Origin of the sequence: Curtobacterium sp. LFS079, from assembly GCF_047977865.1 — a bacterium.
GTDB lineage: Bacteria > Actinomycetota > Actinomycetes > Actinomycetales > Micrococcaceae > Arthrobacter.
Map to the genome: position 1 here is coordinate 113,839 of NZ_JBFPFO010000010.1, position 44,187 is coordinate 158,025.

General features: G+C 65.9%; 39 protein-coding genes, 1 tRNA gene and 2 riboswitches (1 of these 42 only partly in view). Of the genes, 13 read left to right on the plus strand and 27 right to left on the minus strand.

What is annotated here, in order from left to right:
• The 3 genes from ACNQPB_RS15745 to ACNQPB_RS15755 all read right to left on the minus strand — a co-directional run.
• Positions 1-79 carry the 5' portion of a cold-shock protein gene (locus tag ACNQPB_RS15745; protein WP_115789218.1) on the minus strand. 125 nt of this gene lie to the left of the window's left edge, so the window shows 79 of its 204 coding nt (coding positions 1-79); its start codon is at positions 77-79; its stop codon lies off the left edge, out of view.
• A gap of 187 nt (positions 80-266) precedes the next feature.
• Positions 267-854 carry a LytR C-terminal domain-containing protein gene (locus ACNQPB_RS15750; RefSeq protein ID WP_498753271.1) on the minus strand — a complete coding sequence of 196 codons (588 nt, stop codon included), beginning with the start codon at positions 852-854 and terminating at the stop codon, positions 267-269.
• 56 nt (positions 855-910) lie between these two features.
• Positions 911-1,246: a DUF3263 domain-containing protein gene (locus ACNQPB_RS15755; protein WP_498753273.1), complete on the minus strand. Its 336-nt coding sequence runs from the start codon at positions 1,244-1,246 to the stop codon at positions 911-913.
• 117 nt (positions 1,247-1,363) lie between these two features.
• On the opposite strand from ACNQPB_RS15755, the gene ACNQPB_RS15760 reads away from it, so the two are divergent.
• Positions 1,364-2,131 (plus strand): uracil-DNA glycosylase, encoded by a 768-nt coding sequence (locus tag ACNQPB_RS15760; protein WP_498753275.1) that lies wholly within the window; start codon positions 1,364-1,366, stop codon positions 2,129-2,131.
• Between the two features lie 70 nt (positions 2,132-2,201).
• Complete coding sequence (locus tag ACNQPB_RS15765; RefSeq protein WP_498753276.1) at positions 2,202-3,044, plus strand: siderophore-interacting protein; 843 nt, start codon at positions 2,202-2,204, stop codon at positions 3,042-3,044.
• 18 nt (positions 3,045-3,062) lie between these two features.
• Here ACNQPB_RS15765 and ACNQPB_RS15770 read toward each other — a convergent pair whose 3' ends face one another.
• From ACNQPB_RS15770 to ACNQPB_RS15810, 9 genes are all read right to left on the minus strand, one after another.
• On the minus strand, positions 3,063-4,562 hold the full coding sequence (locus tag ACNQPB_RS15770; RefSeq protein ID WP_498753278.1) for a threonine/serine exporter family protein: 1,500 nt from the start codon (positions 4,560-4,562) through the stop codon (positions 3,063-3,065).
• 63 nt (positions 4,563-4,625) lie between these two features.
• Positions 4,626-5,699: a lipid II:glycine glycyltransferase FemX gene (locus ACNQPB_RS15775; protein ID WP_498753280.1), complete on the minus strand. Its 1,074-nt coding sequence runs from the start codon at positions 5,697-5,699 to the stop codon at positions 4,626-4,628.
• Between the two features lie 64 nt (positions 5,700-5,763).
• Positions 5,764-6,585, minus strand: a complete 822-nt coding sequence (locus tag ACNQPB_RS15780) for a DNA/RNA non-specific endonuclease (protein ID WP_498753282.1) — start codon at positions 6,583-6,585, stop codon at positions 5,764-5,766.
• A 55-nt stretch (positions 6,586-6,640) separates the two neighbouring features.
• Complete coding sequence (locus ACNQPB_RS15785) at positions 6,641-8,056, minus strand: L-serine ammonia-lyase (protein WP_498753284.1); 1,416 nt, start codon at positions 8,054-8,056, stop codon at positions 6,641-6,643.
• A gap of 191 nt (positions 8,057-8,247) precedes the next feature.
• Positions 8,248-9,567 carry a serine hydroxymethyltransferase gene (glyA, locus tag ACNQPB_RS15790; protein ID WP_498753286.1) on the minus strand — a complete coding sequence of 440 codons (1,320 nt, stop codon included), beginning with the start codon at positions 9,565-9,567 and terminating at the stop codon, positions 8,248-8,250.
• On the minus strand, positions 9,564-9,947 hold the full coding sequence (gene gcvH, locus ACNQPB_RS15795) for a glycine cleavage system protein GcvH (protein WP_498753288.1): 384 nt from the start codon (positions 9,945-9,947) through the stop codon (positions 9,564-9,566). Before gcvH ends, glyA begins: the two co-directional genes overlap by 4 nt.
• Positions 9,948-10,041: 94 nt before the next feature.
• A complete protein-coding gene (gene gcvT, locus ACNQPB_RS15800; RefSeq protein WP_498753290.1) occupies positions 10,042-11,160 on the minus strand; it encodes a glycine cleavage system aminomethyltransferase GcvT in 1,119 nt (372 codons plus the stop codon).
• 30 nt (positions 11,161-11,190) lie between these two features.
• Complete coding sequence (gene gcvP, locus ACNQPB_RS15805; protein ID WP_498753292.1) at positions 11,191-14,058, minus strand: aminomethyl-transferring glycine dehydrogenase; 2,868 nt, start codon at positions 14,056-14,058, stop codon at positions 11,191-11,193.
• A 52-nt stretch (positions 14,059-14,110) separates the two neighbouring features.
• A riboswitch (glycine riboswitch) is annotated at positions 14,111-14,237 on the minus strand.
• A gap of 1 nt (position 14,238) precedes the next feature.
• Positions 14,239-14,336: riboswitch (glycine riboswitch) on the minus strand.
• Positions 14,337-14,473: 137 nt separating this feature from the next.
• Positions 14,474-15,016: a TetR/AcrR family transcriptional regulator gene (locus tag ACNQPB_RS15810; protein ID WP_498753294.1), complete on the minus strand. Its 543-nt coding sequence runs from the start codon at positions 15,014-15,016 to the stop codon at positions 14,474-14,476.
• 59 nt (positions 15,017-15,075) lie between these two features.
• Here ACNQPB_RS15810 and trxB point away from each other — a divergent pair, with 59 nt between their 5' ends.
• The 6 genes from trxB (at position 15,076) to ACNQPB_RS15840 (ending at position 22,189) form a co-directional block, all read left to right on the plus strand.
• Entirely contained in the window at positions 15,076-16,053 is a 978-nt protein-coding gene (trxB, locus tag ACNQPB_RS15815) for a thioredoxin-disulfide reductase (protein WP_498753296.1), read from the plus strand.
• Positions 16,054-16,083: 30 nt separating this feature from the next.
• Positions 16,084-16,506, plus strand: a complete 423-nt coding sequence (locus tag ACNQPB_RS15820; protein WP_498753298.1) for an arsenate-mycothiol transferase ArsC — start codon at positions 16,084-16,086, stop codon at positions 16,504-16,506.
• A gap of 142 nt (positions 16,507-16,648) precedes the next feature.
• Positions 16,649-17,689: an iron ABC transporter substrate-binding protein gene (locus tag ACNQPB_RS15825; RefSeq protein ID WP_498753300.1), complete on the plus strand. Its 1,041-nt coding sequence runs from the start codon at positions 16,649-16,651 to the stop codon at positions 17,687-17,689.
• Positions 17,690-17,693: 4 nt separating this feature from the next.
• Entirely contained in the window at positions 17,694-19,286 is a 1,593-nt protein-coding gene (locus ACNQPB_RS15830; protein ID WP_498753302.1) for an ABC transporter permease, read from the plus strand.
• The gene (locus tag ACNQPB_RS15835) at positions 19,283-20,440 is read left to right on the plus strand and encodes an ABC transporter ATP-binding protein (RefSeq protein WP_498753304.1); all 1,158 of its coding nucleotides are present in this window, start codon (positions 19,283-19,285) and stop codon (positions 20,438-20,440) included. The genes ACNQPB_RS15830 and ACNQPB_RS15835 overlap by 4 nt, the downstream gene beginning before the upstream one ends.
• Before the next feature lie 204 nt (positions 20,441-20,644).
• The gene (locus ACNQPB_RS15840) at positions 20,645-22,189 is read left to right on the plus strand and encodes an APC family permease (RefSeq protein ID WP_498753306.1); all 1,545 of its coding nucleotides are present in this window, start codon (positions 20,645-20,647) and stop codon (positions 22,187-22,189) included.
• A 127-nt stretch (positions 22,190-22,316) separates the two neighbouring features.
• On the opposite strand, the gene ACNQPB_RS15845 is transcribed toward ACNQPB_RS15840, so the two are convergent.
• From ACNQPB_RS15845 to ACNQPB_RS15865, 5 genes are all read right to left on the minus strand, one after another.
• Complete coding sequence (locus ACNQPB_RS15845) at positions 22,317-22,862, minus strand: AMIN-like domain-containing (lipo)protein (protein ID WP_498753307.1); 546 nt, start codon at positions 22,860-22,862, stop codon at positions 22,317-22,319.
• Between the two features lie 341 nt (positions 22,863-23,203).
• The gene (locus ACNQPB_RS15850; protein WP_498753309.1) at positions 23,204-24,610 is read right to left on the minus strand and encodes a hypothetical protein; all 1,407 of its coding nucleotides are present in this window, start codon (positions 24,608-24,610) and stop codon (positions 23,204-23,206) included.
• Positions 24,611-24,702: 92 nt separating this feature from the next.
• Positions 24,703-25,701 (minus strand): hypothetical protein, encoded by a 999-nt coding sequence (locus ACNQPB_RS15855; protein ID WP_498753311.1) that lies wholly within the window; start codon positions 25,699-25,701, stop codon positions 24,703-24,705.
• A 158-nt stretch (positions 25,702-25,859) separates the two neighbouring features.
• Positions 25,860-26,162 carry a DUF4193 domain-containing protein gene (locus tag ACNQPB_RS15860; RefSeq protein ID WP_115789241.1) on the minus strand — a complete coding sequence of 101 codons (303 nt, stop codon included), beginning with the start codon at positions 26,160-26,162 and terminating at the stop codon, positions 25,860-25,862.
• Between the two features lie 224 nt (positions 26,163-26,386).
• Entirely contained in the window at positions 26,387-26,722 is a 336-nt protein-coding gene (locus ACNQPB_RS15865; RefSeq protein WP_498753313.1) for a hypothetical protein, read from the minus strand.
• 341 nt (positions 26,723-27,063) lie between these two features.
• On the opposite strand from ACNQPB_RS15865, the gene ACNQPB_RS15870 reads away from it, so the two are divergent.
• Positions 27,064-27,549 carry a hypothetical protein gene (locus ACNQPB_RS15870; RefSeq protein ID WP_498753315.1) on the plus strand — a complete coding sequence of 162 codons (486 nt, stop codon included), beginning with the start codon at positions 27,064-27,066 and terminating at the stop codon, positions 27,547-27,549.
• Here ACNQPB_RS15870 and ACNQPB_RS15875 read toward each other — a convergent pair.
• From ACNQPB_RS15875 to ACNQPB_RS15920, 10 genes are all read right to left on the minus strand, one after another.
• Positions 27,518-28,714: a metal-dependent hydrolase family protein gene (locus tag ACNQPB_RS15875; protein WP_498753317.1), complete on the minus strand. Its 1,197-nt coding sequence runs from the start codon at positions 28,712-28,714 to the stop codon at positions 27,518-27,520. The two genes, ACNQPB_RS15870 and ACNQPB_RS15875, sit on opposite strands and share 32 nt — an antisense overlap.
• Entirely contained in the window at positions 28,704-30,167 is a 1,464-nt protein-coding gene (locus ACNQPB_RS15880) for an MFS transporter (protein ID WP_498753319.1), read from the minus strand. The genes ACNQPB_RS15875 and ACNQPB_RS15880 overlap by 11 nt, the downstream gene beginning before the upstream one ends.
• Positions 30,168-30,427: 260 nt before the next feature.
• Positions 30,428-31,918, minus strand: a complete 1,491-nt coding sequence (locus tag ACNQPB_RS15885; protein WP_498753321.1) for an aldehyde dehydrogenase family protein — start codon at positions 31,916-31,918, stop codon at positions 30,428-30,430.
• 25 nt (positions 31,919-31,943) lie between these two features.
• Positions 31,944-33,431, minus strand: a complete 1,488-nt coding sequence (locus ACNQPB_RS15890; protein WP_498753323.1) for an alanine/glycine:cation symporter family protein — start codon at positions 33,429-33,431, stop codon at positions 31,944-31,946.
• Positions 33,428-34,339 carry a 4-hydroxy-tetrahydrodipicolinate synthase gene (gene dapA / locus ACNQPB_RS15895; protein WP_498753325.1) on the minus strand — a complete coding sequence of 304 codons (912 nt, stop codon included), beginning with the start codon at positions 34,337-34,339 and terminating at the stop codon, positions 33,428-33,430. Before dapA ends, ACNQPB_RS15890 begins: the two co-directional genes overlap by 4 nt.
• Positions 34,340-34,378: 39 nt before the next feature.
• Positions 34,379-35,782 (minus strand): protoporphyrinogen/coproporphyrinogen oxidase, encoded by a 1,404-nt coding sequence (locus ACNQPB_RS15900; RefSeq protein ID WP_498753327.1) that lies wholly within the window; start codon positions 35,780-35,782, stop codon positions 34,379-34,381.
• A 349-nt stretch (positions 35,783-36,131) separates the two neighbouring features.
• A complete protein-coding gene (locus ACNQPB_RS15905) occupies positions 36,132-36,851 on the minus strand; it encodes a cache domain-containing protein (protein ID WP_498753329.1) in 720 nt (239 codons plus the stop codon).
• A gap of 1 nt (position 36,852) precedes the next feature.
• A complete protein-coding gene (locus tag ACNQPB_RS15910; RefSeq protein ID WP_498753331.1) occupies positions 36,853-37,614 on the minus strand; it encodes a FadR/GntR family transcriptional regulator in 762 nt (253 codons plus the stop codon).
• 151 nt (positions 37,615-37,765) lie between these two features.
• Positions 37,766-37,842: transfer RNA gene (locus tag ACNQPB_RS15915), tRNA-Thr, on the minus strand.
• Positions 37,843-37,982: 140 nt separating this feature from the next.
• Positions 37,983-38,867: a DsbA family protein gene (locus tag ACNQPB_RS15920; protein WP_498753333.1), complete on the minus strand. Its 885-nt coding sequence runs from the start codon at positions 38,865-38,867 to the stop codon at positions 37,983-37,985.
• A 175-nt stretch (positions 38,868-39,042) separates the two neighbouring features.
• Here ACNQPB_RS15920 and ACNQPB_RS15925 point away from each other — a divergent pair, with 175 nt between their 5' ends.
• From ACNQPB_RS15925 to ACNQPB_RS15940, 4 genes are all read left to right on the plus strand, one after another.
• The gene (locus ACNQPB_RS15925) at positions 39,043-40,533 is read left to right on the plus strand and encodes an alpha,alpha-trehalose-phosphate synthase (UDP-forming) (protein WP_498753335.1); all 1,491 of its coding nucleotides are present in this window, start codon (positions 39,043-39,045) and stop codon (positions 40,531-40,533) included.
• Complete coding sequence (gene otsB, locus ACNQPB_RS15930; protein ID WP_498753337.1) at positions 40,523-41,329, plus strand: trehalose-phosphatase; 807 nt, start codon at positions 40,523-40,525, stop codon at positions 41,327-41,329. The genes ACNQPB_RS15925 and otsB overlap by 11 nt, the downstream gene beginning before the upstream one ends.
• Positions 41,330-41,544: 215 nt before the next feature.
• Positions 41,545-42,627, plus strand: a complete 1,083-nt coding sequence (locus ACNQPB_RS15935) for an ABC transporter ATP-binding protein (protein WP_498753339.1) — start codon at positions 41,545-41,547, stop codon at positions 42,625-42,627.
• A gap of 108 nt (positions 42,628-42,735) precedes the next feature.
• Entirely contained in the window at positions 42,736-44,148 is a 1,413-nt protein-coding gene (locus tag ACNQPB_RS15940; protein WP_498753341.1) for a DUF4032 domain-containing protein, read from the plus strand.
• Positions 44,149-44,187 lie beyond the last annotated feature (39 nt).

Genomic DNA, 44,187 nt, shown 5'->3' on the forward strand with positions numbered 1-44,187 from the left:
CGTCATCCCCGGTTTCATCCACAGTGATGAAGCCGTACCCCTTTTCGGCGTTGAACCATTTAACGGTCCCCAAAGCCATGTTCCCCACACTTTCAGTTTGCGTGCCGCCCCCGGGATCTCCGGAGCAGCTTCCACTACTGTAACCAAGCTCATGCGTGCGGGGGACGGCGGGGCGGGCATTGGGGACCAATGTTATTCACGCGTAACCGGCCGGGCCCACGACGGCGAGGGTTCCCTGGCCGAAGCGGAGCGAGGTCCAGTGGGGCTTAGTTGTACCCAGGGCCGAGGACGACGACGACCGGAACCTGGTACTGCGCGGTGTCCAGCAGTTCGGTGATGCCCAGGAGCTTGCCGAGCGCTTGTGCGTTGCCCTTCTGTGCCGGACCGTTGTAGAAGATCGCTGAGCCTTGCTGCGGCGCGCCCCGCCAGTTGCCGACGTCGGACAGCACCCAGCCGTCGTTCTGCACAGTCGTGGAAACCCTGCCGGCAAGGCCGCTGACGCCGGCACCGTTGTAGACAGCCACCGGAGTGGTCTTGTCGATGGCGGGAGCGCTTGGTGTCGGAGTCGGGGTGGGCGTGGGACTTGTGCTGGGGCTCGCACTGGGAGTGCGGCTTGCGGAGGGCGATGCCGAACCACTCTGCAGCGAGGCGCTCTGCTGGCTCTGCGGCGCCGACGAGGGGGCGGATTTTGGCAGGATCAGGAAAGCAGTCAGGCCGACCACCAGGGCCAGGGCGCCGAGGATCAGGACCGGCCACAGCGCCGGACGGGGTGCCGCTGCGACAACGCGGTGGACGCCCTGGCGCGAAGAGTTCTGCGGCACACGGTCGAATTCATCGCGGGCGAATTTGGTCATGATGAGACGGTCCTTGCTGCTTGCTGCTGGAATCAGCCCTGCACCGAAGCGCCGGCTCAGGCGTCGGATCCGAGGCGGCGGGCAGTGCGGGCCCGCTGACGTGACGTACGTAGTCTACGCAATCTCTTCACCAGCATGGGGTCATGCGCCAAGGCAGCTTCCGAGTCGATGAGCGCATTAAGCAGCTGGTAGTAGTGGGTTGCCGAAAGGTCGAAAAGTTCCCGGATGGCCTGTTCCTTGGCTCCGGCGTACTTCCACCACTGGCGTTCCAGGGCCAGCATCTGCTGTTCCCGTACACCGAGCGGGGAATCGCTGCGGACCTCAGCGGTGAGGTCATCCAATGCCCATCCGCCGCTTCCGGGCGCCATGGTTTCCTGCGCGGGCTCTGCCACGACACGCTCCTTCGACGCTTGCCAACACAATCCCTCCCCATGGTATCCGCCGAATAACAGCTGTGTCATTTAGCCGGGCCGTTTCGCGGCCGGGCCGGGCACGGGAAGAATGGAACCGTGGGAAGCGACGACGCTCTGTTTGAACTGGAAACCGGAAGCAGCTCCGCGGATTTCGAGGAGCTCTGCGGCCTGCCGCTGTCCGCGCTCGTGGCCCCGGACTGGGCCGACGCACTTGCCGGAGTGGAGGCCGAACTCCGCTCGGTGTTGGGGTTCGTTGCCTCGGAGGCGGCCCGCGGTACAGAGGTCCTGCCCGCCGCGGCAGACCTGCTGCGTGCGTTCCGCCAGCCCCTTTCCGGCGTGAAGGTGCTGATCCTGGGCCAGGATCCCTACCCGACGCCTGGCCACCCCATCGGACTCTCCTTCTCGGTGTCTGGACGCACCCGGCCGATTCCCCGCAGCCTGGCGAACATCTACCGCGAAATGGAATCCGACCTCGGCCTGCCGCCGCGGACGCATGGTGACCTCAGCGCCTGGAGCCGGGAAGGAATCCTGCTGCTGAACCGCGTGCTGAGCGTCGCCGCGGGAGCCGCCGGGTCCCACCGGGGCAAAGGCTGGGAGGCTATTACGACGGCGGCAGTCACCGCCGTCGCCGGCCGCCGCACCGCGGACGGGAAGCGCAAGCCGCTGGTCGCCATCCTCTGGGGGAAGGACGCCGCGGCAGTACAACCACTCCTGGACGGAACGCCGTCGATCTCTTCGGCCCACCCGAGCCCCTTGTCCGCGGCCCGGGGCTTCTTCGGTTCGCGGCCCTTCAGCAGGGCCAACGAACTGCTGGTCGAACAAGGAGCGACGCCGGTCAACTGGGAGCTGCCGGCGCGCCCCTAGCCGCGTGGTTCCCTTCCCAACCTTCGCAAGCTCGCGTCGGGACCCTCGGGAAAACGCTTAGGCTTAGCTTGTGACTTCCCTCCCGGCCACCTCCTCCGCAAACCGCACCAGCCGCCCGCAGGTCAACCTGACCGTGCTGCGCACCGAACAGCTGTCGCCGCACATGGTGCGCGTGATCGCCGGCGGCCCCGGATTCGCGGACTATGCGAACAACGACTTCGTGGACCGCTACGTCAAGATCGTCTTCCCGCAACCGGGCGTTGCCTACGAAGAACCCCTGGACCTCTGGAAGATCCGGGAAACCATGCCCCGGGAACTCTGGCCCCACACCCGCACCTACACCGTGCGTTGGGTGGATGGGGAAGCGCAGGAACTGGCCATCGATTTCGTGGTCCACGGCGATGAGGGACTGGCAGGGCCGTGGGCACTGCAGGCGAAGCCCGGCGACAGCCTGGTCTTCACCGGCCCGGGCGGCGCTTACAACCCGGATCCCGAGGCCGACTGGCACCTGTTCGCCGGCGATGACGCCGCCCTGCCGGCTATTGCCGCCTCGATCGAATCCCTCCCTGCCGATGCCAGGGGCCTGGCGTTCCTCGAAGTGGACAGCGAAGGCGACGTGCTGGAGATCAAGGCGCCGGCCGGCGTCGAACTTTCCTGGCTCTTCCGCGGAGGCGCCACCGCGGGCTCCAGCGCCCTCCTGCTGGACGCAGTACGGGACGCCGCTTGGTTGCCCGGGCGCGTGCACGTGTTCGCCCACGGGGAGCGCGGCTACATGAAGGGCCTGCGCGACATATTCTTCCGCGAGCATGGATTGGAGCGCGGCCAGGTGTCGCTCTCCGGCTACTGGGCCCAAGGCCGCGTTGAGGACCAGTTCCAGGCCGAAAAGAAGCTTCCCGTAGGCCAGATCCTCTAGGGCTTCAGCGCCGCAGTGTCAGCGGCGACGCCGGACCCGGCGCCGCTCGTTGCTGGCCAGATTCTTGGTCAGCGGACGCGCCAGGTTGTCGCCCAGGACGATTCCTGCGGCGGTGGCGAGGACGATTGCCCCGGCGTTGAGCATGCCGCCGGCCCCGGCAAGGATGTCCGCTTCCTCAAGGGTCAAGACATACATGGAACGGAATATTGTCAGGCCGGGCAGGAGGATCAGCGCCGCCGGAACGGCTACAACCAGCTGCGGCGCACCCAGCTTCAGCGCCACGATGCGCGCCAGGAGGCCGATCACTACCGCTGAAAGCGCCGGGGACAGGCGGGAGCCCATCCCCAGCGTCGAGGCTCCCCAGAGCACGAAGAAGCCCACCAGGCCGACCGCCGCCGTCGGGAGCAGCAACTTGAGCTGGGTCTGCTCCGTAATGCCGATGGCCACGACCGCCACCCCGATCAGAACCGCCTGCATCCACAAGGGATAGGCATCGGGAAAGGTCTGGGTGACGTCGATCGCCTCGCTGCCCAGGCGGTCACCAAGCACCACGGCGACGGCGATGCCCGCGACGATTGCGCCGAACGTCAGGATCGTGGACAGGAAACGTCCTGCCGCCGTCACCGGGAAGCCGTTGATGGCGTCCTGCACCGAGGAGACCAGGCGCCCCGTCGGCAGGAGCAGCAGGATGCCGCCCGCCACCACGATCGAGGGCGCGATATCCGCTCCGGCCCAGCGCAGCATCAAGGCGATGAAGGTCACCAGGAATGCACTGGCTGCGGTCACATAGAAGTCGGGGGTACGCCAGCGGCCCAGCTGCCGGGCGAGGAGGCTGACAAGCAGGTTCGAGGCGAAGGCGAGTGCGGAAGCGCCCGGCCCGCCGCCCAGCACGCCGACGAAGGCCGCGGCGAACACGCCGAAGGCGACGGTGACCATCCACCGCGGGAAGGGTTTGCTCTTGCGGATGATGTCGTTCAGGCGTCGGATGGCCTCGTCCCTGCCGACGCCCCCGGCCACGATGTCGGTGACCAACTGGTGCACCTGTGCCAGCCCGGCGTAGTTGTTGGTCCAGGAGCGCACCACCCGCAGCAGGGTCACGGGTGTCTGGTCCTTGGGTGAGTAGTTGATGGCCACCGACTGGTTGGTGATGTCCACTTCGATGTACTTCAGGCCCAGCGAGGCGGTGACCGCGATGATGCTGGTCTCCACTTCCAAGGCACCGGCACCATACCGGAACATTGTCTCCGCCAGATGAAGCGCGAAGTCAACGGTCTTCCGTGCGGAGGCATCCATCCCGCCCACTTGGATGGTCGGGTTCGCGTAGGGGCTGCCGGCAAGCCGGTCCACGATGCTCAAGGGGGCCGTGGGCGGGTTCTCGCCCTGCACCAAGCGCCGGAGCATACGCCTCGCGTTGATGTTTTGCTGTACCTGTGAAGGGCGGATCGGCTGGGTCTTGGGCAGCCCGTCCGTCGGTGGCCGGCTGCCTGCGTCCGACTGGTTCTTACTGCGGTCGGTCAAGCGGGTCTTCCTCCAGGTCCGGTGGCCGTCAAGGGCCGTGCAGCGAGTGCTGCTGCTGCGATTCTAGTAGAACTGCTGCCCGGTGCGGCGCGTGTAGAGCTGGCGGGCAATCCGCTCCCCTGCCACAGTCCAGAGCTTGTATTTCAGGGGGCTGAGCACCTGGTCGTAGCAGCCCACGAAGTCGGTGACGGTCTTGCTGAAGCTGGTCTTGAACAGGCCCAGGCCGTGGAACGGGTGGGAGCTGTCCTTGACCTTGTCCGCCGGCGGGGTGCCGCAGAAGTCGTACTCGGTGCAGCCCAGTTCCTTGACCTGGTTGATGGCGGTCCACTGCACCAGGTGGGAGTCGCCGTACTGGCCGCGCTTCTGCAGGGAGCCGCCGTCCTTGTAGGTGCCCTTGCGGCCGTAGTTGATCACGAAGGCTCCCACGGAAGGGACGCCGTCTTCGTAGACGAACAGCAGCCGGCCCTGATCACGTTTGATGAAGTTGGTCCAAAAGCGGTTGTAGTAGTCGAACTCGCGGACCCGCACCTGGGACTTGGCCTCCACCGTGTTGGTCATCAGACCGTACATCGCGCGGAAGTTCTCCTCGGTCGGATCCACGTTGAGCACCTCGACACCTTCACGGATGGCCCGGCGCACGGCGTTGCGGCCGCGGGAGTGGAGGGTGCGCAACAGCGGCTGCTCGTCCAAGGAGATGTCCAGGAGCGCCGTGGAATCGTTCGGCTGCAGGTTAGGCGTCTTCACCAGTCCGGTGGCCTCAATGGCCACCCGGGCTTCATCGGAGAGCACAATGTCCGGCTCGATCTTGATGGCGAACACTCCGGCCCTGCTCCGCTTCACGAACTCGGTGTTGGCGCGCACGATGCCCGCGATGTCAGCCACCTCGGCGACGTCCGGACCCTTGATGAGGTACCAGAGCTTGCCCAGCATCGGAAAGGACTTCTCCAGGACCAGGTTGTAGCTGGTGTAGTCCGGGCCTTCGTAGACCAGGTGGAGGGGCTTCCAACCGTAGTGCTGCTTCACCTCGGCGAAGGCCTCGGACTGCAGGAGGTTGCCGCCGTTCGGGTTGGCAGTCACCAAGGCATCCCAGTTGGCAATTTCCTCGGCAGTGGCAAAGCGGGCGGTGAATTCTCGCAAGGGGGCCGTGTCCAATCAGTCGCGTACAGGAGAAGCGCAGCCCCAAGTCTATCGGCACCGGGCACTACAGCCGGATCTGATCAAGGGCCTCCAGCTGGACGGCCTTGGGCCGCTGGCCAAGCTCGCGCTGCCCGCGGGCCAGGCGGTCGGCGTCGACGAGACCGTCGAGCGGCAGGCCGGTGAGTCCTGCGATGTCCTGGATAGGCACCTGGAATGTCCGGAACGGCCCCAGCGGTGGCGGTTCATCCGCGAGAAGCCGCTCCTTGGTGGCCTTTTCCAGCTCCACCTTCTCCAGCAGCGGGGTCTGGTCCACCACGAAGCCCGCGGCACCGAGTTCGGCGTCGTTGGTCCAGGCGGCGATCTTCCAGAATTTCCGCGGTACGTTGACGCCACGGTACGGCGGGTCATCCTCCCGCAGGACCGGCCCTGTGAACACACTCAGTTTGGCGTCGAAGGTGTCTGCGTGCTCCAGGACGTGGTCCTCGAGCCCAACCCACAGCTGCTTGCCCTGGTTGAAGTCGTCGATCTGGGGCGCCGCGTTGGTGAAGACGAAGGTGTCCTGGTTGGCGGTCTTTGCCGTTGCAGGATCCCCCCATACCGGGTCGAGGCGGCGCACCAGGTGCCCGCGGTCGAAGGCGTTGTTCTTGTAGACCTCCGGCCCCGCTTGCTGCTCCTTCGGCACCCGCGAATCGAAATGCCAGGTGCCCTCGCGCGCCAGGGGATCCAGCTCCCTGCCGCTGATATTGACCCCGACAATCGCCGCAAGTTTCCGGTCCGGCCGGAACCGCACCGAGAAATGCGTGTAGTCCAGAAGAATCGTCGTCACCGACGGACTAGGCAGCTCAAGGCCGGCCCGCAAGAACTTGCTGTCGTATCCCCCGCTCATGGGAAAAGCATGGCACTGGGCTCGGACAATAAACAGGGTGCGGCAGTAGGCAGCCTCAGCACTCCACCACGTTGACGGCGAGCCCGCCCATCGCGGTTTCCTTGTACTTGGAGCTCATGTCCTTGCCGGTCTCCCGCATGGTGACGATGACCTCGTCCAGGGACACCCGGTGAGAACCGTCACCCCACAGCGCCATCTTGGCGGCATTGATGGCCTTCGCTGCGGCGATCGCGTTGCGTTCGATGCACGGAATCTGGACCAAGCCGCCGATGGGGTCGCAGGTCAAGCCCAGGTTGTGCTCCATGGCGATTTCTGCGGCGTTTTCCACCTGCGCCGGTGTGCCTCCCATGACCTCTGCCAGGCCTGCCGCGGCCATGGACGACGCCGAACCGACCTCGCCCTGGCAGCCCACCTCGGCGCCGGAAATGGAAGCCTGTTCTTTGTAGAGCACGCCCACGGCACCGGCCGCCAGCAGGAACTTCACGATGACATCGTCGCGGTCCTCCTGTGTGGCCTTGTCCATGCCCGGGGCGAAGTGCAGGGCGTAGTAGAGCACAGCCGGGATGATGCCGGCTGCGCCGTTGGTGGGCGCGGTGACCACCCGGCCGCCGGAAGCGTTCTCCTCGTTCACGGCAAGGGCGATCAGGTTGACCCACTCCTGCCAGTACTTGGGGTCGTTGTCCTTGTCCTCCTTCAGGAGGCGCTCGTGCCAGTCGGGGGCCCGACGGCGGACCTTCAGCCCGCCGGGCAGCACGCCTTCGCGCTTGATCGACTTTTCGACGCAGCTTTCCATGACGGACCAGATGTGGAGCAGGCCCACGCGGATTTCCTCTTCAGAACGGGAGGCAAGCTCGTTGACCAGCATGATCCCGGAGAAGCCCAGGCCCTTCGAAGCGCAGCGGCCCAGCAGTTCGGCGGCGGTGCGGAACGGCAGCGGGAGTTCCTTCTTGGACTCGTCCAGTTCCTTCTGCGCGGCGTCCTCTTCGCCCTCGCGCACAATGAAGCCACCGCCCACCGAGAAGAACGTGGCGGTGTGCAGCACCTCGCCGTCGGCGTCGCTGACGGTGAAGGTCATGCCGTTCGTGTGGCGGGGCAGCACGGTCAAGGGGCGCAGCACCATATCGGACACGCCATACGGCAGGGCCACGCCGTCGTCGGGGTCCTGGGAGCCCGCCAGGTGCAGGGTGCCGGTTTCGGCAATGGCGGCAAGGCGTTCCTCGACCTCTTCGGGGAGGATCACCTCGGGGTAGTAGCCCTCCAAGCCGAGCAGGATGGCCGTCATGGTTCCGTGGCCGTGCCCGGTGGCGGCCAGCGAACCGTACAGGTCCACGCGCAGGGACGCCACGCGCGGGAGCACGCCCCGTTCCTTGAGCTCCTCCGCAAATACCGCGGCAGCACGCATCGGCCCCACGGTGTGGGAGCTCGAAGGGCCAAGGCCAACAGTAAAGAGGTCAAAGACGCCAACAGCCATGGTCGGTTCCTAACTAGGTGGTTACATCTGGGGTTCCGTTGGAACCGGCATCCTCCGCGTGCTCGGTCGCGAAAACGCCCGCTGCGCGGACGTGACGCTCCCTTGGACGCACGCTTCCGGATACCGGCCCCAACGGCGACCTACAGCACCTCGTTCGGAGCGACATGCTGTGGGCTTGGAAGGGGTGGTTGTCAGCCGAGGTTGGCGACAGCCGGGTAGAGCGGGTGCGCTTCAGCCAGGGCTTCGACGCGGTGACGCAGTCCGGAAAGGTCGGCATCGGCGTCGGCGATCAGGGCCTCGGCGATGATGTCCGCGACTTCACGGAAGGCCGCTTCGCCGAAACCGCGGGTGGCCAGCGCCGGGGTACCGATGCGCAGGCCGGAGGTGACCATCGGCGGGCGCGGGTCGAACGGCACGGCGTTGCGGTTGACGGTGATGTCGATCGCGGCGAGCCGGTCTTCGGCCTGCTGGCCGTCCAGTTCGCAGTTGCGCAGGTCCACCAGCACCAGGTGCACGTCGGTGCCGCCGGAAACCACGGAAATGCCCTTGGCCGCGACGTCCGGCTGGACCAGGCGCTCGGCCAGGATCCGGGAACCGGCCAGCACGCGGGCCTGACGCTCCTTGAACTCCTCCGAAGCGGCGATCTTGAAGGCCACGGCCTTGCCGGCGATCACGTGCTCCAGCGGGCCGCCCTGCTGTCCCGGGAAGACGGCGCTGTTGATCTTCTTGGCGACCTCGGCGTCGTTCGTCAGGATGATGCCGCCGCGCGGACCGGCGAGGGTCTTGTGCGTGGTGGAGGTGGTGACATGGGCGTGCGGAACCGGGCTCGGGTGCAGCCCGGCGGCGACGAGGCCGGCGAAGTGCGCCATGTCCACCATCAGGTAGGCACCGACGAGGTCCGCGATGCGGCGGAACTCGGCGAAGTCCAGCTGGCGGGCATAAGCGGACCAGCCGGCAACGATCAGGGCCGGCTTGTGTTCCAGGGCCAGGGCCTCGACCTCGGCCATGTCCACGGTGTGGCTGTCTTCACGCACGCCGTAGGGCACCACGTTGTACAGCTTGCCGGAGAAGTTGATGCGCATGCCGTGGGTCAGGTGGCCGCCGTGGGCCAGATTGAGGCCCATGATGGTGTCGCCCGGCTTGATCAGGGCGTGCATCACGGAGGCGTTCGCCTGCGCACCGGAGTGTGGCTGCACGTTCGCGTACTCGGCGCCGAACAGCGCCTTCACACGGTCGATGGCCAGCTGCTCGATGACGTCCACGTGCTCGCAGCCGCCGTAGTAGCGCTTGCCCGGGTAGCCCTCGGCGTACTTGTTGGTCACCACGGAGCCCTGTGCCTGCATGACGGCCACGGCGGTGTGGTTCTCCGAGGCGATCATTTCCAGGCCGGCGCGCTGGCGGCTCAGTTCGTCGTCGATCTTCGCGGCGATTTCCGGGTCGAGCTCGGACAGCGCGGCATTGAGGGACGGTGAGACGACCTGCTCGAAAGCGGTGGCTGCTGCGGCGCTCACAGTTCGCCACCGTTCTTTGCGGCGTACTCTTCGGCGGAGAGCAGCGGGCCGTCGGAAACGGCCGCAACCTTGAAGAGCCAGCCGGTGCCGTAGGGGTCGCTGTTGATCACTGCGGGATCGTCGACGGCGGCCGTGTTCAGTTCCGTAACCTCGCCGGTGACCGGGGAGTACAGGTCGGACACGGACTTGGTGGACTCGACCTCGCCGCAGGTTTCACCTGCGGTCACGGTGGAGCCGACCTCGGGCAGGTCGACGTAGACGATGTCGCCGAGGGCGTCGGTGGCCACGGCGGAGATTCCTACGGACACAACGTTGCCGTCTTCACGGGCAACCCATTCGTGTTCCTCCGAGTACTGGAGACCAGCTGCAACTTTTGCCATGTTCTTTCCTTTACGTTCGTTCCTGAAAAATCAGTCGTCTGAAAAATCAAAGGGGCGGTGGGGCCGGACGGGGCTTGCCGCCCGGCCCTCAACCCTACTTGGCGCGCTTGTAGAACGGCAGCGCGATGACTTCGAAGGGCTCGGCCTTGCCACGCAGGTCGGCTTCCAGGGCGGTGCCGATTTCGGAATGCTCGACGTCGACATACGCCATCGCCACCGGGTAACCAAGGGTCGGGGACGGCTGGCCGGAGGTCACCTCACCGATCACCGCACCGTCCTTCAGGACCGGGTAGTGTCCGCGTGCGGCGCGCCGGCCCAGGCCCTTCAGGCCCACCAGGCGGCGGCCGGAGGTCGTCCCGGCGCCCTCGGCCTTGAGCGCGGCCAGGCCTTCCTTTCCGACGAAGTCGCCTTCCTTGGACAGTGCCACCACGGGGCCGAGGCCGGCCGCGAAGGGGTTGCCTTCGAGGGAGAGCTCGTTGCCGTAGAGCGGCATGCCGGCTTCCAGGCGCAGCGAGTCGCGGCAGGCCAGGCCGCACGGGATCAGGCCCAGGCCGGCGCCGGCCTCGGTGATCGAAGCCCACAGTGCAGCGGCGCCTTCGTTCGGCAGGAACAGTTCGAAGCCGTCTTCGCCGGTGTAGCCGGTGCGGGCCAGGATGACCTCGTGGCCGGCCACGGTGACCTCGTTGAAGGCGTAGTACTTCAAGCCGGTGACCAGCTCGTGCTGGGAGTCGTCCGTGAGCTTGAGCAGGATGGCCTCGGCGTTCGGGCCCTGCACGGCGATGAGGGACATGGCCTCGGAGACGTTCTCCACGACGACGTCGAAGCCCTCGGAGCGCTGTGCGAGCTCGGCCGCGACGGTGGGTGCGTTGCCCGCGTTGGGGACCACGAGGTACTTCTCCGCACCGAAACGGTAGGAGATCAGGTCGTCGATGATCCCGCCGTCGGCGTTGCAGATCAGCGAGTACTTCGCCTTGCCGTCCGCGATCGCGGACAGCTTGCCCACCAGCGCATAGTCCAGGAACGCCCCGGCGTCCGGGCCGGTGACCCAGACCTCGCCCATGTGAGAGAGGTCGAAGAGGCCCGCGGCCTGGCGGACGGCGTGGTGCTCGGCCAGTTCGGAGGAGTACTTCAGGGGCATCTGCCAGCCACCGAAGTCCGTGAAGGAAGCCCCGAGTGCCTCATGCGTGGCGTAAAGGGCAGTGTGCTTGCTCATATGAATGTCCTTTGGGAAGTCAGCGCGGACTTAGTTTTCGAACGATTCGAGAGGCGGGCAGGAGCAGACCAGGTTGCGGTCGCCTGCTGCGCCGTCGATGCGTCCGACCGGCGGGAAGTACTTGTCCTGCTTGAGCGACCTGACCGGGAACACGGCCTGCTCGCGCGGATATTCGCGCTTCCAGTCGGTAGACACGACGGCGGCCGCGGTGTGCGGTGCGTTGCGCAGCGGGGAGTCCTCCACCGTGAAGTCGCCTGCGGCGACCTGTTCGATTTCGGCGCGGATGGTGATCATGGCTTCGATGAAGCGGTCGATCTCGCCCAGGTCCTCGGACTCGGTGGGTTCGACCATCAGGGTGCCGGCCACCGGGAAGGCCAGGGTGGGTGCGTGGAAGCCGAAGTCGATGAGGCGCTTGGCCACGTCCTCGGCGGTGACTCCGGTGCGGGAGGTGAGCTCGCGCAGGTCCAGGATGCACTCGTGGGCCACGAGTCCGCCTTCGCCGGTGTAGAGCACCGGGAAGTACTCGTTGAGGCGGGCGGCCACGTAGTTGGCGGCCAGCAGCGCGGACTTGGTGGCTTCGGTGAGGCCTTCGCCGCCCATGAGCTTCACGTAGGCCCAGGAAATCGGCAGCACGCCGGCGGAGCCGTAGCGCGAGGCCGAGATCGCCACGCCGTGGCCTTCCTCGTGTGCGGCCTTGGTGGCGTCGCCGGGCATGAACGGGGCCAGGTGGGCCTTGGCTGCGACCGGGCCGACGCCGGGGCCGCCGCCGCCGTGCGGGATGCAGAAGGTCTTGTGCAGGTTCAGGTGCGACACGTCGCCGCCGAACTTGCCGGGCTGGGCCAGGCCGACGAGGGCGTTGAGGTTCGCGCCGTCGACGTAGACCTGGCCGCCCGCAGCGTGCACGGCGTCGCAGACTTCGCGGACGTCGCCGTCGTACACGCCATGGGTGGACGGGTAGGTGATCATGATGCAGGACAGCACGTCCTTGTTGGCATCGATCTTGGCCTGCAGGTCCTCGTGGTCGATGAGGCCTTCGGCGGTGGTGGCGACCACTACGACCTTCATGCCGGCCAGAACGGCGGACGCGGCGTTGGTGCCGTGGGCCGAGGCCGGGATGAGGCAGACGTTGCGCTGCTCGTCGCCGCGGGAGAGGTGGTAGCCGCGGATGGCCAGCAGGCCGGCGAGTTCGCCCTGGGAGCCGGCGTTGGGCTGGATGGAGACCTGGTCGTAGCCGGTGATGGTGGACAAGTCCGCCTCCAGGCCCTCGATCAGATCACGCCAGCCGGCCGTCTGGGATTCCGGGGCGAAGGGGTGGATCGAGGCGAATTCCGGCCAGGAGATGGCTTCCATCTCGGCCGTGGCGTTCAGCTTCATGGTGCACGAGCCCAGCGGGATCATGGTGCGGTCCAACGCCAGGTCGCGGTCCGAGAGCTTGCGGATGTAGCGCAGCAGCTGGGTCTCGGAGCGGTGGGTGTTGAACACCGGGTGCTGCAGGTAGTCGGAGCTGCGCACGACGGCGGCGGGCAGCTCGAGTGCGGAACCCCCGTCCTCAGCGGCGGAAAGCAGGGGGCCGGCACCGAAGGCGACGGCGACGGCGGAGAGGACCTCCGGCGTCGTGGTTTCATCCACGGAGACGCCAACGGTGTCGGCGTCGATGCGGCGCAGGTTGATGCCGCGGGCCTCGGCGGCGGCGATGACCTGTTCGGCCTTGCCGGGCACCTTGACGGTGATGGTGTCGAAGAAGGACTCGCTGGTCAGTTCGCGGCCGGCAGCCTGCAGGGTGGCAGCCAGGGTGCGGGCGTTGCCGTGCACGGTTTCGGCGATGGCCTTCAGGCCGTCGGGGCCGTGGTAGACGGCGTACATCGAGGCGGTGATGGCCAGCAGCGCCTGCGCGGTGCAGATGTTGGAGGTGGCCTTCTCGCGGCGGATGTGCTGCTCGCGGGTCTGCAGGGCCAGGCGGTAGGCCGGGACGCCGGCGCTGTCCTTGGACACACCCACGATCCGGCCCGGCAGCTGGCGCTCGAGGCCCTTGTGCACGGCCATGTAGGCGGCGTGCGGACCACCGAAGAACAGCGGGACGCCGAAGCGCTGTGCAGTGCCGACGGCGATGTCGGCGCCCTGCTCGCCAGGAGGGGTGATCAGGGTCAGGGCCAGCAGGTCGGCAGCGACGGTGACGAGGGCGCCACGCTCCTTGGCGGCGGCGATGACGCCGGTCTGGTCCCAGACCCGGCCGGACACGCCGGGCTGCTGCAGCACGATGCCGTTGATGTCGCCGTCGGGCAGGCCCTGGGAGAGGTCCGCGACCTCAACCTCAAAGCCGAGCGCCTCGGCGCGGCCCTGCACGATCGCGATGGTCTGCGGCAGGACGTCCGCATCCACAACGGTCTTGCCGGCGGCTGCGGCCTTGTTCTTGTTCGCCCGGCGCATGAGCAGCACGGCCTCGGCGACGGCGGTGGCTTCGTCCAGCAGGGAGGCGTTGGCGATGGGCAGGCCGGTGAGGTCCTCCACCATGGTCTGGAAGTTCAGGAGGGCTTCGAGGCGGCCCTGGGAGATTTCCGGCTGGTAGGGGGTGTAGGCGGTGTACCAGGCGGGGGCTTCGAGGATGTTGCGGCGGATCACCGGAGGAGTCACGGTGTCGTAGTAGCCCTGGCCGATCATCTGGACGGCGGTCTTGTTCTTGGCGGCGAGCCTGCGCAGCTCAGCCAGCACCTCGACCTCGCTCAGGGCCTTGCCAAGGGAGAGGGGGGATTCCTGACGGATGTCGTTGGGAACCGCGGTGTCAACCAGGGAATCCACACTGTCATAGCCGACAGTCTTGAGCATGTGGTCGATGTCGGCCTGGCGGCGGGCGCCTATATGCCGGTCCACGAAAGTGGTTGATGCTGAACTAACAGTCACGAAGGAACTCCATTAGCGAAGGGGCGCTGGGTACGCCACAGTGGTTTGGGTTCCTCCCCGCTCTGTCTTGGACCTGAGAGATTCCGCAGACGAGTCTGCTTGCACCGTCGGTGAGCCCGTTGCCGTGTGCCATGAGCTATGTCTTGGTCACGTGGACAGCGTGCTGCTTTCCAGAGTTGCCTTGGTGCGGCGGTACATGGGCCTGAGAGATTCCTGGGGAGGATTTGCTCCTACGGCGCCTGCATCACTTGTCTGCAGGACTCTCCCGCCGCAGATCAGAGGCATATTCACTTGTGTGTCTTACTGCTTGCGGCAAGCCGTGATGGTTGCCACAAGGCTCAATTGTCCTATGGAGGGGACATGTTCGCAAATGTATTCCCCGGCCGCCCTGCGGCGGCGGCCGGCGGTACCGGCGTCAGCCCCTGCGGAGGAGCTCGACGGCGGCGAGGAGGGCATCGACGTCGGCCTGCCGGTGGGCGGCAGCCCCTCCGTGGCTGCCTTCGAGCATTGCGTTGAAGTACAGCCCGTCGCCCATGTATCGGACGGCCTTGGCCAGTTCCGGGCCGATCTCATCGGCGAGCACGTCCAACCATTGCTGCTGGATTCCCGCGAAGCGCCGGCGGGTCTCCTCGTGGGCCACTTCGGCCAGCCGCGTCGCGGCCACAAAAACGCGGTCCATGGGGGTGTCGTCCCAGAGCGAGGACTTGATGAAGTACGCCGCCGCCCCCTCCGAGGCGGACTTCATCGCGTCGATGTCCGCTTCGGCCAGCCGGTCGAGCCGCTCAAGCAGGGCGGCGATCATCGCTTCCTTGGTCGGAAAGTGGTAGAGCAGCCCGCCCTTGGAGACCCCGGCGCGCTTGGCGACGGCATCCAGGGTGGCAGCCCGCTCCCCCACATCGATCAGGAGGGCTTCGAAGGCATCCAGGACGGCGTCCCGGGCAACAGGTTTACGCGGCATGGTTTACATCATCCCCCACAACCCTTGATCGGGCGGCCGGTTCTTGCTCCACTGGCACCATGAGCACCGAACAGCTGATCATCATCGGGTCCGGCCCCGCCGGCTACACCGCCGCAATCTACGCTGCCCGCGCCGGGCTGGAACCGCTGGTCGTCGCCGGTTCCGTGACCGCCGGCGGCGCCCTCATGAACACCACCGAGGTGGAGAACTTCCCGGGGTTCCCGGGCGGCATCCAGGGCCCCGAACTCATGGACGGACTCCAGGAACAGGCCGAGAGGTTCGGCGCCAGGATAGTGTTCGACGACGCCGTTTCGCTGGAGCTCAAACCCCACCTCAAGCGCGTGGCCACCGGAGCCGGGGAGACGTACGAGGCACCCGCCGTCATCCTCGCCACCGGCTCGGCGTACAAGGAACTCGGCCTCCCCGAGGAAAAGAAGCTCAGCGGCCACGGCGTCTCCTGGTGCGCCACCTGCGACGGCTTCTTCTTCCGGGAACAGGACATCCTCGTGGTGGGCGGCGGCGATTCCGCCATGGAGGAGGCCACGTTCCTGACACGCTTCGCGAAGTCCGTGACCGTCGTCGTGCGGCGCGATGAGCTGCGTGCCTCCCGGATCATGGCCCAGCGCGCCAAGGACAACCCGAAGATCAGCTTCGCCTGGAATTCCGCGGTCACCGCCATCCACGGCAACGCGAAGGTCACCGGCGTCACCCTGAGCGATACCCGCAGCGGCCGGAAGAGGGAACAGGCGGCCACCGGGATCTTCGTGGCGATCGGTCACGTGCCGCGGACGGAACTGCTCACAGGACAGGTGGATCTGGACGCCGAGGGCTACATCAAGGTCGTTTCCCCCACCACCGTCACCAACCTCCGCGGCGTCTTTGCCTGCGGTGACGCCGTGGACCACCGCTACCGGCAGGCCATCACCGCCGCGGGCACCGGGTGCGCCGCGGCCTTGGACGCCGAACGCTACCTTGCGGCACTGGAGGACGCCGACAGCATCGCTACGGCACTGGTGGAGGAACCCACGCATTCCTGAGCGCGCCGAAAGCAGGGAAGAATTGCCCGCATGAGTGAAACGCCCAAGAAGCCCGGTGTCCTGTTTGTCTGCAGCACGAACGGGGGCAAGTCCCAGATGGCAGCCGCATTGATGCGCGAGCTCGCGGGCGAAGCCATCGATGTGCATTCCTGCGGCACCAGGCCCGGCGGCGAACTGAACGCGGAGTCAATGGAATCGCTGGCCGAGCTCGGAATCGACATGGCCGGGGCCCACCCCAAGGCCATCACGGACGAGGCCCTGGAGGCCGCCGACGTCGTAGTGGTCCTGGGCACGAACGCGAAACTCGAACCCCGCGGCAGCGCACGCTTCGAAAACTGGATCACGGATGAGCCCTCCGCGAGGGGCAGCGACGGCATGGAACGCATGCGGCTGTTGCGGGACGAGATCCAGGGCAAGGTCCAGGCCCTGCTCGGGGAGCTTCAGGGCAAGTAGCCGGTATTACGTCACGACAACTTTGCGTAATGTGCGGCGGTTCAGGCATGCTTGGTGGGTTGAAAGGTTTGGCTACCCTAATTTTGGGCAGCTTTCCTTGGCTCCGCAGCCCCACGGCTCCTGTTCGCAGAAAGTAGCATCCATGATCCGCAAGAACGCGCTGGCCGGCATTGCCCTCGCCGCCGCCGCTGCCCTCAGCCTGGCCGCCTGCGGCGGCTCCACCCCGTCCGCAGAGAGCAGCAGCCCGGCCGGTCCTACCGACATCACGGTCTACAACGCACAGCACGAGAGCCTGACCAAGGAATGGGTCGACGAGTTCACCAAGGAGACCGGCATCACGGTCACCGTGCGCCAGGGCTCGGACACCGAAATGTCCAACCAGATCATCCAGGAAGGCGCGGCCTCTCCCGCCGACGTCTTCCTCACGGAAAACTCCCCCGCGATGGCGCAGGTGGAGAACGCCGGTCTTTTTGCCGACGTCGACAAGGCAACCCTCGCCCAGGTCCCCGCGGAGTTCCGCCCCTCGACGGGCAAGTGGACCGGCATCGCCGCCCGCTCCACCGTGCTGGTCTACGACAAGAACAAGATCAGCGAGGACAAGCTGCCCAAGTCGATGCTGGACCTGGCGAAGCCTGAGTGGAAGGGCAAGTGGTCCGCTTCCCCGTCCGGCGCCGACTTCCAGGCGATCGTCTCCGCCCTGCTCGAGCTCAAGGGCGAAGCCGCCACCAAGGAATGGCTCAAGGGCATGAAGGAAAACGCCAAGGCGTACAAGGGCAACAACACCGCCATGAAGGCCGTCAATGCCGGCGAGGTGGACGCCGCCCTGATCTACCACTACTACTACTACGGCGACCAGGCCAAGACCGGCGAGAACTCCAAGAACGTTACCCCGTACTACTTCAAGAACCAGGACCCGGGCGCCTTCCTTTCGATCTCCGGCGGCGGCGTGCTGAAGTCCTCGAAGAACGCCGCGAAGGCACAGGCGTTCCTGAAGTTCATCACCGGCAAGAAGGGCCAGGCAATCCTCAAGGACGGCACTTCCTTCGAGTACGCCATCGCGTCCGGCGTCGATGCCAACAGCAAGCTCGTCCCGGTCAAGGAACTCGAGGCTCCCACCGTTGATCCGGCCAAGCTGAACTCCAAGAAGGTCACCGACATGATGACCGAGGCGGGGCTCCTCTAATTCCGTGAGTACCGTTCCATCGGCTTCCGTCTCCCAGGGAAGCACGACGACGGCGGGCAGGGGCAAGCGCCCTCGCCCGCCTTTCGGCGTTCCAGCACTTTCCGTCACCGCGGTCCTGATCGCGCTCTTCTCGCTCCTGCCGCTGGGCTACGTCGCCTACATGACCGCAGCCACCGGCTGGGACACCGCCGTCGGGCTCATCTTCCGGCCCCGGGTAGGTGAACTGCTGGGGAACACGGTCCTGCTGATCCTGTTCACGGTTCCGCTGTGCCTGGTGCTGGGCGTCGGCGGCGCCTGGCTGGTGGAGCGGACCGCGCTGCGCGGGCACCGCGTGTGGGCGGTCGCCCTGGCCGCGCCGCTGGCCATCCCGGCGTTCGTCAACAGCTACGCCTGGGTTTCCGCCGTGCCTTCGCTGGAGGGCATCGGGTCCGGGGTCCTGATCGCAACCCTTTCCTACTTCCCGCTGGTCTACATTCCGGCCGCCGCGATGCTGGGGCGGCTGGATCCGGCGATCGAGCAGTCCGCAGCTTCCCTGGGGCTGGGCCCGTGGGCCGTGTTCTTCCGGGTGGTGCTGCCGCAGCTGAGGATTGCCATGACCGGCGGGGCGTTGCTGGTGGCCCTCCACCTGCTGTCCGAATACGGCGCATTCGCGATGATCCGCTTCGACACCTTCACCACGGCGATCATGACCCAGTTCCAATCGACCTTCAACGGCACCGCCGGGAACATGCTGGCAAGCGTGCTGGTGCTCTTCTGCCTGGGCCTGCTGGTGCTGGAGGTGCGCAGCCGCGGAACGGCCCGCTACGCCCGCATCGGCTCCGGCGCACAGGCCAAGGCCCTCCGCCTGCGGCTCGGCGTGTTCCAGCTGCCTGCGCAATTGGCCCTGCTTGCCCTCACCGTGCTCGCGTTCGGCCTGCCGTGCGGGCTGGTGCTGCGCTGGGTCCTGCTTGGCGGAAACGCGATCTGGAATGCCGCCGAGTTCGTCCCGGCCTTGCTGCAGACCCTTGGCTATGGCCTCGCCGGCGCCTTGGTGACCACCCTGGTGGCGTTCCCCCTGGCGTACCTCGCGGTGCGGAACCCGGGATGGTTCAGCAAGGCCCTTGAGCTTTCCAACTACATCACCAGTTCGCTGCCCGGAATCGTGGTGGGCCTGGCGTTCGTGACCATCGGCATCCGGCTGGTGCCTGGTGTCTACCAGACCGCCGGGCTCCTCATCGCCGCCTACGTGCTGTTGTTCCTGCCCCGTTCCCTGGTGAACCTCCGTTCCGGGCTGGCCCAGGCGCCCAAGGAACTTGACGAAGCCGCCCGTTCGCTCGGCAAGTCGCCGTGGGTGGCGTTCCTGAGGGTGACCCTGCGACTGAGCGCGCCGGCCGCCGCCGGCGGCGCGGCGCTGGTGTTCCTGGCGATCGTGAACGAGCTGACGGCAACCCTGCTCCTGTCCCCCAACGGCACCAGCACGCTCGCCACCGAGTTCTGGAGCAAGAGCAGCGAGATCGACTACTCCGGCGCCGCTCCCTACGCGCTGCTGATGATCCTGCTCTCGGCACCGATGACCTACCTGCTTTTCCAACAGTCCAAGAAAGTGGCCGGACAGTGACCGAACAATCCCCTTCCAGACTTCCCGCTCCGCGCATCGCCCCGGCCATCGCCTCGACCACCGATCCGCACCTGGACATCACGGACGTCACCAAGAACTTCGGCGCCCAGGCTGTTTTGAAGGGCGTCAACCTCTCGGTCGCCAAGGGTGGAACCACCGCGATCGTCGGCCCCTCGGGCTCGGGCAAGACCACCCTGCTGCGCCTGATTGCCGGTTTCGAGCACCCGGACACAGGTTCGATCCGCCTCAACGGCAGGCAGGTGGCCGGCAACGGTGCCTGGCAGCCGGCCCACAAGCGTCACGTGGGCTATGTCGCGCAGGACGGCGCGCTGTTCCCGCACCTGACCGTGGGGCAGAACATCTCCTTCGGGCTTGACCACTCAGCGCTCGACGGCGGCCGCCGCGCCGTGCGCGCACGGGTGGCCGAACTGCTCGAAATGGTTTCCCTCGATCCCGCCATGGAGAAACGTCGCCCGCACCAACTGTCCGGCGGCCAGCAGCAGCGCATCGCCCTGGCCCGCGCCCTGGCGCGCAAGCCCGAGCTGATGCTGCTCGACGAGCCGTTTTCGGCCCTCGACGCAGGCCTCCGGGTCGCTACCCGCAGGGCCGTGGCCAACGTCCTGAGCGAAGCCGGCGTCACCACCATCCTTGTCACCCACGACCAGGCCGAGGCACTCTCCTTCGCCGACCAGGTAGCGATCATGCGCGGCGGAAAGCTGGCACAGATCGGCAACCCCTTCGTGGTCTACACCCGGCCGGCGGACCGCGCCACCGCCGAGTTCCTCGGCGATGCCGTCATCCTGGACGCCTGGATGGAGGGCTCACTGGCGACCTGCTCCCTGGGCGGCATTCCGGTGCGCCGCCCGCCGGCACAAGGAGCCGTGCAACTGATGCTCCGGCCCGAACAGATCCGGATCGCGCCCGACGGCCCGATCCGCGGCGTCGTGGTGGACACCGACTACTTCGGCCCGGAAACGACCGTCCGGATCCGCCTGGCCCCGCGGCCCGGCGCCGGTTCCGACCACCGGTTCCCGGGCGGCGGGGAAGTCATCACCATCCGGCATTGGAACGCCTCCATCACCAAGCCGGGAACGGAACTGTGCCTGCGGGTGGTGGGCGAAGGCGTCGCTTTTCCCACGGAAAACCAGGCCTGATTCCGCGCCGAAGAACTCGGCCCGGGCCTTCTGAGGCCGGCTGCAGCACCCAAACAAACAAACAAAATTGTGATCCAGCTTGCATTGGAGCTCCTCTGCGTCCATACTAAATGAACGCTATTCATTTAGTGATTCTTGTCTCAATGGCCGCGCGGCAATCTTCGTCCTCCCCCGACTGCGCACGGCCAGCTAGAAAGGGCCCACATGAGCCAGACAATCAACCGTGACGGCAAAGCCGCCGGCTCGGCGCACAAAATCAGTGGCAAAGGACTGAAGACGGGGCAGCTCGGCCTGCTCGCCGTCGTCGTCCTCGGCATTTCATCGGTTGCCCCGGCGTACAGCCTGACCAGTTCGCTCGGTCCGGCCGCAGATGCAGTTGGCCTGCAGCTGCCCGCCATCTTCATCCTCGCGTTTGTTCCCATGATCCTGATGGCTTTCGCCTACCGGGAGCTCAACGCCGATTCGCCCGACAGCGGCACCACCTTCACCTGGGCCACCAAGGCCTTCGGCCCATGGGTCGGCTGGATGGGCGGATGGGGCCTGCTGGCCGCCAACATCATCGTGCTCTCCAACCTCGCCGGCGTGGCAGTGGACTTCTTCTACCTCTTCCTCGCCCAGGTGTTCGGCAATCCGGAACTGGCGGACCTGACCTCCAACACGCCACTGAACATCGCAACTTGCCTTGCCTTCGTGGCCCTGGCCGTGTGGGTCAGCTACCGCGGCTTGCAGGCCACCAAGCTGGTGCAGTACAGCATGGTCGGCTTCCAGATCGTCGTCCTGGGCATCTTCATTGTCATGGCCATCACGCACGTGGCCTCCGGTGACACCCCCACCGCGATCGCCTTCAGCTGGGACTGGTTCAACCCCGCCGGGATCGGCAGCTTCGAACAGTTCGCCGCAGGAATGTCCCTGGCCGTCTTCGTCTACTGGGGCTGGGATGTCTGCCTGACGCTGAACGAAGAGACCAAGGGCGGAAAGGGAACGGCCGGCAAGGCCGGAACCACCACCGCGGTGGCGGTCCTTGGACTCTACATCGCCGTGATCGTGGCAACCATGATGGTTGCCGGCGTCGGGAGCGATGGCATCGGCTTGAACAACCCGGACAACCAGTCAAACATCTTCGCAGCCTTGGCTTCTCCCGTGATGGGCCCGCTGGCCATCCTGATGTCCCTCGCCGTGCTCTCGGGCACCGCTTCTTCGCTGCAGTCCACCATGGCGTCCCCGGCGCGAAGCCTGCTGGCCATGAGCCACTACGGTGCCCTGCCGAAAAACCTTTCAACAGTGAGCAAGCGCTTCGGCACGCCCGGTTATGCAACCGTTGCCGCCGGCGTGATTTCCGGTGGTTTCTACGCGGTGATGAAGGTCGTCAGCGAAAACGTCCTGAACGACACCATCATGGCCCTGGGCCTCATGATCTGCTTCTACTACGCGCTCACGGCCTTCGCCTGCACCTGGTACTTCCGCAAGAGCCTGTTCTCCAGCGTGCGCAACTTCTTCATGCGCCTGCTCTTCCCCATGGTGGGCGGCGTGGTGCTGACCTTGGTGTTCTTCCAGACCGCCGTGGACAGCTGGGCGCCGGAGTTCGGCAGCGGCTCGGAAATCGGCGGCGTTGGCCTGGTATTCATCCTGGGCATCGGCATCCTGGCCCTGGGCGGCGTCGTCATGCTGGTCATGGCCCGCCTGCGCCCAGGCTTCTTCAAGGGTGAGACCATCCGCAAGGACACCCCCGCCTTGGTGGTTCCCGAATAACTTTCGACGTCTGAGCGGAGCGTCGGAACGAGCCGCGCTGCCTGAAGCGCCGGCTCACAACGAAGCCCTGGTCCGGATTTCCGGGCCAGGGTTTCGCTGTGCCTTGCTTCATCGGCGGCTCAGCGGCTCACCAGTGGTGCGCTACGTCCACCACCAGCCGTGACCCCGTTCCCGGTCCCGCCAGGGTGAAGACCCTGAACGGAAGCCGTGCACGCACGCCCAAACCAAGCGTTGTGTAGCCTTCGAAGCTACCCGCCCAGGCTACTTGCCTGAAGGTCTGGTAGCCGGAGACATTGCTCAGTTCCTTCTTGTTGGCAGGGTTGTACGTGACCTGGCCGCTGCTGTTGTAAGCAGGAGCGTTGACGGTGACCTGGATGAAGGCACCGCCGCGCAGGGCAACAGGAAGGCCTGAACCGTCCTGGACCACCTGCGGCACATACTTCACGGTATAGCCGGCCACCTTGCCGTTGAGGTCGATTACCAGGCGGTCGTAGCAAAGCTGCTGGCCTGTCCTGACGTTCGTGACCTGGGCCGTGGACATCGCCGCGTTGGTTTTGGCCAACGATCCCCAGACAATGCCGCAATATGAGGCCGCCGAAGCGGGCCCCGGAACGATGAGACCAAGACCGGCAGCCATGACCAGGGCCACTAGCCAGGTTTGAAGCTTTTTCATTGTGGGCCACCTCCCTTGAGTGATTGATAACTCAAGGTTAGGAGCGTTTTGGCCCGGAATGGCGGCTTGTATCCGCTTCGGCGCACAACCGTTAAACGCCCCCCGGGCCGGTCACGGAGTGTGATCCCAGGGCACCTGTTTTGCCCGATTCCGGGCCCGCTGCAGGCCTTTCGAAGCCCCGTTCGTTATGCGCGATAACGACGGCGGCGGACCGCTTTTGCGGGCGGCGCCTGTACCTCCTTCATCCGGTTCCAACCCGGCTCCAATACGGGGCGCGGCTTTGGTGCAGCTTGGTGGAGTCCCCCCAATAGCGGACCCCACCAAGCTGGCTGGTGGACCGGTTAGTGGGCTTCCTTGGTGAACCCTGCGAATGGCTTCGTGCGCTTCACCAGTACGAGCAGCACGAATGCGAGGAGCAAGCCCATCATGAGGGCCATGAGGTTCGCTCCGCCAAACAAAGGTTGAGCAAAGGAAGCAGCGCCGGCCGCAATCGCGGTGCAGACGCCGAGTGGTGTTGCGCCGCCTGCATTCGGAGTGGCCGCGAAGCCGCCGGATCCGGCGCCTTCGGCGGTGCCGGAACCATTGGTGCCGGTGCCGGCTACAACGTCAATCCCCTCAGCAGATACGCCGCCGGATCCGGGCTCTCCCACGGTGCCGTCAATGGTCCCGCTATCACTGCGCCCTGCGCTGAGACCCCCCAGCAGGCCGTTGAGGAACCGAACCACAGTAGGCACGGCTCCGTTCGCGCTTTCCGTGCCGTTCTGAACATTGCCTCCGCCGTTCTGGTTTCCGCCGGTGTTGGCAGTAGTGCCAAGGAGTCCCGTATCCAGGAATCCCGTGTTGCCGAGGACGCCCGTTCCGGTTCCGCCGAGGTTGCCAAGGTTGCCAAGGTTGCCAAGGAGACCAAGGTTGACGGGGAGCGCCGTATTCCCGAGAACTCCGCTGTTTCCAAGGAGACCCGTATCGGTTCCGCCGAGGCGAAGAAGCCCCGTGTTGCCAAGGAGACCAAGGTTGCCAAGGTTGACGGGGAGCGCCGTACTCCCGAGAACTCCGCTATTGCCCAGAACGCCCGTACCGGTTCCGCCAAGGCGAAGGAGTCCGGTATTGCCCAATACTCCGCCCGTTCCGGTTCCGCTAAGGAGTCCCGTCCCGCCGGTGAGGTTACCGAGCGTTGCAGGCAGGGTCCCTGTGGTTACTGCAGGCACCTGCGTGCCCGTGGTGGGAGCCGTCAGCGTACCGAGCGACACCGTCACATCCGCAGGCCCGGCCGCAGGAGCCACGGCACCCGCAGCACCCGCCGTCGACCCGTCAGTACCAGCACCCACCGTACCGAGCGACACCGTCACATCCGGCGGCCCGGCCGCAGGAGCCACGGCACCCGCAGCACCCGCCGTCGACCCGTCAGTACCAGCACCCACCGTACCGAGCGACACCGTCACATCCGGCGGCCCGGCCTGCGTTCCGGTAGCCGTCCCTGCCGGGGTCGTCAGGCTGTCAAGCGAAACCACCGCAGTGGTGGGCTGGTTGGCAGCCGGCGATGTAGTTCCTGTGCCAAGGGTTCCGGGCCGGACGGTCACAACACCGTCCGGTTGCTGTTCCGGAGCAGCCTGGCCCAAGTTGACCTGTAGGCTGTTCGTTCCCCCTTGACTGTCAGTAGTGTCCGCGGCAGTGGCCGCGGCAGCTCCGACGAGCATGACCCCGCCGGCTAGCAGGGCGCCGTACAGGCTCCTGCGCATGAAGTTATGCATGGCAATCTTCTCCTGAAAAATGAGCTTGAATGATCGTCCGCCTTGTTCAGGCAGACAGGACTGGTGCGGTCACAGGACCGCCGGTTGATCATTCAGTCAGGAGAAAATCCGGGATTGCGGTTGAGAGCCTGGGGATCAGGCCCGCTGGAACAGGTCTTGAGTTCACTGGCCGGGTTGAACGGCACGTTGAAGACATCGACGGCTGCGGCTGCGGGTGACTGCTGGTTGGACAAGCCTCCGGCGTTTGCGCTGCCCGCCGCACCGGCCGGCGGCGTTGCCGGCAGTGAAGGGTCTTCGGAGTGGCCTGCTGTTCCGGACAACTTGCCGGCAGCCTCCAGTGCCGCGACGCCCGAGAACGGTACACCGATGAGCTGTTCCGCGTGCTCCGGACCGGGAACCGACAGTACCGCCGGAATGGTGACCGGCACGGCAGCGATGGCTTCAGTCGTGGGTTTTGCGTTCGCGGCTGCGGGAACTGCAGGCGTTGCGGAAACTGCCGCTGGACCCGACAGGCCGCCATCAAGTACTCCGGCAGGCAGGGATACAACCTTGGTGAGGACCGGTTTTACAACGTCGGCACTTTCCCGGATGACGGAATTCACGACGGCGGCTGCCGGCTTGCTAACGCTCTTCACCCCTGAGGTGGCCACGGATGTTGCCGTCGCTGTCAGATTCCGGGTGGTGGTTTCGACTGTGGCCAGCGAGGCATCCGCCAAGGCGGCAGCGGGTGCCGCCGAATGCTTGACCAAGCCGGTAACGGCCGAGGCGCCTTCTGCCAGGGTTCCGTCAAGGTCGGTTCCGCCAAGGTCGGTTCCGCCGAGCCCGCTTCGAACGGGTGCCGTGCTACCTGGCGATGATGCCACGCTGGAGATCCGGGGGATGGTTTTGACAAGCCCGGCGAGGCCGGTGCCCTTTGGAGCGGGGACGTTGTCCTGCACGATCCGGGTTGTGTCGGAAACGAGTGTGGAGGGATCGGCGGCAAAGCTTGACGCCGCGCTGACGAAGACCCAAACGGCGGCTGCAAATAGCGAGCCGAGGAGGATTCGCAGGGCTCGCCGGAGGAATGTCACGGACACGATCTTCTGCCACATGGCGTTCACCCCCAGCGTGAAACGTCGAACGACCGTAATTTGAGCGTAGGAGCCTGCGGCGGGTAATTCAAGACCCGAGGCAAACAGTATCGGCCGGAAAAACAGAAGCCCCGCCTGGCCGACAGGTCGGCGGGCGGGGCTGCTCAAGTGCGCGGGGCTCAGCCTTCGCAGTCGTAGCAGTACTTGAGGCCGTTCTTCTCCAGCGCGATCTGCGAACGGTGACGTACCAGGAAGCAGGACGAACACGTGAATTCATCGGACTGCTCCGGAACTACTACAACGGTCAGTTCTTCGCCGGAAAGATCGGCGCCCGGAAGGTCGATGCCCTCAGCTGTGTCGTTTTCGTCAACATCAATGACAGCAGTCTGGGCACCGGCGCCACGGGACGCCTGAAGGGCCTCGAGCGATTCGGCGGGAGACTCTTCTTCGGTCTTGCGTGGGGCGTCGTAATCGGTAGCCATTAGTGTGGTTCGCTTTCGTTGCTGCACAGTGCCATTCCGGCACCTCAGTGAAGGAGTTTAGGGCATAGTACACGGCTTCAACGAATAGTGTGTCCAAGAAAACATTTTCAGCTTCCCGGCACCGGTTCCGAACCGAAATCCCGCCTTTTAGCGCAGTCGGGTTAAAAACAGAAAGCTTCCACGGGCGCACCCGTGGAAGCTTCCTATCTCTCAGCCGTGTCCCCTTAGCTGGTGGGACCGCCGGGACCGTACATGACTGAGTAGTGCGACAGGTCCTTGCCGGAGCTGTGCCAGATGGTCACGCTCGTGACGCCCGGATCGTAGTAGGTGATTTCAGCACCCAGACCCTGGTTCGCCGAGCCGGCCTTGACGCAGGTGGCCGTGATGACCATGCCGGCCGGTGCCACCAGTGTGATCGACGTGACGCTTCCGGAGACTTCGATCCGGCCCGAATCCCATTCCGGACAGAGTTGTCCGGCGGGAGGGGCAGCGCTGGCGGGCATGGCCCCGCCGAGGAAAACCATGCCCGCAACAGCAGCCGCGGCCAGTATTCGCTTCATTCTTTACTCCTCAATGAGTATTGGAAATTCCGACCCCGGGGTCCCTGTAGTCCCCAAGACCTCTGCGTTCTGGCCGGCCCTTTCAACAGATGAAATCTGCGCACTCGGATCGTTGGCACATGACGCGCCCCAACTGTGCACCATCTCCACCGTCCAGCTCGTGACAGATGGCATCCCGCTGAATGCCTGCACGCACCGTGCGTGCTGCTAGAAACAATAGGGACGCGTGGGACGAAGCGCCCGAGTAGTCTGTACTCGTTTTTTCCGGAGCCTTTCCGCAGCGTTTTCGGTCCCGGATACTTATTCCGTTACCTCCCCTGCCCGGGCACCATGGAAGCATCATGGAACACAAGGAGCTTCGGACCGCCGGCTACGTGCCCTGGCTGTTGGGACCCGTAGCCACGGCTTTGGCCCTGGTGGCCCACCTGGTCTCCGGCGGGGCGCTTCCGTGGCCGCCGGCCCTGCTCGCCCTGGCGGCGCTGCTCAGCATGGCCGCCTCGATGTTGTCCCGGCTGCGGCTGCCTGTGTGGGCGCTGCTCCTGCTTTGCGGATTGACACAGCAGCTGCTCCACCTGGCTTTCGTGGTGTTCTCCGGTGTCCCCACGGGCCAGCAGTCCTCGGGGCATTCCCACGTGCCACTCCCGCTCACTGTTCCGGGAGCGGCCACCCAAGCCGCGGGACACCTGCAGGAGCTGATGCTTGTCACCCATGTCGCCGCGGCGTTACTGACGGCACTGATCATGGCAGCTGCCGGCCGCCGCATTGCGCGGCGACCGGCAGTGGATAAGAGCGGTATCAGGGTATCCGCACGGGATCGCCGTCGCTGAGGATAAGCCGCAGGGAGCGCCCGTCGGCCAGCACCCCGATCTCGGCAAGGGGATCCCCTTCCACTGCGATCAGGTCCGCGTAGCCGCCCTCGGCCACCACCCCCGCCAAGCCGCTCTCCCCCACGATTTCCGCTCCGACGAGCGTCGCCGAACGGAGCACTTCCAAGGGCGTCTGGACGCGGGCGCGAAGGCGGAACTCTTCGAGCTGATAATCCAGCCCGGCTCCGTGCAGGTCTGTCCCGTAGCCGATGCGGACGCCGGCCGCCGAGGCCTTTGCCAGCGACTCAATACCACGCTCAAAGATGTCCTCCACCGCTGCCTTCTTTGCCGGATCCAGGCCGTGACCGCTGGCCCCGGACAGGATCGCCCAGTACGTCGCCAGCGTCGGTACGTAGAAGGCACCCTTCTCCAGGAACAAGTCGATGCATTCGCCGTCCAGGAGGTTGCCGTGCTCGATGGTGCGCACGCCCAGCCGCAAGGCCCGCGAGACGGCCTCCGCGGTGTAGACATGTGCGGCAATGTAGCGGTGCGCCAGCCGGGCCTCGTCGACGGCGGCAAGCACTTCCGCGTCCGAGAAACCCAGCGCTTCGAGCCGCATCTTCGACACCACCCCGCCCGAGAGCGTGAGTTTGGCGTGGTCCGCGCCGTCGCGGAACTCCGCACGCAGGGCGCGGCGGAGTTCCACCTCCCCGTCGCATACCTTCGTGAGGACGTGCCCGCCGGTTGGGGCGAAGATCGGACCGCCGGCTTTGAGCCGGGGTCCGGTCACGAGCCGTTCGTCGACGGCGCGGGATAGCCCGGTGTCCGCGCCGCCCATGTCGCGGACGAGGGTGAAGCCGCGCAAGAGCATCTCGTGCATCACCCTTGCGGTGCGTGCAGCGTGGTACGACGGCGTCCAGGACAGGATTTCGTTGAAGTCGCCGGAGGCCTGCGTGACGTGGGCATGGGCGTCGATCAGGCCCGGCAGTACCGTCAGGCCGCTGAGGTCGATCTCGACGGCGTCCGCAACCGTACGGCTGGATTCCGAGATCTCGGCGATCCTCCCGCCGCGGGCGACAATGGTCCGCGACGGCCCCACGTCACCGCTTTCGACGTCGAGGATCCGCGCGTTGCGCAGGACGACGGACTGGGAGCGGGCTTGCCCCGGGTCTGTCCTAACTGCCATGGGCGTTCCTTTCCGCCGGCTGCACGCCCACCGTCCGCACCGATTGGCTGGTGGCGTCGAGCGGACCGGCCGCATCCGCCGTCGCCGTTTCCGCCTTTCCGGCGGCGCGTTCGTCGATTTCCTCGAGGGAGCGGCCGCTGGTCGAAACACCGAAGACGAGGACCACCAGTGCTGCTCCACCGAGGACTGCCATGACCATGGTGAAGACGCCGCCGAAACCCAGCGCGGGGTAGGCAGCGCCGATCAGGATCGGCGCGGTGATGCCGCCGATCCGGCCGAAGGCCGAGGCACTGCCCATGCCGGTCGCGCGGAGTTTGGTTCCGTAGACCTCCGGGGTGTAGGCGTAGAGGCCGGCATAGCAACCGTTCATGAAGAAGGAAAGCAGCGATCCGAAGGCCAGGACCGCGCCCTCGCCCGACGCCTGGGATAACAGGAACGCCGAGACCGCACCGCCCGTCAAGTAGATCGCGATGGTCACACGGCGGCTGAGGCGTTCGTTGAGGAACGCCGCACTGTAGTAGCCGGGAATCTGGGCGATGGTGATGATCAATGAGTACGTGAAGCTGCCGGTGATTGTCATTCCCTTGGCTACCAGGAGCGAAGGGATCCAGACAAAGAAGCCGTAGAAGGAGAAGGTCACCGAGACCCAGAGGAGCCAGATCACTGCGGTGCGGCGGGCATTGCCGTGCCGCCACAGGTCCGCCTGCTGGAACAGCGGCGGTGCCTTCGGCGTCGCTGCTTTGAGGGCGACGACGGCGGAGCCGGTGGTGCGCACGAGGCGCCCTTCTTCGAGGCCCTGGACGATCTGCTCGGCTTCGGCCTCACGCCCCCGGGTGAGCAGCCAGCGCGGGGACTCGGGAAGGACCCGGCGCCACCAGAGGAGCATCACGATGGGGACGGCCGTGACGAGCTGGCCGATCCGCCAGCCTTCGGAAAGGCCGGCGACAACGGTGGTGCCGATCAGCGCGGCGCTGACGTAGCCGAGGGCGAAGAACCCGGCAACCGCACCGACGAAGAAGCCCCGGCGGTTCTTCGGGATGAATTCCGCGATGAAGGTGGGAATAATGGCGGCCTCGGCGCCGATGCCGATTCCTGCGATCACGCGCATGGTGAAGAAGAACTCCCAGCCCTGGGAGAACGCGGCGACGATGGTTGCCGCCGCGTAGAGGCCGAGGGCGTACATCATGACCTTGCGGCGGCCGATCCGGTCCCCCAGAGCGCCGGCACCGATCGCGCCGATGAAGATGCCGATCAGCAGGGAGCTGCCGATGAGGCCCGCCTGGGCGCCGTCCAGATGCCAGAGCGGTTTGATGATCGGCATGATGTAGGAGACGAGCGAGCCGTCCATGCCGTCGAAGAGCAGTCCAAGGCCTCCGATGAGCGCCAGTTGGGCGTGGGGCTTGCCTACCCGCATGCCGTCCATGCGCTCAAGGAGTGACCGCGTCGTTGCCATCACATTGCCTTTCTGTTGGGGAGGAATTCTGTTGGGGAGTGCCGGAGCGGAGTCTCGCCGCTCTTGGCATACAGGATTCCACTTTTTGTGTGCAATGTCACTAGTAACAGGTGACATTGCATACTTTTGGCATACCAATCGATATTCGGGGCCACTTGGAGCACGGCCGCAACGAACGCCTGCCGATCGTGGGATCAAGCCTTAAATGACCATGCACCCCGGAATTACCGGGGTGCATGGTCGCACGGCTACGGCTGGACTCAGCCGCGGTTGTACATGACGTGCTTGGTGCGGGAGAAGTCCTCCAGGGCGTAGATGGACAGGTCCCGGCCGTAGCCCGAGCCCTTGAAGCCGCCCCAGGGAACTTCGTTGGCAATGACCAGGTGTGAGTTGACCCAGACCGTGCCGAAGTCGAGGCGGCGCGGCACGGACAGCGAGCGAGCGGCGTTGTTGGTCCACACCGAGGCGGCGAGGCCGTACACGGTCTCGTTGGCCCGGGTGATGGCCTCCTCGTCACTGCCGAAGGTTTCCACGGACACCACCGGGCCGAAGATCTCCGTGTGGGTGATCGCGGCACCGGCCGGCACGTTGGTGACAACGGTGGGTTCGATGAAGTAGCCGGGGCCTTCCATCGCGTTGCCGCCGACGGCGATCGTCAAGCCGTCCTTGCGGACGTCCTCAAGGGCGGCGAGCACCCGCTTGTAGTGCGCACCCGAGATCATGGAGCCGATTTCGACGTCGTCCCCGGCGCCGGGGGTGCCGACCGAGATTTCGCTGACCTCGCGCACCAGCAGTTCGGTGAACTTCTGCGCGATCGACTCATGGACGAGCACGCGGCAGGCCGCGCCGCATTCCTGGCCACCGTTCCAGAACCCCGCAGCACGGACACCCTTCGCGGCAGCCTCCAGGTCGGCGTCGTCGAACACTACAACGGGTGCCTTGCCGCCCAGCTCCAGGTGGACGCGCTTCACGGTGCCGGCGGCGCTCGCGGCGACCTTCTGGCCGCTGCCAACGCTGCCGGTGATGGCGACCAGGTCCACGTCCGGGTGCTCGGAGATCCGGTTGCCGACCACGCGGCCGGAGCCGGTCACGATGTTCAACACACCGGCCGGCAGCTCGTCGGCCACGAGTTCGGCCAACTTGAGTGTGGTCAGCGGCGTCTCCCCCGAAGGCTTGAGGACCATGGTGTTTCCGGCCGCCAGGATCGGGGCGATCTTCCACGCGGCCATCAGCAGCGGGTAGTTCCACGGGGTGATCACGCCGACGACGCCGACGGGTTCGCGGAAGATCACCGAGGTGTGGTTCTCGGCGTAGTCGTCCGCGCCGAGCGTGGTGTAGGCGCGGGCGGCACCGGCGGAGAACCTGAAGGTGTCCACCGCGCTGGAGATGTCGTCTTCCGCGACGGCGGCCGGCTTGCCGGTGTTCGCCGATTCGAGGGCCTCGAGGGTTTCCCTGTTGTCCTCGATGATCCCGGCGATCCGGAGCAGGACCGCGGAACGTTCCTTGGGGGTCTTCGCCGCCCACTCTGCCTTGGCTGCCACCGCAGCTGCGACGGCGGCGTCCACGTCCTCGACGGAACCGGCCGGGACCTGCGCCAGGACTTCCTCCGTGGCGGGGTTTTCCACGGCGGCCGTTTCGGACGAGCTCGAGGCGACAAACTTTCCGCCGATGAACTGGCCGAAGGGCGGCAAGGATGGTGCAGGCGTCCCGCCTGCACGGCGGACAGTGAACGATGCTGTTTCGGTGGTCATGGTTCTCCTTCGAAGGTAGTGCCTGCTACTTGGCCGGTGTTGCGGTCTTTTCGAGTTCGTGCTCCCAGAACTCTGCGCCCTCGATGCCCAAGGCCTTGGGATCGAAAACGGGATCCAGGCCCAACTTGCGCTGGTATTCGTAGTCCTTGTAGATCCTGCGGACCAGCGGGAACAGGAAGGCCAGGCAGATGAGGTTGACCCACGCGATCAGGCCGAGCCCGATGTCTCCCGCAGCCCAGATGAGTTTCGCGTTCACCACGGAGCCGATGAACACGATCGCCATGGTCCCGAATTTGAGGACCTGCTTCCAGCCGTGGCCCGTCCTGCCGTCCAGCAGGTAGAGGAGGTTGGAGTTCGCCACGTAGAAGTAGGCCAGCAGGCAGGTGAAGCCGAAAAGCAGGACCGCGACGGCGACGAAGCCCGCGCCCCAGCCGGGGATGAGCGTGTCGATGGCGGCCTGGACCCAGTTGGCTCCGACGGGCACGCCCGGCAGGTTGTTGACGAGGAAGCCGCCGGAGCCGTCAGTGACGTTGAACTTGCCGGAGACCACCATCATGAGGCCCGTGGCCATGCAGATCAGCAGCACGTCGATGTAGATGCTGAAGGTCTGGACCAGGCCCTGTTTGCCCGGGTGGGAGGTGCGGGCCGCCGCGGCGGCGAAGGTCGCTTCGCCCAGGCCGTTGGACGAGGCGAAGACGGCACGGCGGACGCCCCAGGCGACCGCAGCGCCGGCGATCCCGCCCAGGAGGGGGTGGACCCCGAAGGCCGACTGGAAGATCAGGGCGACGGCCGCCGGAACGCTGCCGATGTTGATCCCGATCACGGCGAGCGCGAGCAGCAGGTAGCCGATGGCGAGCACCGGTACCAGGGCCTGGGTGACCTTCACGAGGCGAGTGGTTCCGCCGAAGATGACCACGGCGATCATGGCCGTGACGAACACCGCGGGAACCCAGCTCGGCAGGCCGAACGCGAGATTGGTGCTGGCCGCGATGGTGTTGACCTGCAGGCCCGGGAAGACGAAGCCGTAGCCGATCACGCCGAGGACCGCGACCAGGGCACCCACCTTGGGCAGCTTCAGGCCGAACTTGATGTAGTACGGCATGCCGCCGATGTCCTCGTTGGCGTTGCGGCGGTCCTCGTCCTGGACCTGCCGCTTGAAGGCCTGGGACAGTGTCGCCTCCGCGTAGCCGACGGTGCAGCCGACCAGGCCGGTTATGGCCATCCAGACCAAGGCGCCCGGGCCGCCGGCGCTGACGGCCGTGGCGACGCCGGCGATGCTGCCGACGCCTACCCGGCTCGCCAGGGCGAGCACGAGGGCCTGGAACGACGACAGGCCCCCGCTCTCGCTGCCCTCTGTCTCCTTGAGCTGGCGGAGCATGTCCGGGATCCGCCGGAACTGGACACCCTTGGTTGTTACGGAGTAGACGACGCCGAGCCCCAGCACCACATAGGCCATCGGCGCCCAGATTGCGTCCGAAATCCCGGAGAGCAGTTCACCGAAGTCCATGGTCATCCCGCCTTCTGTCCGACGGCCAAGTTCTGCTTGAGCGCGGCGAGCGCGTTCTCAACCCGGGCGTAGTCTTCGGCGCTGAGGTCAGCAGTGGGACGGCGGGGCGATCCGGCGGGCAGGCCCTGCAGCGCGAGTCCGGCCTTGACGGACGGGATGAACGGCACGGACAGCAGTGCGTCGATCACCGGGTACACCTGCTTCCAGAGCGCCAGCGCACCGTTGAGGTCGCCGTCGGCGATCCGCCGGCTGACCGCCACGATCTCCTCCGGCACCACGTTCGCGGTGCCGGCCATCACGCCGGCCGCGCCCTCGGCCAGGGCGCTGTAGATGTACGCGTCCCAGCCGATGAAGGTGCCGATGACGTCGCTGTGGTGGTGGATCAGCTGAAGGGCCTGTTCCCAGTTCGCGCTGGAGTCCTTGATGTAGCGGATGTTATCCACTTCCTCGGCCAGCGCCCGGACGGTGGCCGGGTCGAGGTTGACGCCGGTGACGGCGGGGATGTTGTAGAGCATGATGGGAAGTTCGACGGCGGCGGCGACGTCCTTGAGGTACGCGACCGTTTCCTCCAGGGAGAGCGGCTCGTAGTACGGCGTGATCACCATGAGCGCGTCCGCGCCGGCCTTTTCGGCCGCCTGCGAGAGGCGGATGGCTTCCGCCGTCGAGGTGGCGCCGGTCTGGGCTATGACCGGGACCCGGCCGTTGGCCTGGGCTATGACGGTTTCGATGAGGAGCAGGCGCTCCTCGGAGGACAGCGCGCCGACCTCGCCGGTGGAGCCGGCGGCGACGACGCCGTCGACGCCGCCGTCGATGGAGCGGTCAACAACCTTCCGCAGGGTGTCGACGTCGATGGTTCCGTCTTCGTTGAACGGAGTGGACAGTGCGGTGAGAACGCCGCGGAGTTCCTTGGACATTGGGTATTCCTCGTGTCAGTAAGAGTTGGACGCGCTGGTTCAGGCGACGATCGAGATGCCCGGCTTGCCCTGGGCCTTGGGCTTGGCGTGTGTTTGCCGCCCGGTAGCAAGCACGCTGGCGGCCTCCTGGGCTGCCGAGAAGCCGGAGGTGATGGAGCTTTCCGTGTAGAGGGTTCCCAAGTAGTCGCCTGCCAGGAAGACGCGGTCGGCACCGCGCATGAGCGTCGCTTGGATCTTGGCCCGGCCCGGGAAGCAGTACGGGGAAGCGTTCTTCCAGCGGTTGACCTTGGCTTCCACCACGCTGCCGGCGAAGCCATTGCCCAGGACTTCGTCCAGGTCCTTGAGGTGGGTCTGGATGACCTCCTCCCCGGGCTTCTCCAGGAGCGCACGGCCCAGGCTGGCCGGCGAGAAGGTCATGAAGCTGCCGCCCGGCTGCCGCACGGACTCCGTGCCGCGCACGATGCTGGCCTGGTTCAGGGCGATGGCGAAGGAGCGCTTCGGCGCCGCGATGGCGTAGATGTCGTCCCACGGGCGGGCGGAGGTCTCGTTGGTCAGGAAAGCGGTGCTGACATGCGGGCCGTACTTGATCTGGCTGAGTGCCCCGCGCAGTTCCTCCGGCAGGTCCACGCCGATCTGGTGGGATACGTCGGCCGTGGTGGCCAGGACCACGGTGCGGGCTTCCACCTCGTGGTCGACCCCGCCCTGGCTGTAGCGGACGACGACGGATTCCTTCTTGTGCACGATTTCCTGCACCTTGGCCCCGAGCTGGATGCGGTTGCCGAGGGCGGCCGCGATCGATTCGGTCAGGGTGGACGGGCCGCCGACGATGCCGCGGCTCAGTCCCTGCCCGAACCCCAGGACCAGGCTGAAGTAGCCGATGCCGGCGCCGGCGGAGATCTGGTCCATGTCACCTGCGGAGCGGGTGACGGTGGTCTTGAAGAGCGCCGCGGCATCCTCCGAGATGTTCCCGATGAAGTCGTCGAAGGAATTCGTGTTCTCGAAGTCGTAGATGCGCTGCTGGCGCTGTGCGCCGGATTCCCCCGGGCGCTTGCGCACCACGCCGGTGTACTTGGCGACGCCGCCCACCACCTTCATGCCGGCACGGAGCGTATCGATGCGTGCCTGCAGGGACATCGGGATGCGGAAGGGGTAAGTGGCGATGTGGCCGTTCCGGATGAACTTGCCGTTCATGGACAGGGCCTGGAGGGAGCCCGGGATTTGGACTGCGGACACGCCCACCTCGTTGAGCAGCGAATCCGTGGAGGACCCCGTGCCGGCGAAGACGTGCCCGCCCCAGTTCAGCCAGTACGTGCCACGCCGCTCGGACTGGATGCGACCGCCGACGCGCTCGTCAGACTCGAGCAGCAAGGTATCCCAGTGCCGCAGGCGCCATCCGGCCGAAAGGCCGGCGAGCCCTGCGCCGACGATGACTACATCTTTCATCTGTTTGAACTTTCCTTTTCGATGTGAACCAGGGTGCCGGGGCTGCTTGAGCCGGGGCGCCTCTTGGTGGGAAGGGACGCGACCCGACCGCCTCAATGCCGCCTTCCTTGGCGGCAGATCCGGGTGTCACGGAGTTGGGTCTTGCCATTCCAGGAGAGGGGTGTGCCCCTGGTCACATATAAAAGATACATCATTGTATGATTAATGCAATATCTTTCCTGCGGGCATGCTGAAGCCGATCCTGTGTGTTCATGGGCCCACAAGGGCGCAACTATCTGGCCGCGGGCGCAGGGAAGCGCGCAGGGAGGGCTCGATGCCCCAAAAGAAAAGGTGCGCGGACGCCCGCGGCTTACTTACGGAGGCTGATCAGCTTCCAGGGAAGGCGCGTCGGATTGCCTGGTGAGACGTCGACGGAGCACTCCACGCGCTGCATGTCTGCTTCCAGCAGCAAGGTGCCGGAAGCAATCCGGGCGTCATTGGAGGCAATGACCCGCCCGTTCGGACCAAGCAGGATCACCGAAGGATCACGGAGCTGCAAAGCACGGAGAAAGAGGCCTTCGAGCTTGGCCAGTGTCAGGTCGCAGCCCAGGACGTGTGTCCCTTGGGGCGTGAGGGCGGGTACGCAGAGGGTAATGATGTTGACGTTGATGCCGCCGAAGTCGACGTAGGGGCCAACCGCCATCGCTTGCCCGCTCGTGGACGGCAAAGTGAACCATTCACGCCCGGTGTAGTCGTAGTAATTCAGCGAATCCGGATTGAGGTCATGAGTGACGAAGCGGGTTCCGCCGGCGGCCTGGGCGGCCCTCCACCACTCGAGCCAGTGCTCGGCCTCGGGAAGGCTCCCCGGGGCGTAGGCGATTCCGGCCCCGACGATCAGCGCGGAGTGCAGCTTGATGAATTCCGCCAGCTCCTTTTTCAGGAACAGGAAGGCGCTTCGCCTCGGGGTGAGCGCCCGCGCGGCCACGTCGGACACGGATCCGGCGATCTTCTCCAGATCCTCAAAGACGCCGTTGATACCGGAAGAGAGGGTGCCGGCCGTCCGGACAAGAGTTTCCCTAACGGATTCCACGTCACTCACCTTGCTCGGGCAGCATCGTCAGTTCCAGGTGCTGCTCTATCAAATATTTGGTATCGCTCCGGCTGTGGAGCTCGGCCGCGGCCCCTGCCGCATCAGGGTCCTTGGCGCGGATGGCATCCACGATGGCTTCGTGTTCTTTCACCACAAGATCGTCCTTGCCGTCCCGGCCAGCCTGGTCCCACCAGAGGGTCATCAGCTCCGCTTCGAGCTGGAGTGCTGCCGAAGTGAGGCGACTTGACTGAGCGGCGATGCTGACAGCCACGTGAAAGCGGCTGTCTACGCGCCGCCTGGCCCGGTCGTCCGGCGCGTCACGGTGGAGCTGGACCAAACTCTCGAGATGTTCGACATTGCGGGGATCGGCCCGGCTCGCGGCCAAGCGGGCTGACATCGACGCGATGGCGGCGCCCAGGTCGCCCAGGTCCCTGAGGGCTTCCGTACTTGTTTCACGCAGCTTGTGCTGCAGCTGACTGTCCGTCAGGTCGACCTGGCGGCGGATCACGCTGCCGCCGCTGCGCCCACGGCTGGTTTCGATCAGGCCCTTGGTGCGGAGGGCTGCCAGGGATTGGCGCAGGGTGATGTGGGAGATCCCAAGCTCGGCCGCAAGCACTGACTCGGTGGGCAGGCGGTCACCTTCGGTGAGGATGCCCATCAGGATCGCCGTCTCGATCTGGTACGAAACCTGGTCTGCGCGCCCCAAGCCCTCCGGTTCGCTCCCGCGCAGGAGCAGCAACAAGTCCAGGGCAGAGGTGGACATTGCCGCACCCTGCATTCGGAACCCTCCTTAGCCTTTCCGCGTCTAAGCAGAACGCCGTGGCGAACTTTGCTATTTCCTACAATCTTTGCATATTTGCGGGAAAGCACGGCCCCAAGGGCGGCGCGTAGGAGAGGATCCTGACGGAGTTTTGTGGAGCCCCCTGCCGGATTCGAACCGGCGACCCCCTGTTTACAAGACAGGTGCTCTGGCCAACTGAGCTAAGGAGGCGTGCCCCGGCCGCGCCGGGACGATGCGCGCCAAAAAAGAGCGCTCAACAAGGGTAGCTCATTGAAGGGGCTACCCTCCAAAACGCGGCTGCGGGCCGTGCGCTGGATCCACCAGCACACGGCCCGCATTATGCGTGAAAACTACTTCTTCGCGGCAATCGCCTTGTTCAGCTCGCCGGCGAAGTCCGGGGTGGCCTGTCCATTCCACTGCTTGCCATCGATGAAAACCGTGGGGGTACCGGAGACGCCGACGTTGAGGGCTTCCTGGGTAATCACCTTGACATACGGCCGGAAGGTCTTCCCCTCCACGCAGGAGTCAATATTGGCGGCACCCACCTCGGTGGCCATCTTCTTCAGGTCGTTGTCGGAAATACCATCGCTGCCCTCGGCAGGCTGGCGTTCGAACAGCAGGTCAACGAACGCCGAATACTTGTCCGGCGAGGTGTTCACCACGCAGGCAGCTGCGTTCGCCGCACGCGAGGAGTAGTTCGTCTTGGACTGGCGGTCCAGGAAGCCCAGGGGGCGGTACTCCAGGGTGATCTTCCCTTCGTCGCGCAGCTTGGTCAGCGTTTCGTTGTAGGCGGTTTCGAACTGCTTGCAGATGGGGCAGATGAAGTCGATGTACGCCACGACCTTGACGGGCTTTCCGGCCTCGGCCTCGGCGCCGGGAGCGACGACGGTGGCGGGCTTGGTTGCCGGCGCGGACGGAATCGAGGCGAGGTCGACGCTGGCAGCCTCGGACTTGGACACTTCGGTGCCTTTCAGCAGCGTCACGCCGCCGTGCACGTTGCCGTTGGCCGGCGTCGGGCCCTTGTCCGCGATGGGCGCGCTGTTCTGGATACCCTGCATGACGGACACCGCGATGATGCCGATGATCACCACAACGGCAACCACGATGCCCCAAGCAATGAGCAGCTTGTTCCGTTTGTCCCTCTTGATCTGCGCCTCGCGGATCTCGCGGGCGCGTTCCCGGGCCTGGGCGGTGCGCTCTGCCTTGGACAGGCGTGGTTCGTTTGCGGGGCTCATCAGTTCCTCGTTGATCGGTGGCTGGTACGGGGGTATGGCACTGGGGCCAGTTTACGGGTGACGGGCACCCGCCCGGCTGAAGGCGCCAAACCCCGTTCAATGAACGAGCGGATGTGGGCGATGATTCCCGCCGGTAGGGTGGGATGTGAGTCACAAGCAATCCCAGGGAGCAGCAATGCAGAAACCGGCAAGCGAAAAACTCACCGCCAGGACGAAGGAAAGACCCTCACCGGCGCCGGCCAAATACGACTTCATGGTGGTCTCCAACCGGCTGCCCGTTGACCGGTGTTCCGCTGACGACGCGGAGAACGCGGGCGAAAGCTGGCGGCGCTCGCCCGGCGGCCTCGTGACGGCCCTGGCCCCCTTCATGGCAAAGAGCGACGGCGCGTGGGTCGGCTGGCACGGCGCCCCGGACGAAGCCGTGGAACCATTCAGCCACGACGACATGGACTTGATCCCCGTGGAGCTTAGTGCCGACGATGTTGAGCTGTATTACGAAGGATTTTCGAACGCCACCCTGTGGCCGCTCTACCACGACGTCATCGCCCGCCCGGAATTCCACCGGACCTGGTGGGACGCCTACCGCCGCGTGAACCAAAGGTTCGCCGACGCCGTCGTGCAATCCGCCGACAAGAACGCCACCATCTGGGTGCAGGATTACCAGCTGCAGCTGGTGCCGCAGATGTTGCGCCAGGCACGGCCCGACCTGAAAATCGGCTTCTTCAACCACATTCCTTTCCCGCCGCCGGAAATCTTCGCCCAGCTTCCCTGGCGGCAGGCGATCATCGAAGGCCTGCTCGGCTCGGACCTGGTGGGTTTCCAGCGCCCCAGCGATGCCGCGAACTTCATGCGCTCGGCCCGCCGCTTCCTCGGTGCGAGTGTCAAGCAGCAGCAGGTGCACGTCAGGGATTCCTCCGGCAGGGTCACCCACATCGCCCGCGCACAGGCGTTCCCCATTTCCATCGCCGTGGACCAAATCACCGAACTGGCCGAACGCCCGGACATCATCCAACGCGCAAAGCAGATCCGCCATGATCTCGGCAACCCGCGGACGATCCTGCTCGGGGTGGACCGCCTGGACTACACCAAGGGCATCCGCCACCGGCTCAAGGCTTTCGAGGAATTGCTGCAGGAGGGCCGCCTGACGGTCCAGGACGCCACCCTCATCCAGGTGGCCAGCCCGAGCCGCGAGCGCGTGGAGCAGTACCGGATCCTGCGCGAAGAGATCGAAGGCACGGTGGGCCATATCAACGGCAGCTACGACACCATGCAGAACACCGCGGTGCGCTACCTCCACCACAGCTACCCGGTGGAGGAGATGGTGGCGCTGTACCTCGCCGCGGACGTCATGCTGGTCACGGCCTTGCGCGACGGCATGAACCTCGTGGCCAAGGAGTACGTCGCCGCAAGGACCACCCACACCGGCGCCCTGGTCCTGAGTGAGTTCACGGGCGCGGCTGACCAGCTCAAGCAGGCCCTGCTGATAAACCCGCACGACATCGACGGGCTCAAGAACACCATCATGCGGGCCGTCGGGCTGCCGCCGAACGAGTCCCGGCGCCGGATGCGCGCCATGCGCAAGCAGATCCTTGAGCACGACGTGGACCATTGGTCCTCCGAATTCCTCGCCGCCCTGGCCGAAACGGTGGTGCGGGATGACAGCTGAGAACAAGCCGCCCCTGAGCCTCTCCCCCGGCCTCCTCGAGGCTGTGCGGACGATCGCGGAAACCGAACAGCTGCTGGTGGCCATGGACTTCGACGGGACCATCTCGCCGATCGTCGACCACGCCGGCGAGGCGCGCCCGCTGCCGCGTTCCGCCGCGGCTTTCGCCGAACTCGCCGCCCTTCCGCGCACGACGACGGCGCTCATCTCGGGACGCGCCCTGTCCAGCCTGCGGGCGGTCGCCGCCCCTCCTGCCGCTACCTTGCTGATCGGCAGCCACGGTGCCGAGGCCTGGCTGGGACCCGGCTCCGCCGGTCTGCGGCTGGAACCGGACCAGGAGGCCCTGCTCGCCGAAGTCCGCGGAATCCTGGCCGAAATCGTGGCCATCGCCCCGGGGACCCTCCTCGAAGACAAGCCTGCCGGCGTCGTACTCCACACCCGTCTGGCGGACGACGATGTGGCCGAAGACGCCGTCGAGGCGGCCCGCACGGCTCTGCAGGACAGGCACGGCGTGTACTTGAAGGACGGCAAGCGGGTCCTGGAGACGTCGGTGGTCCACGCCTCCAAGGGTGAGGCGCTGGCCTTCCTGCGCCAGGCCACCGGCGCGACGGCGGTGCTGTTCGCCGGGGACGACGTCACGGACGAGGATGCGCTGGCGCGGCTTCACCCGGGGGACGTCGGGGTGAAGGTGGGGCTGGACTTCACCCAGGCGGAATTCCGGGTCGAAGCCCCGGTCCACGTGGCCGAACTGCTCGAAGCGGTGCTCCGGGAACGGCGGGAGAACGTTACTCCCGGATAGCCGGAAAATGTGACGGGCGTAACATTTGCTTCGCCAAAACTGATTTCTGGCATACTCTCTTTTGTGACGCGGCGCACAGACACCGTGCGGCGTCGCATGAGCTCCCCGCCCCGACCGCCCTCCGGGCGGGACCCGGCGGGGAGTCCAACTGAATAAAAAGAACCATTCACAACGGATCGTCCGGCACGTACCTGCCGGTGAAGGGATTGATAACTGTGGCTACAGTTACTTTTGATAACGCTACGCGTCTGTACCCGGGCACAGATAAGCCCGCCGTCGATAAGCTCAACATCGACATCGCCGATGGCGAATTCCTGGTCCTCGTCGGACCCTCCGGTTGCGGTAAGTCCACCTCCCTGCGTATGCTCGCAGGCCTTGAGGACGTCAACTCGGGCCGCATCCTCATTGGCGACCGCGACGTCACCGACGTCCCGCCGAAGGACCGCGACATCGCAATGGTCTTCCAGAACTACGCCCTCTACCCGCACATGAGCGTTGCGGACAACATGGGCTTCGCCCTGAAGATCGCCGGCGTTTCCAAGGAAGAGCGCGCACAGCGAGTCCGCGAAGCCGCGAAGCTCCTGGACCTTGAGCAGTACCTGGACCGCAAGCCGAAGGCCCTCTCCGGTGGCCAGCGCCAGCGCGTTGCCATGGGCCGGGCAATCGTCCGCAACCCGCAGGTCTTCCTCATGGACGAACCGCTGTCCAACCTGGACGCCAAGCTCCGTGTCCAGACCCGCACCCAGATCGCTTCCCTGACCCGCCGCCTCGGCGTCACCACCGTCTACGTGACCCACGACCAGGTCGAAGCCATGACCATGGGCGATCGCGTCGCAGTCCTCAAGGACGGCCTCCTGCAGCAGGTCGACACCCCGCGCAACCTCTACGACAAGCCGCAGAACGTCTTCGTTGCCGGCTTCATCGGCTCCCCCGCCATGAACCTGCTTGAACTGCCGGTCGTCGACGGCGGTGTCCAGTTCGGTGGCACCGTTTACCCGGTCCAGCACGACGTCCTCGAGGACGCCACCGGCAAGACCGTCACGCTCGGTTCCCGTCCGGAAGACCTTGAGACGGTAGGCACGGGCGAAGGCCTCCAGGTAGAGGTCGACGTCGTCGAAGAGCTCGGTGCCGACGCTTACGTCTACGGCCACACCACACTTGACGGCAAGGACCACGACATCGTGGCACGCGTCGACGGCCGCCGTCCTCCGATGAAGGGCGAGTCCATCTGGGTACGTCCGCAGTCGGGCCACGTGCACCTGTTCGACACCAAGACGGGCCTGCGCCTGGGCGACTGACCCCCCGGCCCAGCCTACTCAGACAACCGCATAACCGACGGCGGCTCCTCCACCTGGAAGGGCCGCCGTCGGCGTTAACCGCACTCCTGATACGGAAGAATTGACACCATGACCGAGCAAAGCGGAGCCCAGTGGCATGACGAACCGACCGACTACGGACAGATCGGCAAGCTGCCGCGTACCGAGGCAGCCAGCGCCAAGGACACCGCTCCCCCGGCGAGCGTGATCGGCTCGCTCAACATCACCGCCGCCGCCACCGATCCCGAGCTGCTGGATCTTCCCTGGCACATCGCACTGGAGGACTGGCCCGCCGAAAACCTCGCCGCCCTGCCCCGCGGCATCTCCCGGCACATCGTGCGTTTCGCGCACCTGGGCGGCTCGGTCATCGCCATCAAGGAAACCTCCGAGCATGTGGCCCGCCACGAGTACCACATGCTCCGCAAGCTGGCCCGGCTGGATGTCCCGTGCGTAGAGCCTGTCGCCGTGATCACCGGCCGCACCACGCCCGACGGCAAACCGCTGAACCCGGTATTGGTCACCCGGCACCTGAAATTCTCCATGCCGTACCGCGCCCTGTTTTCTCAGATGCTCCGCAAGGACACCCTGACCCGCCTGATCGATGCGCAGGCACTGCTGCTGGTTCGCTTGCACTTGATCGGCTTCTACTGGGGCGATGTTTCCCTTTCAAACACCCTGTTCCGCCGGGACGCCGGCGCATTCGCGGCCTATCTGGTGGACGCCGAAACCGGCGAACTATACCCGGACCTGTCCACCGGGCAGCGCGAATACGACCTCGAGATCGCCCGCGTGAACATCGCCGGCGAACTGATGGACCTCCTGGAAGGCGGCCTCATCGAGGAAAAAGTGGACCCTGTGGCCACCTCGGAGCTCATCATGGATTCCTACCGCCGGCTCTGGGCCGAGCTCACCGGGAAGGAATCCTTCGAACTCGGCGAGCGCTGGCGCGTCGGTGCCCGCATCCGGCGCCTCAACGAACTCGGCTTCGACGTCGAGGAGTACGCGATCAAGACCACCGCGGACGGCTCCACGATCCAACTGCAACCCAAGGTGGTCGACGCCGGCCACCACCAAAGGCGGCTGCTCCGCCTCACCGGGCTGGACGCCCAGGAAAACCAGGCCCGCCGCCTGCTCAACGACATGGACCAGTTCCGCGCTGACAACAACCCCGGGATGGACGAGGAATACAGCGCCCACATGTGGGTGAGCCAGATCTTCGAGCCGATCGTGCGCTCCATTCCGCGCGAGCTGGCGGGCAAACTGGAACCGGCGGAAGTGGTCCACGAAGTCCTCGAACACCGCTGGTACATGAGCCAGAAGCAGGACCGCCACATTCCGTTGGCCGAAACCGTGCAGTCTTACCTGGACACCGTGCTGCGCCACCGCCGGGACGAGGCCGCGATCATGCTCAACCCCGATACCGAGATGCTGAAGATCCTTGAGGTGGAAACCGAAGAGTCGCGGTACAGCGACCTTGAGGACTATCCGGACGCGGACGACTGATGACGACGGCGGCCGGGTTGCTGCCCGCGGGCAGCAACC

Bases quoted from the DNA above. Each gene is read 5' to 3' on its own strand.
- ACNQPB_RS15860 (WP_115789241.1), bottom strand. From the start codon at position 26,162: ATGGCTACCGATTACGACGCCCCACGCAAGACCGAAGAAGAGTCTCCC.
- ACNQPB_RS15780 (WP_498753282.1), bottom strand. From the start codon at position 6,585: ATGAGCGGGGGATACGACAGCAAGTTCTTGCGGGCCGGCCTTGAGCTG.
- ACNQPB_RS15850 (WP_498753309.1), bottom strand. From the start codon at position 24,610: ATGCATAACTTCATGCGCAGGAGCCTGTACGGCGCCCTGCTAGCCGGC.
- otsB (WP_498753337.1), top strand. From the start codon at position 40,523: ATGACAGCTGAGAACAAGCCGCCCCTGAGCCTCTCCCCCGGCCTCCTC.
- ACNQPB_RS15880 (WP_498753319.1), bottom strand. From the start codon at position 30,167: ATGGCAACGACGCGGTCACTCCTTGAGCGCATGGACGGCATGCGGGTA.
- ACNQPB_RS15855 (WP_498753311.1), bottom strand. From the start codon at position 25,701: ATGTGGCAGAAGATCGTGTCCGTGACATTCCTCCGGCGAGCCCTGCGA.
- ACNQPB_RS15885 (WP_498753321.1), bottom strand. From the start codon at position 31,918: ATGACCACCGAAACAGCATCGTTCACTGTCCGCCGTGCAGGCGGGACG.
- ACNQPB_RS15845 (WP_498753307.1), bottom strand. From the start codon at position 22,862: ATGAAAAAGCTTCAAACCTGGCTAGTGGCCCTGGTCATGGCTGCCGGT.
- ACNQPB_RS15820 (WP_498753298.1), top strand. From the start codon at position 16,084: ATGAGTGAAACGCCCAAGAAGCCCGGTGTCCTGTTTGTCTGCAGCACG.
- ACNQPB_RS15840 (WP_498753306.1), top strand. From the start codon at position 20,645: ATGAGCCAGACAATCAACCGTGACGGCAAAGCCGCCGGCTCGGCGCAC.
- ACNQPB_RS15875 (WP_498753317.1), bottom strand. From the start codon at position 28,714: ATGGCAGTTAGGACAGACCCGGGGCAAGCCCGCTCCCAGTCCGTCGTC.
- ACNQPB_RS15920 (WP_498753333.1), bottom strand. From the start codon at position 38,867: ATGAGCCCCGCAAACGAACCACGCCTGTCCAAGGCAGAGCGCACCGCC.
- ACNQPB_RS15890 (WP_498753323.1), bottom strand. From the start codon at position 33,431: ATGACCATGGACTTCGGTGAACTGCTCTCCGGGATTTCGGACGCAATC.
- gcvT (WP_498753290.1), bottom strand. From the start codon at position 11,160: ATGAGCAAGCACACTGCCCTTTACGCCACGCATGAGGCACTCGGGGCT.
- ACNQPB_RS15785 (WP_498753284.1), bottom strand. From the start codon at position 8,056: ATGGCTGTTGGCGTCTTTGACCTCTTTACTGTTGGCCTTGGCCCTTCG.
- ACNQPB_RS15865 (WP_498753313.1), bottom strand. From the start codon at position 26,722: ATGAAGCGAATACTGGCCGCGGCTGCTGTTGCGGGCATGGTTTTCCTC.
- ACNQPB_RS15940 (WP_498753341.1), top strand. From the start codon at position 42,736: ATGACCGAGCAAAGCGGAGCCCAGTGGCATGACGAACCGACCGACTAC.
- ACNQPB_RS15910 (WP_498753331.1), bottom strand. From the start codon at position 37,614: ATGTCCACCTCTGCCCTGGACTTGTTGCTGCTCCTGCGCGGGAGCGAA.
- ACNQPB_RS15870 (WP_498753315.1), top strand. From the start codon at position 27,064: ATGGAACACAAGGAGCTTCGGACCGCCGGCTACGTGCCCTGGCTGTTG.
- dapA (WP_498753325.1), bottom strand. From the start codon at position 34,339: ATGTCCAAGGAACTCCGCGGCGTTCTCACCGCACTGTCCACTCCGTTC.
- ACNQPB_RS15925 (WP_498753335.1), top strand. From the start codon at position 39,043: ATGCAGAAACCGGCAAGCGAAAAACTCACCGCCAGGACGAAGGAAAGA.
- ACNQPB_RS15825 (WP_498753300.1), top strand. From the start codon at position 16,649: ATGATCCGCAAGAACGCGCTGGCCGGCATTGCCCTCGCCGCCGCCGCT.
- ACNQPB_RS15810 (WP_498753294.1), bottom strand. From the start codon at position 15,016: ATGCCGCGTAAACCTGTTGCCCGGGACGCCGTCCTGGATGCCTTCGAA.
- ACNQPB_RS15900 (WP_498753327.1), bottom strand. From the start codon at position 35,782: ATGAAAGATGTAGTCATCGTCGGCGCAGGGCTCGCCGGCCTTTCGGCC.
- ACNQPB_RS15750 (WP_498753271.1), bottom strand. From the start codon at position 854: ATGACCAAATTCGCCCGCGATGAATTCGACCGTGTGCCGCAGAACTCT.
- trxB (WP_498753296.1), top strand. From the start codon at position 15,076: ATGAGCACCGAACAGCTGATCATCATCGGGTCCGGCCCCGCCGGCTAC.
- gcvH (WP_498753288.1), bottom strand. From the start codon at position 9,947: ATGGCAAAAGTTGCAGCTGGTCTCCAGTACTCGGAGGAACACGAATGG.